The 57,671-nt window shown below is 47.4% G+C and carries 53 protein-coding genes (1 of these 53 only partly in view); 9 read left to right on the forward strand and 44 right to left on the reverse strand.

Features of this window, described 5'->3' with window-relative positions; all coding sequences use genetic code 11:
- Positions 1-118 precede the first annotated feature (118 nt).
- From cysN to gyrA, 5 genes are all read right to left on the reverse strand, one after another.
- The gene (gene cysN / locus VC28_RS06300; RefSeq protein ID WP_049629897.1) at positions 119-1,543 is read right to left on the reverse strand and encodes a sulfate adenylyltransferase subunit CysN; all 1,425 of its coding nucleotides are present in this window, start codon (positions 1,541-1,543) and stop codon (positions 119-121) included.
- Positions 1,544-1,590: 47 nt separating this feature from the next.
- Entirely contained in the window at positions 1,591-2,499 is a 909-nt protein-coding gene (gene cysD / locus VC28_RS06305) for a sulfate adenylyltransferase subunit CysD (protein ID WP_049629898.1), read from the reverse strand.
- 140 nt (positions 2,500-2,639) lie between these two features.
- Complete coding sequence (locus VC28_RS06310) at positions 2,640-3,554, reverse strand: prephenate dehydrogenase/arogenate dehydrogenase family protein (protein WP_049629899.1); 915 nt, start codon at positions 3,552-3,554, stop codon at positions 2,640-2,642.
- 6 nt (positions 3,555-3,560) lie between these two features.
- Complete coding sequence (gene pheA, locus VC28_RS06315) at positions 3,561-4,670, reverse strand: prephenate dehydratase (protein ID WP_049629900.1); 1,110 nt, start codon at positions 4,668-4,670, stop codon at positions 3,561-3,563.
- A 19-nt stretch (positions 4,671-4,689) separates the two neighbouring features.
- Complete coding sequence (gyrA, locus tag VC28_RS06320; protein WP_049629901.1) at positions 4,690-7,329, reverse strand: DNA gyrase subunit A; 2,640 nt, start codon at positions 7,327-7,329, stop codon at positions 4,690-4,692.
- A gap of 357 nt (positions 7,330-7,686) precedes the next feature.
- Here gyrA and VC28_RS06325 point away from each other — a divergent pair, with 357 nt between their 5' ends.
- The 4 genes from VC28_RS06325 to VC28_RS06340 are packed head-to-tail and all read left to right on the forward strand — an operon-like array spanning position 7,687 to position 11,223.
- Positions 7,687-9,018, forward strand: a complete 1,332-nt coding sequence (locus VC28_RS06325) for a TRZ/ATZ family hydrolase (RefSeq protein ID WP_049632215.1) — start codon at positions 7,687-7,689, stop codon at positions 9,016-9,018.
- Positions 9,019-9,046: 28 nt separating this feature from the next.
- Positions 9,047-9,751 (forward strand): bifunctional 2-polyprenyl-6-hydroxyphenol methylase/3-demethylubiquinol 3-O-methyltransferase UbiG, encoded by a 705-nt coding sequence (gene ubiG / locus VC28_RS06330; protein WP_156184293.1) that lies wholly within the window; start codon positions 9,047-9,049, stop codon positions 9,749-9,751.
- Positions 9,751-10,419: an HAD family hydrolase gene (locus VC28_RS06335; RefSeq protein WP_049629903.1), complete on the forward strand. Its 669-nt coding sequence runs from the start codon at positions 9,751-9,753 to the stop codon at positions 10,417-10,419. Before ubiG ends, VC28_RS06335 begins: the two co-directional genes overlap by 1 nt.
- A 54-nt stretch (positions 10,420-10,473) precedes the next feature.
- Positions 10,474-11,223, forward strand: a complete 750-nt coding sequence (locus VC28_RS06340; protein ID WP_049629904.1) for a YciK family oxidoreductase — start codon at positions 10,474-10,476, stop codon at positions 11,221-11,223.
- Positions 11,224-11,304: 81 nt separating this feature from the next.
- Here the strand turns inward: VC28_RS06340 and VC28_RS06345 are convergent, their stop codons facing one another.
- From VC28_RS06345 to fliE, 32 genes are all read right to left on the reverse strand, one after another.
- Entirely contained in the window at positions 11,305-11,691 is a 387-nt protein-coding gene (locus VC28_RS06345) for a DUF2802 domain-containing protein (RefSeq protein ID WP_049629905.1), read from the reverse strand.
- 52 nt (positions 11,692-11,743) lie between these two features.
- The gene (locus tag VC28_RS06350; RefSeq protein WP_039913855.1) at positions 11,744-12,229 is read right to left on the reverse strand and encodes a chemotaxis protein CheW; all 486 of its coding nucleotides are present in this window, start codon (positions 12,227-12,229) and stop codon (positions 11,744-11,746) included.
- A gap of 93 nt (positions 12,230-12,322) precedes the next feature.
- On the reverse strand, positions 12,323-13,324 hold the full coding sequence (locus tag VC28_RS06355) for a chemotaxis protein CheW (protein WP_049629906.1): 1,002 nt from the start codon (positions 13,322-13,324) through the stop codon (positions 12,323-12,325).
- A complete protein-coding gene (locus tag VC28_RS06360; protein WP_049632216.1) occupies positions 13,321-14,157 on the reverse strand; it encodes a ParA family protein in 837 nt (278 codons plus the stop codon). The genes VC28_RS06355 and VC28_RS06360 overlap by 4 nt, the downstream gene beginning before the upstream one ends.
- 187 nt (positions 14,158-14,344) lie before the next feature.
- Positions 14,345-15,229 carry a flagellar motor protein MotD gene (gene motD, locus VC28_RS06365; protein WP_049629907.1) on the reverse strand — a complete coding sequence of 295 codons (885 nt, stop codon included), beginning with the start codon at positions 15,227-15,229 and terminating at the stop codon, positions 14,345-14,347.
- Between the two features lie 41 nt (positions 15,230-15,270).
- Positions 15,271-16,017, reverse strand: a complete 747-nt coding sequence (locus tag VC28_RS06370) for a flagellar motor protein (RefSeq protein ID WP_049629908.1) — start codon at positions 16,015-16,017, stop codon at positions 15,271-15,273.
- Positions 16,017-17,150 carry a protein-glutamate methylesterase/protein-glutamine glutaminase gene (locus VC28_RS06375; protein ID WP_049629909.1) on the reverse strand — a complete coding sequence of 378 codons (1,134 nt, stop codon included), beginning with the start codon at positions 17,148-17,150 and terminating at the stop codon, positions 16,017-16,019. The genes VC28_RS06370 and VC28_RS06375 overlap by 1 nt, the downstream gene beginning before the upstream one ends.
- 80 nt (positions 17,151-17,230) lie before the next feature.
- Positions 17,231-19,564 (reverse strand): chemotaxis protein CheA, encoded by a 2,334-nt coding sequence (locus VC28_RS06380; protein ID WP_049629910.1) that lies wholly within the window; start codon positions 19,562-19,564, stop codon positions 17,231-17,233.
- A gap of 27 nt (positions 19,565-19,591) precedes the next feature.
- Positions 19,592-20,395, reverse strand: a complete 804-nt coding sequence (locus tag VC28_RS06385) for a protein phosphatase CheZ (RefSeq protein WP_049629911.1) — start codon at positions 20,393-20,395, stop codon at positions 19,592-19,594.
- A gap of 34 nt (positions 20,396-20,429) precedes the next feature.
- Positions 20,430-20,813: a chemotaxis response regulator CheY gene (cheY, locus tag VC28_RS06390; RefSeq protein ID WP_039914554.1), complete on the reverse strand. Its 384-nt coding sequence runs from the start codon at positions 20,811-20,813 to the stop codon at positions 20,430-20,432.
- Positions 20,814-21,012: 199 nt separating this feature from the next.
- On the reverse strand, positions 21,013-21,732 hold the full coding sequence (locus VC28_RS06395) for an RNA polymerase sigma factor FliA (RefSeq protein WP_304413532.1): 720 nt from the start codon (positions 21,730-21,732) through the stop codon (positions 21,013-21,015).
- Between the two features lie 115 nt (positions 21,733-21,847).
- Positions 21,848-22,672 (reverse strand): MinD/ParA family protein, encoded by an 825-nt coding sequence (locus VC28_RS06400; protein ID WP_049629913.1) that lies wholly within the window; start codon positions 22,670-22,672, stop codon positions 21,848-21,850.
- Between the two features lie 173 nt (positions 22,673-22,845).
- The gene (gene flhF, locus VC28_RS06405) at positions 22,846-24,504 is read right to left on the reverse strand and encodes a flagellar biosynthesis protein FlhF (protein WP_049629914.1); all 1,659 of its coding nucleotides are present in this window, start codon (positions 24,502-24,504) and stop codon (positions 22,846-22,848) included.
- Between the two features lie 21 nt (positions 24,505-24,525).
- Entirely contained in the window at positions 24,526-26,754 is a 2,229-nt protein-coding gene (gene flhA / locus VC28_RS06410) for a flagellar biosynthesis protein FlhA (protein WP_049629915.1), read from the reverse strand.
- 139 nt (positions 26,755-26,893) lie between these two features.
- Positions 26,894-28,048 carry a flagellar biosynthesis protein FlhB gene (gene flhB / locus VC28_RS06415; RefSeq protein ID WP_049629916.1) on the reverse strand — a complete coding sequence of 385 codons (1,155 nt, stop codon included), beginning with the start codon at positions 28,046-28,048 and terminating at the stop codon, positions 26,894-26,896.
- A gap of 163 nt (positions 28,049-28,211) precedes the next feature.
- Entirely contained in the window at positions 28,212-28,997 is a 786-nt protein-coding gene (fliR, locus tag VC28_RS06420; RefSeq protein WP_049629917.1) for a flagellar biosynthetic protein FliR, read from the reverse strand.
- A gap of 18 nt (positions 28,998-29,015) precedes the next feature.
- The gene (gene fliQ / locus VC28_RS06425) at positions 29,016-29,285 is read right to left on the reverse strand and encodes a flagellar biosynthesis protein FliQ (protein ID WP_049629918.1); all 270 of its coding nucleotides are present in this window, start codon (positions 29,283-29,285) and stop codon (positions 29,016-29,018) included.
- Between the two features lie 13 nt (positions 29,286-29,298).
- Entirely contained in the window at positions 29,299-29,997 is a 699-nt protein-coding gene (fliP, locus tag VC28_RS06430; RefSeq protein ID WP_197085589.1) for a flagellar type III secretion system pore protein FliP, read from the reverse strand.
- A 182-nt stretch (positions 29,998-30,179) separates the two neighbouring features.
- Positions 30,180-30,866: a flagellar biosynthetic protein FliO gene (gene fliO, locus VC28_RS06435; RefSeq protein ID WP_049629919.1), complete on the reverse strand. Its 687-nt coding sequence runs from the start codon at positions 30,864-30,866 to the stop codon at positions 30,180-30,182.
- A gap of 15 nt (positions 30,867-30,881) precedes the next feature.
- Positions 30,882-31,286 carry a flagellar motor switch protein FliN gene (fliN, locus tag VC28_RS06440; RefSeq protein ID WP_049629920.1) on the reverse strand — a complete coding sequence of 135 codons (405 nt, stop codon included), beginning with the start codon at positions 31,284-31,286 and terminating at the stop codon, positions 30,882-30,884.
- Positions 31,276-32,352 (reverse strand): flagellar motor switch protein FliM, encoded by a 1,077-nt coding sequence (fliM, locus tag VC28_RS06445; RefSeq protein WP_082191435.1) that lies wholly within the window; start codon positions 32,350-32,352, stop codon positions 31,276-31,278. Before fliM ends, fliN begins: the two co-directional genes overlap by 11 nt.
- Positions 32,353-32,362: 10 nt before the next feature.
- Positions 32,363-32,920: a flagellar basal body-associated FliL family protein gene (locus VC28_RS06450; protein WP_049629921.1), complete on the reverse strand. Its 558-nt coding sequence runs from the start codon at positions 32,918-32,920 to the stop codon at positions 32,363-32,365.
- Between the two features lie 238 nt (positions 32,921-33,158).
- Entirely contained in the window at positions 33,159-34,724 is a 1,566-nt protein-coding gene (locus VC28_RS06455) for a flagellar hook-length control protein FliK (protein WP_049629922.1), read from the reverse strand.
- Positions 34,725-34,839: 115 nt separating this feature from the next.
- Entirely contained in the window at positions 34,840-35,172 is a 333-nt protein-coding gene (locus VC28_RS06460; protein ID WP_049629923.1) for an Hpt domain-containing protein, read from the reverse strand.
- A gap of 80 nt (positions 35,173-35,252) precedes the next feature.
- Positions 35,253-36,962, reverse strand: a complete 1,710-nt coding sequence (locus VC28_RS06465) for an ATP-binding SpoIIE family protein phosphatase (RefSeq protein ID WP_049629924.1) — start codon at positions 36,960-36,962, stop codon at positions 35,253-35,255.
- Between the two features lie 123 nt (positions 36,963-37,085).
- Positions 37,086-37,391 carry an STAS domain-containing protein gene (locus VC28_RS06470; protein WP_049629925.1) on the reverse strand — a complete coding sequence of 102 codons (306 nt, stop codon included), beginning with the start codon at positions 37,389-37,391 and terminating at the stop codon, positions 37,086-37,088.
- Positions 37,392-37,492: 101 nt separating this feature from the next.
- On the reverse strand, positions 37,493-37,948 hold the full coding sequence (fliJ, locus tag VC28_RS06475; RefSeq protein ID WP_049629926.1) for a flagellar export protein FliJ: 456 nt from the start codon (positions 37,946-37,948) through the stop codon (positions 37,493-37,495).
- A gap of 14 nt (positions 37,949-37,962) precedes the next feature.
- Positions 37,963-39,348 carry a flagellar protein export ATPase FliI gene (gene fliI, locus VC28_RS06480; protein ID WP_049629927.1) on the reverse strand — a complete coding sequence of 462 codons (1,386 nt, stop codon included), beginning with the start codon at positions 39,346-39,348 and terminating at the stop codon, positions 37,963-37,965.
- 2 nt (positions 39,349-39,350) lie between these two features.
- Positions 39,351-40,259: a flagellar assembly protein FliH gene (locus VC28_RS06485; RefSeq protein ID WP_049629928.1), complete on the reverse strand. Its 909-nt coding sequence runs from the start codon at positions 40,257-40,259 to the stop codon at positions 39,351-39,353.
- Between the two features lie 47 nt (positions 40,260-40,306).
- Positions 40,307-41,341 carry a flagellar motor switch protein FliG gene (gene fliG / locus VC28_RS06490; protein ID WP_049629929.1) on the reverse strand — a complete coding sequence of 345 codons (1,035 nt, stop codon included), beginning with the start codon at positions 41,339-41,341 and terminating at the stop codon, positions 40,307-40,309.
- Positions 41,334-43,037: a flagellar basal-body MS-ring/collar protein FliF gene (gene fliF / locus VC28_RS06495; protein ID WP_049629930.1), complete on the reverse strand. Its 1,704-nt coding sequence runs from the start codon at positions 43,035-43,037 to the stop codon at positions 41,334-41,336. Before fliF ends, fliG begins: the two co-directional genes overlap by 8 nt.
- A gap of 93 nt (positions 43,038-43,130) precedes the next feature.
- The gene (fliE, locus tag VC28_RS06500; RefSeq protein ID WP_049629931.1) at positions 43,131-43,508 is read right to left on the reverse strand and encodes a flagellar hook-basal body complex protein FliE; all 378 of its coding nucleotides are present in this window, start codon (positions 43,506-43,508) and stop codon (positions 43,131-43,133) included.
- A 241-nt stretch (positions 43,509-43,749) separates the two neighbouring features.
- Between fliE and VC28_RS06505 the strand changes: the two genes are divergently transcribed.
- Together VC28_RS06505 and VC28_RS06510 are read left to right on the forward strand one after the other, a co-directional pair.
- Positions 43,750-43,950 (forward strand): hypothetical protein, encoded by a 201-nt coding sequence (locus VC28_RS06505; RefSeq protein ID WP_049629932.1) that lies wholly within the window; start codon positions 43,750-43,752, stop codon positions 43,948-43,950.
- An 85-nt stretch (positions 43,951-44,035) separates the two neighbouring features.
- Positions 44,036-44,638 (forward strand): phosphorylase family protein, encoded by a 603-nt coding sequence (locus tag VC28_RS06510; RefSeq protein WP_049629933.1) that lies wholly within the window; start codon positions 44,036-44,038, stop codon positions 44,636-44,638.
- 117 nt (positions 44,639-44,755) lie between these two features.
- Here VC28_RS06510 and VC28_RS06515 read toward each other — a convergent pair whose 3' ends face one another.
- Positions 44,756-46,315 carry a sigma-54-dependent transcriptional regulator gene (locus VC28_RS06515; RefSeq protein WP_049629934.1) on the reverse strand — a complete coding sequence of 520 codons (1,560 nt, stop codon included), beginning with the start codon at positions 46,313-46,315 and terminating at the stop codon, positions 44,756-44,758.
- 46 nt (positions 46,316-46,361) lie between these two features.
- Positions 46,362-47,756: a sensor histidine kinase gene (locus VC28_RS06520; RefSeq protein ID WP_082191436.1), complete on the reverse strand. Its 1,395-nt coding sequence runs from the start codon at positions 47,754-47,756 to the stop codon at positions 46,362-46,364.
- 471 nt (positions 47,757-48,227) lie between these two features.
- On the opposite strand from VC28_RS06520, the gene VC28_RS06525 reads away from it, so the two are divergent.
- Positions 48,228-48,800, forward strand: coding sequence for a TMEM165/GDT1 family protein (locus VC28_RS06525; protein ID WP_049629935.1), 573 nt, complete (start codon positions 48,228-48,230; stop codon positions 48,798-48,800).
- A 32-nt stretch (positions 48,801-48,832) separates the two neighbouring features.
- Here VC28_RS06525 and VC28_RS06530 read toward each other — a convergent pair whose 3' ends face one another.
- From VC28_RS06530 to VC28_RS06540, 3 genes are read right to left on the reverse strand one after another with little or no spacing between them, the layout of a single operon-like run.
- A complete protein-coding gene (locus VC28_RS06530; RefSeq protein WP_049632220.1) occupies positions 48,833-49,540 on the reverse strand; it encodes a hypothetical protein in 708 nt (235 codons plus the stop codon).
- 42 nt (positions 49,541-49,582) lie between these two features.
- Positions 49,583-50,002, reverse strand: a complete 420-nt coding sequence (locus tag VC28_RS06535) for an HIT family protein (protein WP_049629936.1) — start codon at positions 50,000-50,002, stop codon at positions 49,583-49,585.
- A 22-nt stretch (positions 50,003-50,024) separates the two neighbouring features.
- Complete coding sequence (locus tag VC28_RS06540; protein WP_049629937.1) at positions 50,025-50,882, reverse strand: hypothetical protein; 858 nt, start codon at positions 50,880-50,882, stop codon at positions 50,025-50,027.
- A 571-nt stretch (positions 50,883-51,453) separates the two neighbouring features.
- Between VC28_RS06540 and VC28_RS06545 the strand changes: the two genes are divergently transcribed.
- Positions 51,454-53,283, forward strand: a complete 1,830-nt coding sequence (locus VC28_RS06545; RefSeq protein ID WP_049629938.1) for a DEAD/DEAH box helicase — start codon at positions 51,454-51,456, stop codon at positions 53,281-53,283.
- Positions 53,284-53,370: 87 nt separating this feature from the next.
- Here the strand turns inward: VC28_RS06545 and VC28_RS06550 are convergent, their stop codons facing one another.
- On the reverse strand, positions 53,371-54,144 hold the full coding sequence (locus tag VC28_RS06550; RefSeq protein ID WP_049629939.1) for a hypothetical protein: 774 nt from the start codon (positions 54,142-54,144) through the stop codon (positions 53,371-53,373).
- Between the two features lie 105 nt (positions 54,145-54,249).
- Positions 54,250-55,158 (reverse strand): LytTR family DNA-binding domain-containing protein, encoded by a 909-nt coding sequence (locus tag VC28_RS06555; protein ID WP_156184295.1) that lies wholly within the window; start codon positions 55,156-55,158, stop codon positions 54,250-54,252.
- 321 nt (positions 55,159-55,479) lie between these two features.
- Here VC28_RS06555 and VC28_RS06560 point away from each other — a divergent pair, with 321 nt between their 5' ends.
- Positions 55,480-57,671: the 5' portion of a TonB-dependent receptor gene (locus VC28_RS06560; protein ID WP_049629941.1), read on the forward strand. 238 nt of this gene lie beyond the right edge of the window; only the first 2,192 of its 2,430 coding nucleotides appear in the window; its start codon is at positions 55,480-55,482; its stop codon lies off the right edge, out of view.

The raw sequence follows: 57,671 nt of genomic DNA on the forward strand, positions 1-57,671 counted from the left end.
AGCATCTTAAAAGGAGAGCATCAGTATCAAACAGGAGAGAATTGCTATGTTTGATGTGCGATATTACTTACAAAAAAATGCGCCAAAAAAAAGCCCCGATGATTTCGGGGCTTTTAAATTACTTACTCAATAGTATTTTGAGATCCACTGCATTCCAGTGCGGGAAATGTTTTCTTATCAATGCATTTAACTCTATTTCAAACTCACTGTAATTATTAGGCAGATTGGAAGCCTTGGTATCCAATTGCTCAATAACCATACCTGCACCAACCGTAATATTAGTCAATCTATCAATTACAATAAAAGCACCAGTAGCACGGTTATGGCTGTACTGATCCGCAACAACAGGCTGAGTCAGTAATAAATCAACAACGGCAATATCATTTAATTGCAGCTGATTTACCGTAGAGTGCTCTTGTGTATTTACATCGATACGATAATCAATTTTTTCAAAGGCACCACTCACCAATTTACTGGCAAACTTAAATAAATATTCACTGCCTGCGTGCACCGCTTTTTCTGCCATCCATACAACATGCGCTTTCAGGTGATTAGATTGAGGCACAGCATCTTTAGCAAGTACAAGCACATCTCCGCGACTAACATCAACTTCGGATGTTAATGTGAGTGTAATTGCTTGGCCCGTAAATGCTTCTTGCAATTCACCATCATAAGTCACAATTGATTTTACATGGCTAGTTTTGCCCGATGGCAATACCCGAACCTCATCACCAACCTTTACAACTCCCGATGCAACATTTCCACAAAAACCACGAAAATCAAGATTTGGACGATTCACATACTGTACGGGGAAACGAAAATCGGCAAAATTTTTGTCGCCTGAGATTGGCACAGTCTCAAAAATTTCCATCAAGGTCTGACCAGAATACCACGGCGATCGCTCTGAGCGGTTTACCACGTTATCGCCATCCAACGCCGAAATTGGAACGAACATAACATTGCTCATTCCTAACTTATCTGCGAATTGAAGATAGTCCTGCTTAATTTTTTCAAAAACAGTCTGATCAAAACCAAGTAAATCCATTTTGTTCACAGCAACAACAATATGCTTAATACCAAGTAAAGAGGCTATATAACTATGGCGACGAGTTTGAGTGACAACGCCGTAGCGAGCATCAATCAAGATAATTGCGAGATCACAGGTTGAAGCGCCTGTCGCCATGTTGCGCGTGTACTGCTCATGACCAGGGGTATCAGCAATAATAAATTTGCGCTTTGCTGTGGAAAAATAACGGTACGCAACATCGATAGTAATGCCTTGTTCGCGCTCTGCTTGAAGACCATCAACCAAGAGTGCCAAATCTATTTTTTCGCCAGTCGTGCCATGCTTAACACTATCTGAGCGGATAGCATCCAACTGATCTTCGTAAATCATTTTAGAGTCATGTAGCAGACGACCAATCAGCGTGCTTTTTCCATCATCGACACTGCCACATGTTAAAAAACGCAACAATTCTTTTTGTTCATGCTGAGCAAGATACGCATTAATATCTTGCGCAATTAATTCGGACTGATGACTCATAAGGTTCTCTTCACAATCAGTAAAATTTAATCAAGCGTATCGGAGAATTAGAAATAGCCTTCTTGCTTTTTCTTTTCCATTGAACCGGAACTGTCATGATCAATCACTCGCCCTTGGCGCTCAGATGTTGTAGTTAGCAACATTTCCTGAATAATTTCAGGTAGCGTAGTTGCTTCCGACTCAACAGCTCCCGTCAGTGGGTAACAACCCAATGTACGGAATCGAACCATCTTTTCCTCAACTTTATCATCAGGTCCGATGGGCATGCGATCATCATCAACCATGATCATCACGCCATCGCGCTCCACAACAGGACGCTTGGCTGCAAAGTACAAAGGAACAATAGGGATATTTTCCAAATGAATGTATTGCCAAATATCTAATTCAGTCCAGTTGGACAAGGGAAAAACCCGAATGCTTTCTCCTTTATCTACGCGACCGTTATAAATATTCCACAGCTCGGGACGTTGATTTTTTGGGTCCCAGCGATGGTTTTTATCACGAAAAGAATAAACACGTTCTTTTGCACGTGACTTTTCTTCGTCGCGACGAGCACCGCCAAAAGCGGCGTCAAATCCGTACTTATTTAACGCTTGCTTGAGCGCCTGGGTTTTCATTATGTCGGTGTGTTTGGCACTACCATGCGTAAAAGGACCAACGCCCATCTCCACACCTTCCTGGTTGATATGAACAATCAAATCCCAGCCGAGCTCTTTTACACGCTGATCGCGAAACTCAATCATTTCACGGAATTTCCATGTTGTGTCAACATGCATTAGCGGAAACGGAGGCTTACCGGGATAGAAGGCTTTCATGGTGAGATGCATCATGACAGCAGAGTCTTTACCAATAGAATACAACATCACAGGATTATCAAATTCAGCCGCCACTTCACGGATGATATGAATACTCTCAGCTTCGAGCTGCTTGAGATGAGTCAAGGTATAGTTTGACATTCAGTAATTACCAGATTTAAGTACGGTTAACAGCCATACAATGTGTTGAAAAAACGACAGTGATTATATATGGCTAATACACATAGGTTAATAACCAAAAGTTTCTAAGGTTATTCCTTTAAGTTTGGCCTCTTTGTCTATCAATCTTCTTTCGAAACGGAATGGCGAGCTGCCAGCAAACGAGTAAACTCATCACGCGCTTCTTTTGCCCGACTAAAAACGGTCAGCAACGATTCACTATCTTCATTTTCGATGCTGCTACGTAATCGGGTCAGATTATTAATAAACAAATCCATTGACTGCAGAATAGCAACTTTATTTGCGCGCATAATGTCATGCCACATAACCGGATCGCTTGATGCAATTCGCGTGAAATCGCGGAAACCACCAGCGGCATAACGAAAAATGTTAGGGTTTTTGATATCTTGCGCAAGCGTATCAACCAGCGAATAAGCAATTACATGCGGGAGATGTGATGTAGCACCAAGCACTTCATCATGTTCCTCAACTGACATAGAAAGCACTTCAGCGCCAACAGCTTGCCACATGGATTCAACAAGATTGAAGTGATACCGAGCTGTAGATTCCAGAGGAGTCAATATAACGCGGTGACGTTCGTAGAGATTGGGGTTGGCAGCAGTTACACCACTTTTCTCTGATCCAGCGATAGGATGACCTAACACAAATTGTTCTGGCACAAATCCAAATACCGCTTGCGCAGCTTCGCGCACACTACCCTTCACACTAGCGCCATCGGTAATAGTGATATCACTAGAAATATTCGATTTAACCTCTTCCAACACAGAAGTCACTGAGAGCGTGGGCACAGCAATAAAAATAACATCGCCCTTAGTCAACTCACCTGCAATTTCCGCTAGTGATGTGCAAGCCCTGTCAACCACACCACGAGCTATTGCCTCTGCGCAAGTTTCCGCTTTACGCGCAACTCCTATCACTTCAGCACAGGCACCCCGCGCTTTCAAACCTGTTGCAAGACTGCCGCCAATCAAGCCGATCCCAACAACAACAAATTTATTGATTAATGGTTGCGCCATAACGAATTACAACACCGCTTTTGGGTAGGAGCCAAGTAATTTAAGATCTGCGCAACGCGTGGCGACCTCTTTCATTAAATCACTGATTAAAGGCTCATCGACATGACCAACAAAATCAATGAAAAACACATAATTCCAAACACCAGTACGAGATGGTCTTGTCTCTACACGGGTTAAATCAATATTGTGACGATGGAATGGCTCCAGTAGATTGTGTAAGGCACCGGGCTCATTGCGTGTTGCAACAACAATCGATGTTTTATCAATACCACTTGGTGGGACAGCTTGCTTGCCTATAATAAGAAAACGTGTTGAGTTATCTGGTTGGTCTTCAATTTTTTCTGCAATTATTTTCAAACCATATAAATCAGCGGCCATTGAGCCAGCAATTGCTGCTGCATTCCATTCTCCCTTGAGGCGCTTGGCAGCTTCTGCATTACTACTGACAGCTATACGCTCTGCTTTTGGATAATGTGCATCCAACCACTTACGGCATTGCGCCAAAGATTGAGAGTGCGAATAGATGCGCGAAATACTATTAACATTAGTAACATCCGAAACCATTAAATTATGGTGAATGCGCAATTCGACTTCACCACAAATTTTCAGGTTTGATCCCATAAAATTATCGAGCGTATGATTCACTACACCTTCTGTTGAGTTTTCTACAGGTACAACGCCATAGTTTACTGCACCAGCCTCAACCTCACGAAAAACCTCATCAATAGCCGCAAATGGCATTACCAGTGCTGAGTGCCCGAAGTGCTTTAACGATGCCTGTTGGGTAAAAGTTCCTTCAGGGCCAAGATAGGCAACTTTTATAGGGTTTTCTAACGCTAGGCAGGCCGACATAATTTCACGAAACAGACGAGCCATTTCTTCGTTGCTCAATGGCCCGTTATTGCGTTCCATTGCTTTGCGTAATACTTGAGCTTCGCGCTCAGGGCGATAAAACAACACTTTTGCATCTTCTGGCAAGCTTGCCTTTTTAACCTCGGCAACCTGTTGTGCACATTCAGCACGCGCAGAAATCAAGCGCCCGATCTCTTCATCAATCGCATCAATTTTGTTGCGCAATTCCAGTAACTTTGCAGATTCAGCTTGTTCGGATGACATGAATAATCGCCTCGTTTGATTATTCGTCAGAAGATTCTTCGCCAACAGAATCTTCTGCGGCTACATCATCTGGCAACTCTTCGATTTCGCCACCTTCCGCATTGGCCAATTCGCGCTTGGCATTTTCATCAGCGCTTTCTTCAATGCGCTCAAGGCCCTGCATACGTTCACCATCTTTTAACTTGATTAAGCGAACACCTTGAGTGTTACGGCTCAATACTGAAACCTCATCGACACGAGTGCGGACCATAGTTCCCTGGTCAGAAATCAACATAATTTCCTCACCATCAAATACCTGTACTGCGCCAACCAACTGACCATTTCGCTCGGTAGTTTGCATACCGATAACACCCTGCGAACCGCGACCTTTAGCTGGGAATTCACCTACTTCCGTGCGTTTGCCGTAACCATTTTCGCTGACAGTCAGCACCTGCCCACCAGCCAGTGGAATTACCATACTGACCACACGTTGACCTTCTGCCAGACGAATACCGCGGACACCGCGCGACGTACGCCCCATTGCACGCACTTGTGACTCACGGAAACGAGCAGCTTTACCTGAACTGGAGAAAAGAATCACATCAGACGCGCCATTGGTAATTGCGGTACCCACCAAGGTATCACCCTCATCCAATTCAATCGCGCGCAAACCAACACTACGTGGGCGCGAGAATTGCGTAAGTGCGGTTTTCTTCACAGTACCATTTGCGGTCGCCATGAAAATAAAATGATCATCATCGTAAGATTTCACCGGCAGAATCGATGTAATGTGTTCACCTTCTTCCAACGGTAACAAATTCACTACTGGACGACCGCGTGCCTGACGACCTGCAACGGGAATCATGTAAACTTTTAACCAGTACACTTTACCGGCGTTGGTAAACAACAACACTGTGTCATGCGTACTGGCAATTAACAAATGCTGGACATAATCTTCATCTTTCACTGCAGTTGCAGATTTACCCATACCACCGCGACGTTGCGCCTGATAATCAGCTAGCGGTTGGCTCTTCGCGTAACCGCCATGGGAAATAGTCACCACACGATCTTCTTCATTAATCAAATCTTCAGTGGTTAAATCTAAAGTAGAAGCAATAATTTCCGTGCGGCGCGCATCGCCATAGTCAGCAATAACCTGAGCCAACTCTTCACGAATCACTTCCATCAAACGCACTGCATTACCAAGGATTTCCAAGAATTCAGCGATTTGCGCCAGCTTCTCTTCATACTCAGCAAGAATTTTGTCGTGTTCCATGCCAGTGAGGCGATGCAAACGTAAATCCAGAATGGCCTGTGCTTGCTCAGCAGACAAATAATATTTGCCATCGCGAATGCCGAATTCAGGACCGAGATCTTCAGGGCGACACGCATCTTTACCTGCGCGCTCAACGAATGGAGTCATTGCACTCGCATCCCAGCCACGAGAAATCAAACCTTCTTTTGCTTCGGCTGGAGACGCAGAGCGTTTGATCAGCTCGATTACTTCATCGATGCTGGAAATAGCAACGGCCCAGCCTTCCAGAATATGGCCGCGCTCACGCGCTTTACGCAGTAAATACACAGTACGGCGAGTGACAACTTCGCGACGGTGCTTGATAAAGGCTTCCAGCAATTCTTTCAAATTCAGAATTTTTGGCTGTCCATCATCCAGCGCAACAATGTTTACACCGAACGTAGTTTGTAATTGTGTTTGCGCGAACAAATTGTTCAGCAGCACATCGCCCGATTCGGTTTTTTTAACTTCGATAACAATGCGCATGCCGTCTTTGTCAGACTCATCACGCAATTCGCTGATACCTTCGATTTTCTTTTCTTTAACCAGCTCGGCAATGCGCTCAATTAATTTGGCTTTGTTAACCTGGTATGGAATTTCAGTAACAATAATGGTTTCGCGACCAGACTTGTCATCGCGCTCAATGTCGGCTTTAGCGCGCATCACTACACGGCCACGCCCCGTACGATACGCTTCTACGATTCCAGCACGGCCATTGATGATGGCACCTGTAGGGAAATCCGGGCCAGGAATAAATTCCATCAACTCATCAATGGTGATGTCCGGATTATCAACAACCGCCAAACAACCCTGCACCACTTCCTTTAGATTGTGCGGAGGAATGTTGGTTGCCATACCTACGGCAATACCGGAAGAACCGTTGATTAACAGGTTGGGAATACGGGTAGGCAGTACTGCCGGAATTTGCTCAGTGCCGTCATAGTTAGGCACGAAATCTACAGTTTCCTTGTCGAGATCAGCCAGCAAATCATGGGCGATTTTGGCCATACGGATTTCGGTATAACGCATAGCTGCAGCGTTATCGCCATCAATCGAACCGAAGTTACCCTGACCATCCACCAGCATGTAACGAAGCGAGAACGGCTGAGCCATACGGACAATAGTGTCGTATACAGCAGAGTCACCGTGTGGGTGATATTTACCGATTACGTCACCTACCACACGGGCAGATTTTTTGTATGGCTTATTCCAGTCGTTATTCAGCTCGCTCATTGCGAAGAGCACACGACGGTGTACAGGCTTTAATCCATCGCGGACATCAGGCAAAGCACGTCCGACAATTACGCTCATCGCGTAATCAAGATACGACTGCTTAAGTTCGTCTTCGATACTTACCGGTGAAATTTCTTTGGCGAATTCGACCATGGGAATACAGCTTTCCTTTCTTATATTAAAGCTAGGGGCTTAAAAAACCTGTTTTTGATGAGGCGATACCAAGGTAAACAGCGCAAAGCGTTTATCTGGCGCGCTGGCCGCTCAAGAGCAATATGGCTACCCTACTAGCGGGTTGACTAAAAATGCGCCTGACGGACAATTCAGGGGCGCGATGGTAGCACAATTTCTGCAAGATAGGCACTTTGAGGAGGGCTATGCTGGTGAATTTACAGGCATTTTTTGTATTGTTTGGCGAGAAACCTGCTTCAATCCAATCATGGCCGATAACCGGCTTTGCAGTATACTGAGCCCCCTTTTCGAGTGACCTTACAGCGATTTGCTATGCAGATGCCTATCTCAACACCCGACACAATCGACCTGATCATTAAAGCGCGCTGGATTATCCCGGTTGTACCGGAGAATCGCTTGCTAGAGCATTGTGCACTTGCCATTCATCAAGGAAAAATCATTGCGATTGTTCCCAACGATGAAGCCGAGCGCCGGTTCACTACTCATGAAACCATAACATTGGACAATCATGTATTGATACCCGGGCTCATTAATACGCATGGACATGCAGCCATGAGCCTGTTGCGCGGCTATGCAGATGATCACCCCTTACACACCTGGCTTAACGATCATATTTGGCCAACGGAAAATCGCTGGGTTAGCGAAGAGTTTGTGCGGGATGGAACAATGCTAGCAATGGCAGAGATGATCAAAACCGGCACAACTTGCTTTGCTGATATGTATTTCCACCCAGAGCAAGCTGCACAAGCATGCCTGGATGCCAAAATGCGCAGCCAAATCAGTTTCCCTATTTTTGATTTCGCCACCGCAGGCGGCATAGATTCAGATGATTACTTCAGCAAAGGCCTTGTACTGCACGACAACCTACGCGGAAATCCTTTAGTCCATATCGCGTTTGGTCCTCACGCCCCTTATACGGTGTCAGATGAACCGCTACGGAAAATCGCGGTACTCGCACAAGAGATGGATATGCCGGTGCAGATTCATCTGCATGAAACAGCGTTTGAAATAGAGGAATCGCTAAAACAATATGGCAAAAGACCGATACAGCGCTTGATGGATCTCGGGTTGCTCTCGCCGCTCACTCAATGTGTGCATATGACCCAGATTTCTGATAACGATATCGCCACTCTTCAACAAACAGGTGCACACGTCATTCACTGCCCCGAATCAAATTTGAAATTGGCCAGCGGTTTTTGCCCTGTGAACAAACTGCTTCAAGCGGGGATTAATGTTGCAATAGGAACTGATGGTGCCGCCAGCAACAATGATCTGGATTTATTTAGCGAATTAAAAACAGCTGCTCTATTAGCCAAAGCAGTTGCGAATGATGCAACTGCCCTGAGTGCTCACGCTGCACTGCGCATGGCTACCTTGAATGGGGCAAAAGCCCTGGGGCTGGATGAAAAGACTGGAAGTCTTGAGACAGGAAAGGCAGCCGATATTACCGCCATCGATTTAAGCAACTTAAGCATGCAGCCACTTTACAACCCCGCATCACAATTAATTTATACCCACTCAGGGCAATGCGTCAGTCACGTGTGGGTTGCTGGCAAAGCGTTATTATCTGCGGGTCAATTACAAACGTTGGACGAACGCGAAATTTTAGGCAAAGCCAATTGGTGGCGAAAACAAATTGCCACACACTAACCTACAAATCACCACAAGAGATTTATTTATGGCTAACGTCGACTCTGCTGAAATTGCAAAATTTGAAGCTCTCGCCAGTCGCTGGTGGGATAAAAACAGCGAATTCAAACCCTTGCACGATATTAATCCGCTAAGAGCAAATTATATTGATGAACGCTCACCTGTCGCTCAAAAAAAAGTGATTGATGTGGGTTGCGGAGGTGGCATCCTTGCAGAGTCACTAGCACAGCGAGGCGCATTTGTGACTGGTATAGATATGGGGGAAGCCCCTTTATCTGTCGCACGCTTGCATGCCCTAGAGGCAGGGGTCGAATTAACCTATGAGCAAATAACAGCTGAAGATAAAGCCGCGCAAATGCCGGAGGCGTTTGATATTGTTACTTGCATGGAAATGCTGGAACACGTACCTGATCCTGCATCAGTAGTGAAAGCCTGCGCGACTCTAGTAAAAGCAGGCGGAGATGTGTATTTCTCAACTATAAATCGCAATCCAAAATCTTATGCCTTTGCCATATTGGGAGCGGAATACGTTTTAAAACTTCTTCCTAAAGGCACTCACGAATACAGCAAATTTATTCGTCCTTCTGAACTCGCCAAATGGTTACGTGATGCAGGATTGGAATTGCAATCCATGACAGGCATGACCTACAACCCACTCACCAAACTCTACAAACTCAATCCCAACGACGTAAGCGTAAATTACTTATTGCACGCAAAAAAGGTTGAACAATAATGCCCCGCTCTATTCATGCAGTAATGTTTGACCTGGATGGCACGTTACTAGATACCGCTCCTGATTTTGTGGTCGTAGTGAATCAACTCTTAAAAGAACAACAACGCCCTACCCTTGCTGATGACATCATCCGCGCAGGCGTATCTAACGGATCCAAAGCATTAATTAAATTAGCATTCGCAATTGAAGAAACCGATCCACAGTTTGAACCCTTACGCCAACGCCTTCTGGAATTGTATTTAATGCACAACAGTGTATTTACCAAACCTTTTCCCGGCATTAATGAACTCATTCAAACGCTGGCAAACAACAATATTGCATGGGGAATTGCCACGAATAAACCCGCCGCATACACACTACCTTTGATGGCCGACTTGAATATGCAGCCACCACCAGCCAGCGTGATATGCCCTGACCATGTGCGGAACACCAAACCAGACCCGGAACAATTGTTTCTGGCAAGCACACAATTGGGTTGCACACCACAAGAGATCATTTATATCGGCGACCACAAACGTGATATCGACTGCGGAAAAAGTGCAGGCTGCATCACTATTGGCGTTACCTACGGCTATCTTGAAAAAGATGAAAATCCTCTAAGTTGGAATGCCGACCACTATGTGAATAGTGCACATGAAATCTGGCCGATAATTCAAACATATTTATAGTGCTAAAACACTCCACTCTTTTTCCGTATTCCTTTTTCTACTGAAGATAATTTCATGCAAATTCCACCAAACTACACCATTAAACCAGAAGCACTCAGTGGCAAAATTATTTTAGTTACCGGTGCCGGGGATGGCATAGGAAAAGCTGCAGCAAAAACCTTTGCCGCCTGTGGCGCAACTGTCGTGTTATGTGGTCGCACGATGGCCAAACTTGAGTCGGTTTATGACGAAATAGAAGCAGCCGGTTATCCGCAACCCGCCATTTATCCAATAAATTTTGAAAGTGCTGTTGAAAAAGATTACGACGACATGTGCAACGCACTGGAAGACACATTTGGCCATCTTGACGGCCTACTATTCAATGCTGCCGATTTGGGCGAGCGCACGCCAATCGCTAATTATTCTGTTAGCGCATGGCTTCGCTGCATGCAGGTCAACGTTAATTCACCGTTTATGATGACCCAAGCTCTCTTACCACTGTTAGAGCGCGCAGAAAATGCAAGTATTTTATTTACCAGTTCAAGCGTAGCATTCAAAGGCCGTGCTTTTTGGGGAGCTTATTCAGTATCAAAAGCAGCTGCTGAAAACTTTATGCAAACCCTGCACGATGAACTGGAAGGCGCTACGCGTATACGTGCAAATAGCATAAACCCGGGTGCGACACGCACAGCTATGCGTGCGGCTGCCTATCCGGCTGAAGATCCTGAAACAGTAAAACCAGCAGAAGATTTAATGCCTGCTTATGTGTATTTATTAAGTGATGACTCAATCGGTGTTAGCGGACAATCGTTCCACTATTCCTAATAAATGAAGAGTGTCTTTACCAATAAAAAAGGAGATCAGCTGATCTCCTTTTTTATAAAAGCAACATATTTTTGCAAGATATTATCGACTGGATTTTTGCATCATCTCCAACAGAGATGCCTCCGCTCGCGACAAACCACAACGCCGCGCAACCTCATCACAATCCATTCCCATTTTGAACATTTGCGCAGCTTGGGAGTACGGCTGAAACTCGTCATCATTGTAGTAATCAATTTTTTCAGGTTTTTGGGTGTTGGCAGCTTGTAGGCGTTTTTCCATCGCTAACAAACGCTGCCCCATACCCACAGAGCCGCTACTTGAAGCAGCTACTTCGCGCATCAGTTTCTGGATGAGCTTTTCGTTTTCACTCGCCAGTTTGCCCACACGCCTGAAACTGATGAATGCGAACACCAATGCCACGACACTGACGATTGCACAAGCCAACAAACCAATTTCCAACACTGTCATGAAGATTTCCTGATGCCTGGTGTTATCAGTCGTGGCTGGTATTCATTAGGGATTAAACGTCTTCCAGTTCCGACCATTCTTCGCTGGTCAGAAGTTTATTCAAGTCAATCAAAATCAACAACTCGTTGTTTTTGTGGCAAACACCCTGAATAAATTTCGCACTTTCTTCATTGCCAACATTCGGCGCCATCTCAATTTCAGATTGGCGTAGATAAACCACCTCGGCAACACTATCAACCAAAATACCGATCACATGGCGATCAGTTTCAATAATAACAATACGGGTGTTATCCGTAATTTCGCCACTGGAAAGATTAAAACGATGGCGCGTGTCGATTACCGTTACTACGTTGCCACGCAAATTGATAATGCCCAACACATAGGATGGAGCACCAGGAACAGGAGCGATTTCTGAATAACGCAACACTTCCTGAACCTGCATTACATTAATGCCATAGGTTTCACCATCCAGACGGAACGTTACCCACTGCAACACGGGATCATCAGTACTCTTATTCTTTGCTACATCAGTTGCCATCTTTTAATTCCTCTAAAGCCGCCTCCTGCGGGCGGCAAATCGGGTAAATGTCGTTATAACTATAGACGATGACTTTTCCTATGCCACTTTTGTTCAGCCAGGGACAAAGTTTTTGTCAGCATCCACCAGCATTTGGCCGATGCGTGGAATATCCAGAAGCGCGCACATGTGATCTTTAACAGTACCCGCAAGCCAAGGGCGTTTGCTGCGATCTCCGCGCCACTTTACGTCTTCAGGCAATAAAGTAATCGGCTGATTGACCGAATCTACTGCCAATCCCCAAGGTACACCATTAATCGACATGACGTACTTTGCAGTTTCCAAAAAAGCAGGGTCATAACGTTCGGGCATCACGAACTTAGCCGTATTCACAGTGCGGATCTTGCCGGCGGGAGTTGGCTGCAACCCCATGAACCAATCTGCCTGACCAAATAGCGGGGTTAGCTCATCGGTTAATGGCTGTATCTGCCCCAAAGAAATAAGCGGTACAGCCAAGGTCAGCCCGGACACCTTGAATAGCAACACATCAAACCGTGATTGAGCCCATTGCGGTCTGCCATTTTCAAGCCATTCCAAACCTTCCATCTGGAAGTGTGCGAGCTGGTCTTCATGCTCCGCAATTTCATCTTGCTCTGGAGGTTGAATAACTGGCGTATCGGTGACTGTAGTCCCAATATCCCATTCCTGGATCTCGGTGGGGTCATTAATAAAAGCAGTTTGAGTTTGTACTTGAGGCGCAACAACTTCAGCAACTGGCGTCTCAACCAATAATTGGCTTCTTGCCGATTGTAATAGCTTTTCCAGCTTGAGCTTTTGTTCGTTGCTTTGTACTAATTCCGGTTCGGCAAAATCGGTTTTAACCAATTTTTGAGGTTTTAATTGGGGGCGGATCGCAGTTCGTTTTGGTTTTTCATCCACCTTTTTTTTAGTCGGCAATGCAACTACCCGAGCCATACCGGAATTCGCAGCCACAGGCATTGAATGGGCATCAGAAATACCCTGTTCATCAAAAACGCCACCGCTGAGCAAGTCATCAAAGTAACTGTTCAGGCTATCATCTGGCGCTTTAATAATGTCATCTGGAGATTTGCTCACGACACAACACCTGATCTACCGGCAACTGAAACCGGCTCAATGTTTGATTTGAGCTCATCGCTGCGTATCACTTTTTCCAAAAAATGCCATAGGGAGGTGTAGGCCTCTACACCTCGGCCGCCAGGATCAAATAAATGCGGTGGTACACCTGCCTTACTCGCATCGCGAAAACGGGTATCGACCGGAATATGCCCAGGCCATGCCTGTTCCGGATAGGTATTACGGATGCTGCGTAAGCTGGTTACTGATGCCTGTGTACGCCGATCAAACATGACCGGCACAATCGTATAGCCCAATGCCTTTTTTCGCGAACGCGACATCATATTCAGTGTATTGACCATGCGCTCCAAACCTTTGAGTGCAAGGAATTCGGTCTGCACCGGAATGACAAGATACTGGCACGCTGCCAACGCGTTTACCATCAACACACCCAGCAATGGGGGAGTGTCAATCAGCACATAATCATAATCATCCGCGATATACGCCAACGCCTTGCTCAGCACCAACCCCATGCCATCTTGCCCTATTGCCTGTCGCTCCAATGTCGCCAGCGCAGTAGTAGACGGAATTAAATGCAAATTGGGATAGTCCGTTTCCACAATTAAACGACGAACTGAATCCTTCGAGAGTTCTTTGCGCTCCTGAAATAACGTATAGGTGCTGAGTGTTTGGGTGTCAGGATCCTGACGAAAGTAGGTCGTTAACGAACCATGAGGATCTATATCAAGTAATAGCACTCGCTTCCCGGATGCAGCAATCAAGCCGCCGAGAGATACGCTGGTCGTGGTTTTACCCACTCCACCCTTTTGGTTTGCGATTGCCAAAACACGCACGATCCAATCCTCGCTGGCGTCAAACACCAGACACTTCTAACATTAATCAGACCAAAGCAAGGTCTATGCCTATTAGACCACATTCATTTTTAATTGGCTGGATGTTAATTATTACCCAGCCAGCAGGAACTGCAAGCGAGCGTAATGTCGGATAAAAAAGGAAAGGGAAATAGGCGCTACATACAAATTATGGGACAGCAGCCTGAGAGGAAGATTGCACTGGAGCCAAATTAGCTTTGGGGCGATCCATTTTGCGTTTGGCCACCATAATTGCCACACGACGGTTTTGCGCTCGCCCCTGCTCAGTCTCATTACTGGCAACTGGCTGATATTCACCGTATCCCACCGCTGATAACCGTTCAGGCGCAATACCTTTGTTTGCAAGATATTTCACAATGGCGCTGGCACGAGCAGTGGATAGCTCCCAGTTGGTTGGATACTTAGCGCTTTTAATGGGGATATTGTCGGTAAAGCCTTCCACTTGAACAGGGTTTGAATAGTTTTTTAATATCAGCGCTATTTCATCAAAAATCTGCTGCGCCTGTTCGCTTGTATCCGCACTACCTGATGAAAACAAAATACTGTCTTTCAACTCAATTTGCAGCCACAACTCATTACTGGATACCTGAATCATTTGCTCATTAATAAGTGGTGCGAATTTTTCAGTTACCAGATCAGAAATTTGCGTCAATTCATCAGACGTTTTCGTTTGTATTGGTTCTGCTGACGAATCAGACTCTGCCTGTGCGGGTTGCTCAGGTTGTTGCACAACATCGACATTCTGTTCATGGGTGCTCGTATCTGAACCCGTGCTTCCACCTAAATCAATTGGGACAACCTTATCACTGGTTGGAGTTGCTTGATCACTCGGCGTTGAGTCAGTTTTGGTATCGGTAGGTTGATTGAACGCTTCAATAAAAGTATCGGATAACACGCGATACTTGCTGTCATTAACTTGCGAAATGGAATACATCACCACAAAAAAGGCGAACAATAGCGTAATGAAGTCGGCATAAGAAATTAACCAACGTTCTTGATTTACGTGAACATCTTCCCGTCTTCGACGTACCATAAGATCACAACTGTTACAGGTGGCAGGCTGCCCCTCTGCCTTCAATGAGGATGCAAATAACCATTCAGCTTCATTTCAATTGAACGTGGATTTTCACCATCGGCAATGGCGATAATCCCCTCAATGATCAACTCCCGATATTGGGAGTTTTCATTTACGCACATACGCAGTTTGTTAGAGATAGGAATAAATACCAGATTCGCTAGTGCCACACCATAAATGGTCGCCACAAACGCAATCGCAATCCCAGGCCCCAATGTTGCGGGATCAGCAAGATTATTCATCACGTGAATCAAGCCCATCACGGCACCAATAATGCCAATGGTAGGTGCATAACCACCCATTGATTCATAAAATTTAATTGCGTCAAAATCACGCTGCTCATCCACAATTAAGTCTGTTTCCAAAATTCGCCGAATAACTTCCGGCTCATTACCGTCAACTAACAATTGCAGACCTTTTTTTGCGAATTTATCTTTTTCACGCTCAGAAATTTCTTCCAAGCCCAAAAGACCATCTTTGCGTGCGGCAGTCGCCCAACGAACAATATTGTGTATTCCCTGTTTAAAAGGCGCATAAGGCGGCTTAAATACCCAGCTGACAATTTTCAGGGCGCGCCGCAAACTATTTTTTGATGTTTGCAGCATGGCAGCCCCTAAAGTACCGCCAATAACAATAAAAGCCGCGGGACCATTTACCAAGGTCCCAAGCCCCCCGCCCTCTAAAAAATTTCCGCCAATAATTGCAGCGAAAGCGATGATGACACCGATAATGCTCAGCAGATCCATTACATTACCTCTCGCACCAATCTCGGCCCTATGTCTTTCAAACTCAGTACTTTATCGGTCAACCCTGCACGAGCAACAGCCATCGGCATACCGTAAATGACACAACTCGCTTCATCTTGAGACCAGAGTGCAGACCCCGCTTCTTTTAATAATCGCGCGCCGTTACAACCATCAGACCCCATACCCGTTAGCACCACACCCAAGACTTTGTCGCCATAAATATTGGCCGCAGAACCAAAGGTAATGTCCAGCGAAGGTTTATAGTTCACGCGTTCATCATCAGGCAACACACGTACAGAACCGCCATTGCGTTTATCCAGCATTAGCTGCTTGCCACCCGGTGCCAGTAATGCCAAACCCGATTGTAATTGATCACCATCAACGGCTTCGCGAACATTAATATTGCACTGTTTATTCAAACGCTCAGCAAACGCCTTGGTGAAGTTTTCAGGCATATGCTGCACCAGCACGATGGGTAACGGAAAATTTGCCGGTAAGGTCACCAACACTTCCGCTAAAGCAACCGGCCCGCCAGTAGATGCACCAATGACCAATAACTTAGGCTGTTTTTTTAAACGATAGGTATCTTGCCCTGATGATTTTGCATCATCTACGAGCGACTGATGACGAGCACCAAGCGTAGGAGAAACAACTGATGAAGAACGTATCGTTGAAGGTGAAATAGCAGGCTTGCTCTCAGCTGGTCTATCTGGCTGCGCGATTGGTTGACGTGCGCTTGTACCGGCCAGCGTTAACAAGCGCTCATGCAATTTCTTTTTGAGTGATTCAGAACTGCGCGATACTTCGGCAAAATCTTTGGGGATAAAATCAAGAGCACCTGCAGCCAAGGCATCTAATGTTACCTTCGCGCCTTCATAGGTGAGCGATGAAAACATCAAGATAGGCACTTTGCGGTTTGCCATGATCAGTTTGATTGCGGTGACACCATCCATCACCGGCATTTCAAAATCCATGGTAATAATGTCGGGCTTAAGCTCTGCAGCCTTTTCCACCGCTTCACGCCCGTTGCTGGCAATGCCGATGACTTTTAAATCCGGGTGCTCATTAATTATGTCTTTCAATCGATGCTGAAAGAAATTGGAATCATCAACCACTAATACCCGGACAGGCATCTAACTTACTCCGCAGCCGAAACTGCTATAAAAATTTTCGGTACACAACAGCCAAACCTGCAAATGCAATCTCACTGCTGTTAACTATGCCCCCAGCTCGCGGAGCCTTTGGCATAGCGGCGCAATAAACTCGGGATATCCAAAATCAACGCAATAGTGCCATCACCAGTGATTGTCGCGCCCGCCATACCAGGCGTACCTTGCAACATTTTTCCCAGTGGTTTTATAACGACTTCTTCCTGGCCGATCAATTGATCCACCACAAAGCCAACACGTCGGGTTCCAACAGTCACAATCACGACATGTGCATTGTCAGGACGCTCACCATAAGCATTTTTTACCAGCCAATCTTTCATATAAAACAACGGAATCGCCTGATCGCGAATGGCAACGCAATCTTGTCCATCGACAATATGGCTCTTGGTCAGATCCATATGGAAAATTTCATTCACACTGACCAATGGGAACGCAAATGTTTGTTGCCCCAACATAAACATCAGCGTTGGCATAATGGCCAAGGTTAGCGGCACTTTAATAATAAAACGTGTGCCTTTACCTAATTCCGATTTAATTTCAACCGTGCCGTTTAATTGGGTGATTTTGGTTTTCACCACATCCATCCCAACACCGCGGCCAGATACATCGGAGATTTCTTTTTTGGTGGAAAAGCCCGGTGCAAAAATTAAATTGTATGCCTCTGTGTCCGACAAGCGATTCGCGGTGTCTTCATCAAACAATCCTTTTTCAACCGCGATGGTACGCAACTTCACAGGGTCCATTCCTGCTCCGTCGTCGCTAATAGACAAAAGGATGTGATCCCCCTCCTGCTCTGCCGACAAAACGACTTGCCCCACACGCGGCTTACCATTTGCTTCACGTATCTCAGGAAACTCGATACCGTGATCGACTGAATTGCGCACCAAATGCACGAGAGGATCAGCAAGTGCTTCTACGAGATTTTTATCAAGGTCGGTTTCTTCACCTACCAACTCAAGATTAATTTCTTTGCGCAAGCTTCGCGCCAAATCCCGTACTACACGAGGAAAACGACCAAATACTTTTTTGATCGGTTGCATACGGGTTTTCATGACGGATGTCTGCAAATCAGCAGTCACAACATCAAGGTTAGCAACCGCTTTTACCAAGGCTTCATTGCTTGAGCTATTCCCCAAGCGCACAAGGCGATTGCGCACCAACACCAGCTCACCCACCATGTTCATGATGTCATCAAGGCGCTGGGTATCAACACGTACCGTTGTCTCTACAACAGGCGCATCTTTTTCACCAGCAGCAGGCGCTGGTGCAGCGGCAGGAGCAGCTGCTTTGGGTGCTTCTACTTTTTTAGCAGCTACCGGTGCCGCAGGTTTTGCTGCTACAGGTTTTTTTTCTGCAGCAGGTTTAGTGGCAGTAACCGGCGGTGGAGGCGCTGCTGCTGGAACCGCTGCGGCAGGCGCACTTATACCAGGGCCTTTACCTTTGCCGTGCAATTGATCGAGCAGTGCATCGAATTCGTCATCGGTAATCAAGTCACCACTTGCACTTGGCGCGGCAGGAGCAGGTGCCGGGTTGGAGACAGCCGGAGCTGCAGCAGCAACACCAGGCCCATTACCTTTTCCATGCAACTGATCGAGTAGTGCTTCAAATTCATCTTCTGAAATTTCGTCGCTACCGCCTGCACTTACTACAGACGCTGGAGCGGCAACTGCTGGAGTTTCAGGCGTTTTGGCATCGGGAACACCAGGGCCTTTGCCTTTACCGTGCAGTTGATCGAGCAGCGCTTCAAATTCATCTTCTGAAATTTCGTCGCCGCTACTTGCTGCTGTAGCTGTTGCCACGGGTGCAGCTGTTTCTGCCATAGGTGTCGCTGATGCAGTGTTTACACCGGCGATGGCATCCAACAATTGTTCAAATTCTGCATCGGTAATATCACCACTGGCAGACTCTTCTGTTGCGGTCGCAGCGGGAATTTCTACTTGCGGTTCTGCATAAACTTCAGCAGTTTCTGCCTCTGCTTCGTTTAAATCTTCACAGGAAACCAAGCGCTCAAGCGCAGCAATCAGCGAAGGGTCTACTGGTGGCAATTCTTCGCGTTGTGACACCAATTCAAATTGTTGGTTAACCATATCCAACGCTTGCAGCACGACATCCATTAATTCGGATGTAACTGTGCGCTTGCCGTTGCGTAAAATATCGAAAAGATTTTCAGTGACGTGACAGCACTCCACCATAGGAGTCAGCGCCAAAAAACCTGCGCCACCTTTTACGGTATGAAAACCGCGAAAGATTGCATTGAGCAAGTCTTTATCTTCAGGGCGTTGCTCCAGATCAACCAATTGCTGGCTGAGGCGCTCCAGGATTTCTCCCGCCTCTACCAGAAAATCCTGGAGAATATCCTCGTCGTCACCAAAACTCATTCAACATTCCTCGCGTATATCGCTTTTTTAGAATCCAAGGCTCGATAACAAATCATCAACGTCATCCTGGCCGGACACTACATCTGCACGCTCTTTATTAATTTGTGGGCCTTCCGCCTCGGTTTTCCGTTTTTGCATGATTTCCATATCATGCGCGACAGTTTCACTATCACTGGTGAGCCCGGTAATTTCTTCAACCTGGCCAGCAATACGCACAAGACTTACCAAATCTTTTTCAACATCGTTGATCAGCCCAATCACTCGCTTTAATACTTGCCCGGTTAAATCCTGAAAGCCTTGCTCAAGAACAATATCTTGTAAATTTTTACTGAGCTGCTCAGTTCCGGTAACCATTTGGCCCAGAAAACCATCCATCCGCTCATAGAGTTGGCGAAACTCAGCTGCATCCATTTCGCGTCGTTTCAATCGTGCCCATTCGGTGCGTAAGCTACTCGCTTCCTGACCAAGATTCATCGCAATAGGCGCAGCTTCATCTACCATATCCATGGTTTTCTCTGCTGCTTTTTGCGTAAGCTCTATTACATAATTCAAACGGTTTGAAGCATCATGAATATCGGAGTTCTCAATCTTGGGCGGTTCTTTTGAGAGATCGGCATCAACATTAAAGTTGACAATCGCATTGTGCAGCCCGCGTGTTAAGCGCCCTACTGATTGAAAGATATGGCGATCGCGTGATTGGGTGATAGATTGGATCAACACCGATGCGTCTTCAAATTGGTTACTCTGCAATTTTTCAGTAAGCAATTTGGCGCATTCTTTCAATTCGATAACAAATGCTTCGTTGGAAGATGCTTGAAGTTCTGATGCCATGGCAACGCCTTATTTATTATTTGATCGGCACTAATTAACCAACGCGATCAAAAATTTTCTCAATTTTTTCCTTGAGCGCTTGTGCAGTAAATGGTTTTACAACATAACCATTTACGCCCGCTTGCGCCGCCTCAATAATCTGATCGCGTTTGGCTTCAGCAGTCACCATTAATACGGGCAAGGTACGCAGCTTTTCGTCCGCACGCACGGCCTTCAGCAAGTCAATACCCGTCATACCTGGCATGTTCCAGTCAGTGACCAAAAATTGGAAATCACCGCTTTTCAACATGGGTAATGCCGTTACGCCATCGTCAGCTTCATGGGTATTGGAAAACCCCAAATCCCGCAGCAAGTTTTTAATAATCCGTCGCATTGTTGAAAAGTCATCAACAATCAAGATTTTCATATTCTTATCCAACGCAACCTCCACACACCCTTTCGGGATTTTCGTTTAATCATAGTCTAGTAGGAGTTGAAACTTCGGCCAGCTCCGGCACGGAAATCCTCAACTTTTAATTTGAATAATAGCCCAAATCGCTGAAAACACAGAGTATTTACCCAACTCGGCCGGGACTGGAGGCGCTCACACACCAGGATGCTCAACTTTTAGGCAGATATCAGGCCGATTGCCAGCCAACCAGTTTATTGCGCAGGCGCGCTGCTGCCTGACTATGGATCTGGCTGACACGTGACTCACTGACACCCAGCACCAAGCCTATTTCTTTCAAGTTGAGCTCTTGATCGTAATACAGTGCCAATACCATCCGTTCACGCTCGGGCAATTGCGCTATCGCTTTGACCAAGGCGGATTTCATGCCGTCTCGTTGAAGGCCATCGAGAGGACTGGCAAATGCACTGCTGTGCTCAGTCGCATCGATGTTGCTGTCTTCTTCGCCAAAGGTTTCTTCGTAGCTGAACAAGCGGCTGCCATTGGAGTCTTGCAGCATCTCAAAATATTCGTTGAGGCTCACACCCAGTTCAGCGGCAACTTCGCTGTCGCTTGCATCGCGGCCTGTGCGCGCCTCTACAGCAGCAACCGCTTGGGAAATACGACGTGCATTGCGATGCACGGAACGTGGCACCCAATCGCCACGGCGCATTTCATCCACTATCGCGCCGCGAATGCGGATACCCGCATAGGTTTCAAAACTGGCACCACGGGAGGCATCGTATTTTTGGGAGGCTTCAATCAGGCCAATCATTCCGGCCTGGATAAGGTCGTCCACCTGCACGCTGGCAGGCATACGCAACATCATGTGATAAGCGATGCGTTTTACCAAAGGCGCATAGTCTTCGATGTTAATGTGTGCATCGCATAATGCTTTTTTATCGTACATGGCTAGACCATTGACTGCGACCATTGAGCACCTTCTTTTTTACAGCAATACGGTGTTTTTCCAACAGCCTTGTGGCACAACCTTTTAGATCCACAGAGTTAGCTTGCATTATCAATCAGCGTGAGTTCGCTGCTTGTAACAAGCGTTCTACAAAAAATTCCAAGCGCCCGGTTGGTGAATTAGGCAGTGGCCACTTATCGACTACTTGCGCTAATGCGCGGATTGCAATTGACGCTTTTGATGAGGGCGCAAACTCCAACAAGGCTTTCTGTTTTTGTACGGCTTTGCGCACATTTTCGTCAAAAGGAATTTGGCCAACAAACTGCAAAGTGACATCCAGAAAACGGTCGCAAACGGTATTGAGTTTGTTAAACATATTCAGACCTTCCTGTGGGGTGCGCGTCATATTGGCGACCACACGGAAACGCTGCATTCCGTATTCTTTGTTTAATAATTTGATCAGCGCATAAGAGTCGGTAATTGACGATGGCTCGTCGCATACCACAATGATGACTTCATTTGCTGCGCGCACAAAACTGACAACGGTATCCGAAATACCGGCTGCAGTGTCTATCACCAGAATATCGACTTGATCAGAAAGATCATTGAAGGCATTGATCAAACCCGCATGTTCGGCTGAACTTAATTCAGCCATGCGTTGCACGCCGGAGGAAGCAGGAACAATTTTCATACCCGCTGGCCCAGTGACCAAAACGTCCGCCAGACTATGGGTACCAGCCAGGACATCGGCCAGGGTATGGGTAGCGCGAATCCCTAACAGAACATCGACATTGGCAAGCCCCAAATCGGCATCCAGCAAGACCACGCGACGGCGCAATTCTGCCAATGCAATGCTCAGGTTGACGGAAATATTACTCTTACCTACCCCGCCTTTACCGCCGGACACAGCGATCACTTGTACTGGTCGCACTTGGCTCATCTACACATAACTCCAAACCTGTTCTTTACGTTGCGTGCCGGGCATTGTGATTTGTCTTGCAGACATACTGGCCGGACACACTAATGGTGAACTGAGTATAGATAGGGTTTGGCAACTCATCCGACTAATTTCAGTTTCACCGGTACTTTATCCTGCTTATCACAATTGATTGTTTAAGAAACCGCCGTTGCCGGATTTGTTTTGAGCAATGCGACGGCTTTTGATACAAGCTGATGCGCACGCGCGACTTCCAGATGCTTGGGAATATCTTGTCCGTCTGTGGTGTACACAATCGGTAAACGATTTTGCATTACCACACCCAATGCCTCACCAATGCTGGCAGTTTCATCCAGTTTGGTCAGAATGCAACCTTGCAAACGGGCAGTGCCATAAGCATGCACCGACGCTTTCAGCATTTGCGCCTGACTGTTGCATGACATCACCAAATAAGTCTTCACCTGCTGTTGTTCCGCAAGCGCCTGCAGCTGGGCTTTCAGATGCGGATCACCGTGACGGAAACCCGCTGTATCAATCAATACCAATGAGCAATGGCGCAAACTGCGCAGCACACTGTCGAGCGGATTGGTTTCATCGACAACACGCACTGGCACTCGCAAAATACGTGCGAGTGAACGCAGTTGGTCGTGGGCAGCAATACGATAGGTATCGGTGGTAATCAAGGCGACTTTGTCAGCACCGTGTTGCAGTACGTAACGCGCCGCCAATTTACCAATCGTTGTCGTTTTGCCCACACCAGTTGGGCCGACAAATGCGAATACCCCACCCTGATCGACAATATCGCTGCCGTTCACAGGCAGTTGATGCGCCAGATTCGCCAATGCATCTGGCCAAGCCTCGCCCAACGTTTTGGTTTTGGTACAGGCCGTAATGACCTTTGCAATGACATCCTGAGGCAAATTCAAACGCTCCAGACGACGCGCCACACTGGCAAGAATGGGCGAGTTGGGCACAGGTGATTGTTGGCCACTCAAGCGATCCAATTGTTGTTCAAGCAAAAAACGCATATCGGCAATTTCTGCCTGTAACTCGGAAAGTTGGGCAGCTTGCTCGGTAGATTCATGATTAACGGAGTTCAGGGCAACAGATTCCTGATGAACAACAGGCTCGGCTTTTTTATCCTTTTTCAACTGCTCAATAAAACTGTCTTTGGAATAGGATTCTTTAATGCGCGCTTCTCTCATCAGCGCATCGCGAAAGGACAGGGATTCCGGGCTCAGGTTAGGGCCACTCGCGGGTTCTGGTGCTGGTGCAGGTGCTGACGTTAGTACAGCAGTTGCAGGCGTTGCGACAGGTGCCGTTGCGGGATCAACCAATGGATAACGCTCCGCAGCGCTGGTGCCCACACGTGGCTTTTGCTCAGGCATAACGGCATTGCGGGGAATGCCTGCATTCACAACGGTATTTTTGCCAACTAAAAACTCTTTTGCAGACTCTTCTGCTTTTTTGGCGGCGATCATGCGCTGGCGTGCTTTTTCAATATCATCCGCCAGTTGGGCACCGGTTTTTCCGGCATTAGGATGATCGGCTACTTTACTGATTACCGGTGCTACTTTTCGCGCTTGCGGGTTTCCCAATACACGCGGAGAGATGTCTCCATCACTCAGCAAAGGAGCGCTGGGCGAGAAGGTCGCATCCGCAAAGGGACGATTCTGGAGCTGCTGAAGTTCGTAATCGGAACCCATTGTGGTCAGCAACTCAACCCCCTCGGGGATGCGGTTACTGGAGAGAATAATGGCGTCTGGCCCCAATTCCTGGCGAACCATTTCCAACGCACGACGCATATCAGCCGCTACAAAACGTTTGACTTGCATATTCAACTCCTAGCCCGGGGGCTATTTTCTGTCGGCACCGACATTGGCATCGATACTGATCTGTTTGTTATCCGGTACTTCGGTATAAGCCAGTACACGCATATCAGGCACACTGTGGCGAACAAAACGCGACAACATTGACCTCAGGGGCGCAGCAACCAGCAATACCAGTGGCTTGCCTGTCAGTTCCTGTTTCTGCGCTGCTTCAATCAGCGACTGCTGTAACCGGTCTGCCAGGCCAGGCTCAATAAAGGCACTGTCATCAGCGCCAGCTTTTTGTGCCTGCTGGACAGTGTTCAGCAATAACTGTTCCAAACTCGGTTCAAGCGTAATAACAGGCAGGATTCGCTCGTTCCCTATGATGTTTTGGACGATTTGCCGGCACAGCGCCACACGCGCCAGTGCGGTTAAAGCGGCGGGATCTTGACTCTTTCCTGTTGTGCCCGCCAAAGCTTCGGCAATGGAGCGGATGTCGCGGATCGGCACCCGTTCGCGCAGCAAGTTCTGCAATACCTTCAACAGCACATTGATTCCCATGGTATTGGGCACCAACTCTTCCACCAATTTGGGCGATGTCTTGGCCAGCATATCCAGCAATTTCTGGACGTCTTCATGGCCTAGCAATTCAAAGGTGTGCTGCTGCAAAATCTGGTTGAGATGGGTCGCAACAACCGTACTCGGATCCACCACGGTGTAACCGAGGGTTTGTGCTTGCTCGCGTTGGTTGGGCGTGATCCAGATAGCATCCAGACCAAAGGCGGGATCTTTGGTTTTGATGCCATCGAGCGAACCAAATACCTGGCCAGGATTAATGGCCAATTCGCGATCCGGATACACATCGGCCTCTGCCATGGAAACGCCCATCAGGCTGATGCGATAACCGGTAGGATTCAGATCGAGATTGTCACGAATATGGACAGACGGGATTAGAAAACCCATCTCTTGCGATAGCTTTTTACGTACGCCTTTGATGCGCCCAAGCAACTCGCCACCCTGATTTTTATCGACCATGGGAATCAGGCGATAACCAACCTCCAACCCAATCACATCGACCGGCTGTACATCATCCCAACCCAACTCAGGGGATTCAGGCATACCCGGTGGTAATGCGGGCGCATTGCGCTGCGGCGCGATACTCGCACCGCCGCCAGCACCTGCCGAGGACGGTGCCGCATCGCCAGCGACACGGCTGCCAGAAGGAATAAAATTATTCTCCTCAACTACTGCAGGTTGGTGTTTACGCCAGTGAATGTAGTACGCAATACCCGCACACAACAGCCCCAAACTCAGGAAGGCCATATGTGGCATTCCTGGAACAAGCCCCATGATCACCAGCATGAGTGCAGACACCGCAAGCGCTTTGGGCGATGTAAACATTTGCCCAATTACTTGTTTGCCCATGTCTTCAGAACTATTAACACGGGTTACGAGAATTGCGGAGGCTACCGATAACAACAAGCCGGGAATTTGCGCGACCAAGCCATCACCAATGGTGAGGATGGTGTACTTCTCAAACGCATCCGTGAATTCCAGATCATGCTGGATCATGCCAATAGCCAAGCCACCAAAAATATTGATGAACATAATCATGATGCCCGCAACCGCATCACCGCGAACAAACTTGCTCGCACCGTCCATCGCACCGTAAAAATCTGCTTCTGCAGCAACTTCCTGACGACGGGTACGCGCCTGATCCTGATCAATTAACCCGGCATTCAAGTCAGCATCAATCGCCATTTGCTTACCGGGCATGGCATCCAAGGTAAACCGCGCGCTCACTTCGGAAATACGGCCAGCACCTTTGGTTACTACCACAAAGTTGATGATCATCAGAATAATGAACACCACAATACCGACCGCCAAATTACCGCCGATCACTACGTGACCAAATGCCTCGATGACTTTACCCGCTGCATCGCCCCCCTGATGACCTTCCAATAACACAACGCGAGTAGATGCGACGTTCAAGCCCAAACGCAGCAAGGTGGCGATCAACAAAATGGTTGGGAAGGCGGCAAAATCCAGCGGGCGCATGGCGTATACCGACACCAGCAATACCACTAGCGCTAATGCAATGTTGAACGTAAAAAAGATGTCCAGCAGTAGCGGCGGCATGGGCAATATGATCATTGCCAGCAGCATTAACAACAGCACCGGAATACCCAGATTACCCTGCCCTACAGAGCGCAGCGAACCCAGCGCGGCTTTGCCGTTAAAGTTATTGAGTTGGTTAAACGTGGGTAATGCCATAAGTACGGATTCTTGACGGTTGAGTCATTTTTCCGTGTTATCGCAAGAAGCGTACCTATTTATCAACAAGCAAATTATTAATTATCAACAAACACATTATTAACAAATAAATTATTGATAAAGGCATTTAAGCAAGAGATTAAGTGCGTTTACCAGACGCATCGTATTGCATATCGCGCGGTACAGAAATGTTGCGTGGGTACATAGGTTTGTCGCCCTTACCTTTACGGTAATTGCGCAATTGGAAAACGTAAGCCAATACCTGCGCTACAGCAAGGTACAAACTGGATGGAATTTCCTCATCCACTTCGGTGGTATAAAAAATGGCGCGCGCAAGCACGGGGGATTGGATAATTTCAATTTTGTGCAGATTGGCAATTTCACGGATTTTTAACGCAGTGTGATCGCCGCCTTTAGCGATCATAATCGGTGTATCCATTGTTTCAGGATCGTATCTCAGCGCAACCGAAAAGTGTTCAGGGTTAGTGATAACAACATCTGCCTGAGGCACGTTGGACATCATGCGCCGTTGCGCCATTTCGCGTTGCAATTGGCGGATACGCCCTTTTACTTCCGGTTTACCATCGGTGTCTTTGGCTTCATCTTTTTGGTCTTGCCGCGACATTTTTAATTTTTTGTTGTATTGATAAATTTGCAAAGGCACATCAATTGCTGCAATCACAATCGTAGTTGCCGATAACGCGATAGTGGCAAAAATAGAAATTTCGAGCGAATGAATGATGGCATTACCAATGCTTTCATCGACCAAGCGGAACATATCCTGCGCATAAAATTGTAACAGCCAGATAGTTGCCCCCAGGATGATCAATACTTTGCCCAAGGCTTTTAATAATTCAATCAGTGAATTCATTGAAAACATGCGTTTGATCCCTGCAATAGGATCCATGCGGCTTAACTTGGGCTCCATTGCTTTGGCGCTCATGTTCCAACCACCCAGTGCAATGGGGCCAACAATCGAGGCAATCAGTAAAATAAACATCAGGGGGGCAATGCTGATCAGCCCATCATAAATAGCGCTGACAAAATGGGCGATCATTGCATTAGGGTCATAGATATGGGCGCGGCTGATCGTAAAATTATCGCGCGTCAGGCCAATCAGTTTTTGGCCCATGAATTCTGCGAAGAAATAAATACCGACTACTGCCAACATGAGTACGGCAGTTGTTGTCAAATCGCGGGATCGGGGAACCTGGCCTTCTTCGCGCGCTTTTTCAATCTTTCGCGCACTGGCCTCTTCCGTTTTTTCCTGGCTGCTGTCGTCTTCTTCAGCCATTTATCACTCCAATCTTAATTTCAAAGAACCATTGAAAAATGTTTACGGTGCAGCACTGGTTAGGCAAATTTGTTCGAAAAAGCGGAGTTTATTGAAATAAATGAGCATTTTGAGAACAAATTTAACGACGCCAGAACAAGCAAGTTAATTTTTCAGTGGTTCTTTAGGGTGTGAGAGCTAAAGTGCGCAGCACACCAATCCCCTCTTCCATAATTTGGAAATAAACGGGCAGGAAATTGGCGAGCGTGAACCACATCAGAATAAAACCGAAAATCAATGTAATGGGAAAACCCACCGTGAATACGTTCATTTGCGGCGCAGAACGGCTCATAACCCCGAATGACATATTCACAATCATGAGCGATGTAAACAGCGGCAAGGTAATTAACAATGCAGCACTAAAAAGCCAGGAGCCCATATCGACGATGGTCATAAAATGCCCCACATTCATACCTTCGCCGCCGATCGGAAACGTCGTAAAACTATCGATCAATAATTGCAATACCACCAAGTGACCATTGCTGGCCAAAAATAATAATGTGGACAGTAATAAATAAAACTGCGACAAAATAGTCACGCTAACACCACTGGAAGGGTCGTTCATCGCCGCAAAACCCAAACCCATTTTCATCGCAATGAATTGGCCCGCCAAAATAAATACATGCAACACCACTTGCATGGCAAAACCTAATGCAAGACCAATCAGCACTTCCTGAATGATCATTGCAAAACCCTGTGCCGATAAAAACGAAACTGTTGGTGCGGGGGGCAATATTGGCGCAATCATAATGGCTGTAAACAGCATCAGAATCAGACGGACACGTGCAGGAACAGTACGAGCACCAATCACAGGAACAGCAAAATAAAATGCGCCTATACGCAATAACGGCCATAGATATTGGCCAATAAATTGCGCTAGCTGTTCTTCAGAAATGATCAGCTCTTGCATAATCCGCAACCGTCTCCGCTAACCAATTAAACTCGGCACACTGGAATACAGCCGGTTAAAAAGATCCATGAATTTGGTGAGAAGCCAAGGGCCAGCAATCATCAAGCTGATAATGGTCACAATCAAACGCGGAAGAAAACTCAAGGTCTGTTCGTTAATTTGAGTGGCTGCCTGAAACATACTGACCACCAACCCTACAATCAAACCGGGGCCGATAATCACCAGCAACATTAAAATAGTGAGATAAAACGCATCTGCAAATAAATCCATCACGACTTCGGGTGTCATTTACAAACCTCCGTCATATGCCATAACTGGCAGCAAGTGTACCCACAATCATCGCCCACCCATCTACCAGTACAAACAACATAATTTTAAAGGGGAGCGAAATAATCAATGGCGATAACATCATCATACCCATCGCCATAAGCACGCTGGATACAACAATATCAATCACCAAAAATGGAATAAAAATAATGAAGCCAATTTGAAATGCCGTTTTTAATTCACTGATGATGAACGCAGGCACCAAAATGCTAAACGGCGTTTCTTCCGGCGTCGCAATAGGTGGATGCTTGGCAATTCCCACAAACAATGCGATATCCGATTCGCGCGTTTGCGCCATCATAAAGGCATGAAACGGTGCTGCTGTTTTTGCTAAAGCCTCTTGCGCGCCAATTTGCTGGTTAATGTAGGGCTGCAACGCATCCTGATTCACTTTATTCAATACCGGCTGCATGATGAACAAAGTCAAGAACAACGCGAGGCCAATCAGGATCTGGTTAGAGGGCGACTGCTGCAAACCTAACGCCTGACGCAAAATAGAAAACACAATAATAATGCGGGTAAAAGATGTCATCATCATCAGGATGGCGGGCAAAAATGTCAGTGCCGTCATGATCGCCAGGATCTGTAACGTCACAGTGTATTCCTGGGTTCCATCCGGATTGGTTTTTACGGTTAATGCGGGCAACCCGGGAATGGCAGGCAAACTTCCCATGTTGGTGGGTGTGGTCTGGGTCAGTGGCAAACTATTCGCGTTCGGATCAGCAACAATAGGTTGTGTTGTCTGTGCATGTACAACGTCACTGCCAAACACCAATAGGCACACACACATGATTGCCAGAAAAACACCGCTAAAACTGCGCATTGTTTGGGCTGAAATACGTGACATGGTAATTCCTACGCAGCGGGATTATTGTTGTCGTTAACAGTTTGAATTTGTGCACTGGCGTTAGGCGCAACTTTTTTCGGTTGCAACAACGACATTAATGTTTTGCTGAAGTCCGATGATGCCGTGTTTGAATTGTTGGGTACGACAGGCTCATTAAACACATGCAGAGTATTGATATGGGTTGGCGTAATACCCAGCAATAACTGCTGACCTGCTGCGTCAATCAATACGATTCTCTCACGTGTTCCCAGCGGCATTGATGAAAGCACTTTTAATTGGCCATTACCTGCGAATGAACCTGCACCAAAACGTTTCACAAAAAATGAAAGCGCGAAAATTAAACCAACAATCAACAACAAACCGAATGTCACATTGAGCAAATGCCCTCCGCTACCCACACCAGGTGCACCCGAGGTTGCATTTGGCGATGCCGCTGATTTTTCATAAAAAGGAGTAACAGCAGCTGCACTTGTGTTTTGTGGCGGATTTTGTGGAGTAGTTTGTGGAATGGATTGTTGCGTAGCTTGTTGTGTTGTTTGTTGAATAGATTGTTGCGTTGTTTGCGGTGATGCCGATGAATCATCGGCATCACAATAGGGAACAGCAACGATGCTGATTAACAATAATGCCGCCAGTTTCCACTTTTTAATTGGGTGTTTGTGTTCAGTGTGTAATGCAGCAGGCGAAACAGACATAGCGATTACCAATCCTTAACGTAACTTTTTAATACGTTCAGCAGGACTGATTACATCTGTCATACGGATACCGAATTTTTCATTGACCACCACCACTTCGCCGTGTGCAATCAGGGTTCCATTCACCAATACATCCAATGGCTCACCTGCCAGACGATCAAGTTCAATAACCGACCCCTGGTTTAACTGCAGCAAGTTACGAATGGTGATTGAAGTGCGGCCAACCTCCATGGAAATGGACACCGGAATATCAAGAATCACATCCAGATCAGGGCTGCCCGCCGGGCGTGAAGAGACTTCACTTTTCAATTCATCAAATGACACTGTATTGGCCATCGCCTCATCAGCATCCGCTTGTTCCGCCATGGCTGCGGCCCAATCGTCAGCCATTGAATCTTGATCAACATCATCACTTGCCATTTTTTCCACCTTTTATTTCATTCACACTTTCGTTGGTTTGTTCAGCGCCATCACTAACCTTGGAATTATTCGCATCCACTTTTGTACCGGTAATGTTATAGGCACTACTACGATCAATAAATTCGCGAATTTTTAACGCGAGAAAACCATTGCTTTGACCTAACTGGGTACGAAACATTGGTACACCATTCGCAGTCAATACATGGTAATCAGGGAATTCCACCGGGATAATATCGCCCGCTTTCAGCTCAACAATATCGCGCAAGGTAATATCGCGCCGTACAATATCGCACTCCAAATCCACACTGGCCGACAACACATCTTCACGTAAGGCTTTTTCCCAACGCTCATCGTGCTCATCGCTGTCACTTTGCAAACCGGCATCCAATACTTCGCGGATGGGTTCAATCATTGAATAAGGAACAGTGATGTGCATTTCGCCACCACCGCCATCCAATTCAATATGGAATGTACTGACTACAACAACTTCACTAGGGCTCACGATGTTCGCAAGCGATGGATTTACTTCTGAGTGAACGTATTCAAAATTAATCGGGAATACCGCTTTCCAGGCTTCGGTTAAATCCACAAATGCCTGATTCAGTACCATTTGCACTACGCGCAATTCGGTAGGCGTAAATTCACGGCCTTCAATTTTTGCGTGGCGGCCATCGCCACCAAAAAAATTATCAACTAATTTAAATACCAAACGCGCATCAAGAATAATCAACGCAGTGCCGCGCAGCGGGCGGAACTTCACCATATTCAAACTGGTGGGAACATACAGCGTGTGGACATATTCACCAAACTTCTGGATCTGTACACCACCGACAGATACATCGGCTGTGCGGCGCAATAAATTAAACATACTGATGCGGGTATAACGGGCAAAACGCTCATTGATCATTTCCAGCGTAGGCATGCGCCCACGCACAATACGATCCTGGCTGGTCAGGTCATAGTTTTTAACCGCCCCCGGCTCACCGTCCGATTCGGTTTCTATGTCACCGTCATCAACGCCGTGTAAGAGCGCATCGATTTCGTCCTGCGAAAGTAAATCTTGCACAGAGGTTTCCTTATTGCATTACAAAATTGGTAAACAACACCTGTTCAACATTTGCGGAAGACACTTTGTCACCACTACCACTGGCAATTAATGCTTCACGCTCTTTTTGCAGCTGACTGCGGATGATTTCCAATGCTTCTGCTCTCAGGGTTTCCTTGCCTTCTTCCGTTTGCAATTCATCAAAATTTTTACTGCTAAGCAACATCACCAACCCATTGCGGATGGCAGGCATGTGCAAGGTTAATAAACTTTGCAATTCAGGGTCGCGGTACAACAATGTAATCGCTGCCTGCAAATAACGCTGACGGCCATTCACATTAAAATTGATCGTAAAGTTGGGGGTCATTTCAAAATAAATTGCCGGTGCCAATGTTGCTTCTTTTGCGTGCTCTTCTTCTGCAGCACCGCCTGCAGGTGCGGGCGATAACATTTTTAATGCGACTACTGTTCCACCTACCGAGATAGCAATTAGAGCCACTGCAAGACCAATGATCAGAAATAGTTTTTTCTTTTTACTTCCAGCGTTCGCGTCTGCGTTGCCTGCATCTTTTTTAGGGGCTGCCGCCATGTCAAAACTCCGTCACTTTCAATTGCCAAAAGGGTTCGAGCAATACCTATGCCAGTATCGCCCTTGAAAGCTTAGCAGTGGTTAGTGGCTTTGCGAGCGCAAAACATAGAAATGGGAACCGAAATGAGCACAAAAACCAAATCGGAAAACAGGAAGGAAAACCGATATAAAACAAGGAGGTAGAAATACTGATCACATTGATCAGCATTTCTACAAAAGGGATTGAAATGAGCGCGTGCTATGCGTAATGATCGACGAGCCGTACCGACGCCACCGATGTCACCGCTACGGGCATCAGCTCATCCTCCTCAACATCACCATGCGAACGGGATTTTCCAGACTCATCCTGATCGCGCTGCTGTTGCGCAAACGATTTATCGGACACATCTACATTAACCAGATTTAACCCCTGTTCCGCAAACATTTCACGCAAGCGGTTCAGCTGCTGGTCAAGTGCATCCCGCACAACCGGATTATGGCTGGTGAACGTCACACTGGCTTGGTCCTGGGTGACACTGACTTTGACCTGCATAGGGCCAAGCTCAGGCGGATCAAGACGGATTTCTGCTGAACTCACATTTTGTGCAGCCAACCACAGAACTTTATCGCCCACCGCCTGACTCCACTGTGGCGAACCTACGGTTACCGGCACGCCGGTCTGTACAACAAAAGCACGCGCCGCAGGCGATTGTGACTCCAGTGGACGCACTATTGATTCCAACGCACTGACTGCCGCGGCTACAGGTTTGGCAGTCTCTGTAATGGCAGAAGCTGCCTTATCCAAACTGGTGAGATTGGCTTCCGCCATTTTGTTCAAGCCGGCTTTGCTATTGAGCAATACAAAATCAGGATTGTCCGTCAGATCAGATGTATCGCCACCCTCGCTATCCACAGTTGCCAAAACATCTGTTTGCTCAGTGGTTGATGTTGATCCAGACAGAGCATCGTCCACCAAGGATAAACCACTCTGGACTGCAGCCTGATTGCCAGTGGCCTGAACCGGAACAGAAGGATTCAGTGAGTTAAGGCCTACTGATTTGATATCTACCCCTATTGCCGCTAGATCACCCTCTGTCTCCACGCCTGGTAATGTCGCGACCGGTAAAGTAGCCACCACTGCTGGATCGGCTGCTAACAGCGCGCCAGGCTCTTCTGCCAACGTCAGCTCAGTGTCACCCTTGCCCAAGCCCAGTTCTGTTAGTAATGGCGACACCGTTTCTTCCGTGCCTGTCAGCTCATCTTGCTGATCCAAACTGGTCTGAATAACAGTCGGCAAAGTGATGGCGGCACTGGAATCCAGTAATGTCTGCTCAGCGGTAACTAAAGCCGAAGCATCCAGCATGGCAGTATCTTGCAATGCTTTATCCGCTGCTTGATCTTCACTATTAACACTATCGGTAGCCGTGGTCGATTGCTCATCTGGCACTTTATCGCCAGCCGTTTTTTCTTGCTGCGCAGAGCGCGACTGCAGGGGCGATTCTTTTGCCGATGGATCTCGCACAGGGGCGTCACGGTTTTCTTCGGATTTGGCTGTCTTTTTGTGGTCAGTTTTGTGGTCAGTTGCGCGATTTGCCGGTTCCGGGCGGGTATCCGATTTAGCCGCAGCGGGTCGCGCGTCATCCTGCCGGTCAGGCTCTTTTCGCGCAGCAGGCTTGCGAGCGGCAACTTCTGGCCGCGCCTGCTCAAACGCCTGCTGAAACTTTTCAGTAGTCTCTGCGCGGCTTTTCGATGCGGTTGATTTTGCGGCGGCAGAGTTGGTGCCGGTTGCGCCCAACAAACTGTTCAAAAGGTTGCCATTATTCATCTGCTACTCCTGCTCCAAGCCATGGCAAACAATTGCCGTTTGGCCGCTAATAACGGGGTTCAGGAGAGAAATTGCAAGGGGGATGCCAAGCTGGACAAGCGGAAAACGATAAGGGTCAAGCAAATGTACGGAGCGAATCTTCTACTTTGGCGAATTCGATTTCTATTTGGGATAGGTCTGCCGCCAAACCATTAAAATTACCCGCCAAGGCTTTCTTTTCCATGGCAGCGCACAGTGCAGATAACTGCAAGGCTCCTACATTGCTGCTGCTGCCTTTAAAACTGTGCGCAGCGCGGCGGATTTGGTCTGCATCGGCCCCCTCAATCAATTGGCGCAAACTGGCAATACGGTCTGATGAATCCTGAATAAACGTATCAACCAATAGTGAGAAATCATCTTCCATCACTTGCTTGAGCGTGTTTAACGTATCCAGATCCAGATGTTCCATAAAGCAGAATCTCCACGTGCTTGAAAGGATATTGTATTCGGGTAGAGGATAAAGCCATGCTCCTCTAATTGTACTCGGGATTAGTCATCACTAATCCAGGAAAATTCCACTTCAACGATATTACCGCACCCCAGATAAGTTACGGTACCACAGAGCTTTTCAACTAACGCAATGCCCCGCCCACTATATCCAAAGCTCGTCAAATTATCAGTTGCGCGCGTCGAATGATCGAAGCCCTTACCGCTGTCTTCAATACGCACTTTCAACAAGCCGCCGTCTTCATTGGTTTTGTGGGAAATATTGATGCGTACAAAGCCTTCGGTCACTGCATTAATACGCTCTTCCCGTAACGCATAATATTCAGAAAAACCATCCGGTGTTTTTTTCAGCTCCGAATCCAACTGTAAAACACCGTGCTCCAATGCATTGGTATAGAGCTCAGCAAGAATGGTATAGAGGGTACTGCTAAAGGCACGCAGGCTGGGCACTTCCATCAGTACATTAAGCAACATTGGCAAGGGATCAAACACTTTGAAGCTGGTAGGTTTTACCTCAAAGCTCATCTGCCATTCAATTTCAGCGTTACCAAAGCGATCGCTCGCCTCTTTGGAAAAACTATTGACCTGTGCAGGCTCATCCATGCGAATTTCCAACAGTGACAAATCATCATCTTTTTCACCACTGCCAACAAAATGCTGCACACTCTCCAGAATATTCGTAAATAAATAATCCGGATTGGTATTCTGTGCAAATACGTCCTTAAGCCGATCCTCGCCAAACATATCTCCCTCCGCATTACGCGCTTCATGAATGCCATCCGACCACAGAAAAATCCTGTCTCCCAATTCCAATTCAAAATATTCGCAATTATCTTTAAACGCACGGTTTGATAACACACCCAGTGGTAAATGGGTTGATTTCACCGGTGTAATCCGCGCATCTTTGTGGTGATAAATAAAACAATCCGGCAATCCGCCATTCCAAATTTTCAACCGTTTTTTGCGGAAATTGATATCAATCATGGTGGCACAACAAAAAATACCCACCGGTAAAATATTTTTTAATTTGCCATTAATTTCACGCAGAATATCGGTCATTGAAAACCCTTTTGGCACCATCCCATAAAAGGTTGATGCCAAGGGCATAGCGCCAATCGCAGCCGGTAACCCATGCCCGGTAAAATCACCCAGCAACACCATCATGCTACCCGACGGGCGCATAGCTGCTACCAAAACATCACCATTAAAGACAGCGAGGGATGACAAAAAATAGCGTACATTTTTTGCGTTCAAACAACCGCTGTGGGCGACGTTATCAAACACATGCTTGGCAACGGTTTGCTCCTGCAGCAGTCGGTTGTTGTATTGCACAATTTGCTTGTGTTGATTGCGCATGGTGCTATGCAGCTCACGCATGCGGTTGAACGATTTTATTTTGGCTTGCAGGATAATCCGGTTATACGGCTTGGAGAGGAAATCATCACCGCCTGCATCGAGGCATTGGACAAGAGATTCAGTATCGGACAACGAGGTGAGAAAAATAATCGGGACTAATTCATCGCCAGCCAATTCCTTGATTTGGCGTGCTGCACCAAATCCATCGAGCTCTGGCATTAATGCATCAAGCAAAACAATATCAGGGCGCTCGGCGATATACACATTGACTGCTTCCAATCCATTACACGCAGATACAACCTGATGCCCTTCTTTACGCACGATACTTTCCAGTATCAACCTGTCGGAGTCCGTGTCATCCGCGACCAGAATTTTTAAACGACGGACTTCATTCATAAGATCGCTTCCATACATCGCACCACGTCAACCCACTGCATCCGCCATAGAACACACAACGTCCTTACTACTGGACAGGGCACTTTAACAGAGCACTGAACGCCAGCATCCGGCACAGCATGATTATTGGATATCAAATAATTGTTCGAAGTTGGAGATGAGCAATATCTTTTTTACATCGGGTGCGCAATTCACAATCTGGATATTGGATTGCTCGCCACCGGCGTAGTCGCGCAGCAATAACAACATGCCCAATGCGGAACTATCCAGATAAGAAGTGCCCTGCAAATCGACACGGTAATGCACAGGCGCATGAGCCAGCTTTTCATAAGCCCCGCGGAATTCTTGATGGGAACTGAAATCAAAACGCCCCTGTATGAATATAGTGACTTGATTGCCATCAGGGGATACTGTTGACGTGATCGCCATGTCTTACCTCATTAAACATCTGAACATTCCCAAAGCCTGCAACAGGCCAACGGAGGCACTCCCCCCGCAACTCAACCTAAGGATAGCCTATAAAACCGGAATTACGAGCCTGCATCTGACTGACGTTGCAGCTGCTGCGAGGTCAGGTCATCCAGTTCTTTTTGCAAGCGTTTTTCCAATATCAGGTTATCTTCGTGCTCCAAGCGGACAATCAGATCTTCAATCGATTTCCGCTTCTGGTGCTTGATCCGCCACTGCTTGAGCAGGTTTTCCTGCATCGCCAAAAAACGGGCAACTTTGGCCTCTTGCTCCCGGCATGCCTCATTCAAGCGATTAATAAAACTGCTGTAATTGATCAGTTCGTGAGCCAGTACGCCTTCACGCAAGGCACTTTGTGCCTGCAAATATTGCGCCGCATAATCACGCAAGTCCGCTAGCTGGCGCTCCTCCTGCGCCAACTGCTCGCGAAATTGGCTCAGCTTTTTGGCGGCATCGTCCTCCTGGCGCACCGCCAGAGTCAGTACCACCTGCATACGTTTAGCGCGGGATACCGCCATTTAGTCACTCACTGTCATTTTTGCCGATGTTGCGCCGCTAATGGACTATTGGCCTTGGTATTGGCCGGTGGTTTGAGCACTGCTTTAAGATTGGCAACCGACTCAGGAAAACGAACCCCCTGCTTGATTCCCTGCTGGATAAAAGCGCGCAATTGCGGAAAACGCTCAATCGCCAGATCCGTATCCGGGTCAGCGCCGGGTGTGTATGCACCAATCGCGATCAGATCCCGGTTCTGCTGATAACGCGCCAGCAGCTGTTTGAAACGCTGCATCAACTTCAAATGTTCATCGTCTACGATGTTTTGCATCGCACGGCTGATAGACGCTTCCACATCGATAGCAGGATAAACCCCCTCTTCTGCCAAACGGCGCGATAACACGACATGGCCATCCAAAATGGCCCGCGCCGAATCGGCGATGGGGTCTTGCAAATCATCGCCTTCCGTCAATACGGTATAAAACGCCGTAATCGAACCTTCACCTTCCGCAGCATTACCGGCGCGCTCCACCAGCTGCGGGATTTTTGCAAACACCGACGGCGGATAACCTTTGGTTGCAGGCGGCTCACCAATTGCCAGAGCAATTTCACGTTGCGCCTGGGCATAGCGAGTCAGCGAATCCATTAACAACAAAACGTTCAAACCCTGATCGCGGTAATACTCGGCAATCCGGCTCGACAACTGCGACGCGCGCAAACGCATCAAGGGCGCATCATCGGCGGGCGATGCCACTACCACTGCACGGCGCAAGCCTTCTTCACCCAGAATGTGGTCGATAAATTCTTTTACTTCACGGCCGCGCTCACCAATTAACCCCACGACGACGACATCGGCGGTCGTGAAACGGGTCATCATCCCCATCAACACACTTTTACCCACACCGGAGCCCGCCATCAAACCAAGGCGCTGCCCTCGCCCGACGGTAATCAACGCGTTGATCGCGCGAACCCCCACATCCAGCGGTTCGCTGATGGGGTGACGTTGCAACGGGTTAATTTCACGCGGGTTAAAATCGAGAAACTCATCACCGATGAGTGGACCTTTGCCATCAAGAGGCTGGCCAATGCCATTCACCACACGCCCCAGCAAATGCGGGCCAACACGCATCCCCATTTGGGTTGCAACAGGCACAACACGCGCGCCGGGTTGCAAACCCTCAACACGTTTGACGGGCATTAAAAACACTTTATCGCCCGCAAAGCCCACAACCTCTGCCTCTATATGGCGGTTGTCACTGTTGATAATTTCGCATTGGCGGCCGACCGATACATTTAAGCCCACCGCTTCCAAGGTCAGCCCAACTGAACGGGTAATGCGCCCCTCGGCTTGCGGCTCAACGACCGCTAACTTGCGCGGTGCATAGCTCCGGATACGGGCGTTGATTGACTGGCGTTCAGTCATGCTTAAAGCCCATCCTGTTCGCCGGACGACAGCTCACGCTTGTTCCCTTTGTCGTCATCCGTTTCGTCCAGATGAGTATCTTGTAGAGAAGCATGGTGTAGAGAAGCATCGCTGGAGTAAGCATCTTCTTCATCGCCATCCGCACTCGCTAATTGCTTGGTAAGAAATTGCTCCAATACCGTTTGCAAGCGCGTTGATACCGAAAAATCGACGCGGCTTTCTGGCGTTTCTATACGGCAACCACCTGGTTGGAGTTCAGTATCGCCAAAAAAACTCCAATTTAATTGCTGCTCGGCGGCATAGTTTTCCACTGCAGCCAGATCATCCGGATTCAAACAGACACGGATATTTTTACTGCCGATTGGCAGCGCATCGACCGCACTTTTGACCAAACCTAAAATATGCGAAGAGTCGGTAAGTAATTCGCGCTGCACAACACTTTGGGTGAGCGTGCAGATCACATCCAATAATAAATGCTCGGTATCGTCATCTTGTTCAGCCAGTGGCTGCAATAAGGCTTGCGCCAATTTTTGGAAGCGCTGCTGTTCTGCTACCAATTGCGCACGCATTTCCATCAAGCCCTGCTGACGGCCTGCCTCATAACCTTCTGTATTGCCTTTGTTAAAACCTTCTTTATGGCCCTGCTCAAAACCGTCTTTTTCAGCTGCGTCAAAAATTGCCTGCATTTCTTCAGCCGTCATACCCAATTGGGCAGGCTGTTCCGGTTCGGGGATTTCAACAACTTCGATGGTTTCTTTTTCGCGACGCAATAAACGTTCACGCCGTTCACGCGCTTCTTTTTCAGCAGACGACAAAATTTTGCCGTGCTCAGTGATAGGAGGCAGCACCCAAGTGGTCACACTTTCGGCGACCTCCGCAGGGATACGGTTTTGCAAATGATTATCGGACATGGGTGATTGATCCCGTTAACGCAGTGCTATGGCGCAGACCAAATGGTTTACACCATTTGGTCGCCGCCGCCACCCAACATAATTTCGCCAGCATCGGCCATACGGCGCGCCGTGATAAGAATTTCTTTTTGCGCCGCTTCCACATCGGCCAAGCGCATTGGCGGTTTGGTTTCCAGATCGTCGCGCAGCAATTCCGCCGCACGTTTGGACATATTTTTGAAGATTTTTTCTTTGAGCTCGTCGTCGGCACCTTTGAGTGCAACCACCAGTACATCGGACGATACTTCGCGCAACAGCGCCTGGATTCCACGGTCGTCCACATCTTTGAGGTTTTCGAACACGAACATAAGATCCTGAATCTGGTTGCCCATGTCCTCGTCGATTTCTTTGATGCCTTCCATCAATTCCGCTTCGATCGAACCATCCAAATTGTTCATAATTTCCGCCGCCACTTTGTAACCGCCCATGGCTTTGGTTTGCGATGCAGCATTGCCCGAGAATTGTTTTTCCAGAATGTCATTCAATTCTTGCAGTGCGCTGGGTTGAACGGTATCAAGCGATGCAACACGCATCATAATGTCGAGGCGAACCTTCTCGGGGAAATACGTCAGGATTTCGGCGGATTGGTCAGAATCCAAATACGCAATCACAATCGCCTGAATCTGCGGGTGTTCGTTGCGGATGATATCGGCAACGGAACGCGCCTCCATCCACTTGAGCGTATCCAAACCAGTGGTGTTGCCGCCAATCAAAATACGGTCAATCAAACTGTTGGCTTTGTCTTCGCCTAATGCTGTTACCAACATTTTGCGGATGTAATTATCTGCACCGACGCCCAAGCCCGTCAGCGTGCGTACTTCATCCAAAAAATTGGCCAGTACGGCCTGCACTTCTGACTGCTGCACGTTTTGTAATTGGGTCATGGCAGCACCAATGCGCTGCACTTCTTTTGGCCCCATGTGCTTGAGAATTTCCGCTGCATCCGCTTCACCCAGCGACATCAATAAAATCGCTGCCTGATCCACGTAACGCATTTTCAGTGCGGGCGGCTTGGCGGCCGCTTTATCATTTGCATCAGTCATCGCGGTTTATCCACTTCTTAACAACCTGGGCAACACGGCCCGGATCATCGGCAATCAAGCCTTTAATAGCGTTAATTTGTTCTTCATAACCTTGTTCTGGCCCAGGCAGCATAAGCGCGTGGCCACCGGTTAGCGTCACGGTTTCATCGGACATATTTTCCAAACCGTGCATTCCACCTGCCGCTTCCAGCGCAGCCAATTGGCGAGCCTCTTCTTCTTCCGCCAACTTGCCGCCCTGCTTGGAGAGGCTTTTGAACATCGGGCGCAGCAAGCCAAATATAATCAACAAAATAACCAAAACACTGGCGATGTATTTGATGTTGGGCATTACCCACACTTCCCACCAAGGGAGTTCAACACCGACATCCGGATCAACTACGCGATTGGCAAAAGGTGAGTTCAATACATTCACACTATCGCCACGTACGGCGCTGAAACCTACTGCATCCCTCACCAGTATAGACAAACGTTCCAATTCGTTTTCAGTCCAGGGCACCAGCGTCTCAGTACCATCGGCATTTTTGATTACTTTGTCATCAACCACGACCGCAACGGTCAAACGTTTGAGTGTGCCTTGTTGATGCTTGGTGTAACTCACCGTGCGGTCCAACTCATAATTGCGCGTTGCTTGTTCGCGATTATTGGTTGGCGCAGCCGCTGCTACCGGCTGCCCTGTCGCTGGATCAATTTGTTCCGGTGCCTCTGCAGTACCTGGCGGTTGGTTAGTCAGCGCACCGGGAATACCAGCGGCAACATCGCCTGCACGGCGCGTTTCATTCAGTGTTTGTTCGGAGCGGATAGCGGGCAAATCCGGGTTAAAAGTTTCTGCTGCTTGCTCAATTGCGGTGAAATCAATATCTGCACTCACCTCTGCACGGAATTTACCACCGCCTACAACCGGTTCCAAAATACCGTTAATGCGCTTGATTACGCTGCTTTCAACTTCTTTGGAATATTGGTGCTGTTTTGCAGCCAATAATAAATCGACATTATCGTCACCAACGGATATTAAATTGCCATGCTGGTCAACCACGGTGACATCCGCCGTTTTCATGCCCGGCACAGATGAAGCAACCAAATTCATAATCGCTTTTACTTGCGCTGGCTCAACACTCCGGCCAGCAAACACCTCAACAAAAACAGATGCAGTGGGATTAGTTGCATCGCGTACAAATACGGTTTTTTTCGGAATTGCCAAATGCACACGTGCACTGCGAATGCTGGTGATACTGGTGATGGTGCGCGCAAGTTCACCTTCAATACTGCGTTGGTAGCGCGTGCCCTCTACAAATTGGCTGGTACCCAAAGGCTGCTCTTTATCCATCAGCTCAAAGCCTTGGGTTGGGCTGGATGGCAAACCAAATTCCGCCAACTTCAACCGCGCCATATGAACATCTTCACTCGCGACTAAAATTGCTCCGCTGTTTTGGTCTACTTTGAAGTTGATTTGGTTTTGCTCAAGCACATCCACCACATTGGCAGCGTCAAGATTATCCATACGGCCATACAAGGGGCGGTAATCTTCCCCTTGCATCCACATCACAATCGCAAAACCAATGGCCACACTGGCAGCCAAGGTGAGCATCAAACCAATTTGGCGTAACAGGTTGAGACTGCTTAAACCCTCTAAAAAATCGCCACCCAGCTTTGGTTTGGCTGGTGCATTTTCTGATTCAGTTGCGGCAGAGGTAGCCATAATTACAACACCTTGAACTTTATTTTGATAAACAACATTGTGGTAAACAATGTGTTAGCGGATAAACCCTGAAACCTATTAGGTGCCGACCATTTAAATCGGCATGTTCATCACATCACGATACGCATCAATTAATTTATTACGCACTTGCACCATCGCCTGAAACGAAACTGAGGCTTTTTGCGAGGCGATCATCACATCGGTGATATCCACACCGGCAACACCGCGCTCGTAAGCATCGGCCATTGAGCTGGATGCTTTTTGCACTTCATTTACTTTGTTCACCGCCTGCGTCATTAAATCGCCGAAGCTTGGCGTTTTCACCGTACCTTCTACCGGCAAAGCGCCAAGATTACGCATCCCCGGAGCAGGCGTATCACCTACCCCCTGCGGGCGCTGAAATACTTGTGTTTGGGCTTTAAGGGCACGCATATCGCCCAACAAACGGCTGATATCGACACGGTCAGTCATGATCAAAATCCTCACTTGCTTACCTGTGGGCGACAATAATTTGGCATTGCACTCACAAAATTCGTTACTGGGAGAGATTTTGCACAAAGCAGGCCAATCTTTGCCGCTTGGCAACGGCTTGCCTTCGTAGCACTCAAACAGAGCTCAAGGTTTAATCAGTTTGTCGCTAATTGTTCACTGTTTTGTCACGCCCTTTTTTTATGCTTGCGGCAGTTTCCACTACTGCACCGGGGGTTTGTGTATGAGTACCGAAAACATGCTGGATGAACTGGAAATTATTGAAAATGCGATGGCTAACTTTATTGCCGATGTCGTCGTTTCAAAAAGCAAGAAACAACAAATTCGCCGCAATATGGAATGCCGCCGCAAATTGGAAGAAAAGCAGGAAGCCAAAAAACTCGCGCGCGAAACCTGCGAATATGAGTTTGATTATTTACACTAAAAGTCCAAGCTAAATGCTTCTGCAAATGGGCTAACCATTGGAAAATGAGTAAACTTGCTAGTGAAATCCAACGGGTGAGTTATGCATGAAAATTATCGTACTGTTTCCCACTGCAACTGAAGCGCAGTTTTTCTCGCATCCTCTCGCGCAGGTTGAATTCTGTGGTGTAGGGCTAAGCGCTACCGCCTATCACACAACCAAAATCATCACCCAACATCGCCCTGATTGGTTAATACTCGCGGGTATTGCCGGTGTTTATCCGCAATCGTCATTCGCAGTGGGCGATGTAGCTTTGGTGACGCGCGAGCATGAAGCGGATTTAGGTTTTTTTACGCCGCAAGGTTTCACCCACTTGGCCGATTTAACGCTGGATATGGATTTTCACATCACTAAACACTGGGAGTGCCCTTATTTGTTGCCGGAAAGCCTTATCCCTTCAGCAACCAGTAATTCCATGAATGCCGCCATGGCTCCGTTTGTAAATACACTCAATATTGATTTGGAAAATATGGAAGGCGCTGCATTTTTTCAGGTGTGCCTTGCTGAACAACAACGCTTTTTAGAGCTGCGAGCTGTTTCGAATATGGTTGATATCAATACAACTGAAGAATGGGATTTCACTGGCTCGATACAGGCACTGACGCAAAAACTTCATATCCTCGTCAATTATTTATTGCACTCTCATTGAGAGCGTTTGCATTAATTTCATGCTGAACTAATACAAGCAAAACAGATAATTGATAATCGCTGGAAGTAAACCAGCGATTATTCACCCATGATTAGATCAACACATTTACAACATTTATTACTCGGTAATCTCGTAACCCTCTTCACGCAAGCGCGCAATTTTATAACGCAAGGTGCGGGCACTAATACCTAAACGTTCGGCGGTATTTTTACGGCTACCACGCTCATTGCGCAGGGTATTCATAATAATTTCGTACTCGCGCTGTTTGAGGTCGTTACCCAATGCAGGGTTATTCAGCGATGGATGTTGCACTGATTGGCCGCTCAACAAGGCAATATTATCGCTAACACCGCCCGCGACAGAAAATTGGCTTGCACGGAAACTGGCATTTGCAAACGCCTGAGCTGCAAATGAAGGTTGCTCTTGCTGTGCATCTGCACCTACCGGGCTCACAACACTTGCCGCCTCCAACAGATTCGGTTTTTGGCTATAACTGATCGGGCTTTGCGAATAACCACCGCCCACACCAAGCCCCAAATCTTCCGCCTGAATAGATTTACCTGGCTGTAAAATTAATGCGCGCTGCATAATGTTGTCCAACTCACGCACATTGCCCGGCCATGGATATGCGAGCAGCATTTGTTGTGCTGATGGAGACAAACTAACACCACGGCGATTTTGTTTGTGCGCATGTTTTTGCAACAGTTTTTCCGCGAGCGGAATAATATCTTCCATACGGTCGCGTAACGGTGCCCACTGCAAAGGCAATACACTTAAACGGTAATACAAGTCTTCACGGAATTTTCCCGCAACCACTTCACTGCGCATGTCGCGGTTAGATGTCGCAATTACACGCACATCCAACTTAATGGTTTTACGCCCGCCCAAACGCTCAACTTCACGCTCTTGTAATACGCGCAACAATTTTGCTTGCAGGCCAATATCCATTTCTGAAATTTCATCCAGCAATAAAGTACCGCCGTTGGCTTGCTCAAATTTACCGGGGCTGCTGGTGTGCGCGCCGGTATAAGCACCTTTTTCATGGCCGAACAACATCGCTTCCAACATATTTTCAGGAATTGCCGCGCAATTAATGGCAATAAAGGGTTGATTGCGGCGTTTGGAATGATCATGAATATAGCGCGCCAGCACTTCTTTACCGGTACCAGACTCACCAACAACCAATACGGTCGAATCCGATTGTGCAACACGTTGTGCCAGTTTCAATAATTGCTGGCTTGATGGCGCTATTGCCACGGGTTCATCGCCAGAAATTTGCGCAACACCCAAATGCCGTGCAACCGTTTCTACCAACGTCTGTGGCGCAAAAGGTTTTACCAGATAATCGACAGCACCCTGCTTCATCGCATCTACCGATTCACTAATGCTTGCATAGGCGGTAATCAACATCATTGGAATATGTGGATAATCCTGCTTCACGCTGCGCAGTAAATCATGGCCTGTCATTCCGCCCATATTCACATCAGAAACGATCATGCGTATATCACTGAATAGCGCCAATTGTTTTAGCGCTTCTTCGCCACTGTTTACGGCAATAACCGCATAGTCCGCCAATTGCAGCGTATCGGTTAATGCTTCACGCAGGTTGTTGTCATCTTCAACCACCAACACTTTGATTGCATGTTCAAAGTCAGCCTGTTGCAATGCTACAGCCATGATCGTTCCCCTGAGGTTTTTTACCTGAACTAAAATATAAAAATGATTAAGACGTAAAATTCGCAAACGGCATCAACACACTGGCGCAAGTGCCTTTACCGAGTGTTGATTGCAATAAAAACTTTCCGTGGTGGGCACGCGCGACCGCCTTCACCACACTTAAACCCAAACCTGTACCCTGCGCTTTCGTGGTGACAAATAAATCCCCCACACTGGACAACAATTCCGCCGACATCCCTGGCCCTTTGTCGCACACGCGAATCCATAGCCGCTGCTCTTCTGCAGAGATTTCATTTGCTGATTTGGCATCGCTCAATGCGTGCAGAAAACGATTAAATTCAATTCGCAATTGCGCCTTGCGCTCTACAGCTTGAATAGCGTTATTGACCAGATTTAATAACGCGCCGATCAATGCCTCGCGGTTGCATTGGATGAACTCTTCACGGCAATTAATAACCCACTCGCAGGTGGATTCACTGGTCATCAACGGTACTTCCATTGCTTCTGCAAGATCGGATTGCAATTGCGCCACACTGATCACATCGTTCAACGCCAATTCGCCTTTGACGTAAAACAGCATGTCTTGAATCTGGCGCTCAATATTGTTCAAACGCCCAAGAATTTTTTCGGAAAACTGCTGGCGACGCTCATCATCCAACTTGCCACTGCATAAATGGCCGGCATACAACATGGCGGATGACAGAGGTGTGCGGATTTGGTGTGCGAGTGCGCCCATCATTTTGCCCAACGCGGATAAGCGCTCGTGACGGCTTAACTCGCTTTGCAAACGACGGGTTTCGGTTTGATCGGTTAATAGAATGATTTGGCCATCCGCACCCAGGTTACGGGTTTGGATACTTATGCGGCGGCCATCGTGTAATGACACTTCATGACCATCGTCCTGACGCGGCGCAAAACAACGCTTGATCACATCGCGCCACAATTCACCCTGTAAGGGTTCACCCAAGAGTTCAATCGCCGCAGGGTTGGACTCGGAAACGCGCCCTGAAGAATCCAGTACTACAACGCCACCGGGTAAAAAATTCAGCAGGCTTTCCAAGCGATGGGCGAGCTTTTCTTTTTCCGCTAACTCGACCAAACGACGGTCACTGAGCGTTGACAGCTCTTCATTCAACTCTGCAACGCGGTTTTCCAGCAGATGATAGGAATCCGCAAGCTGCTCAGACATCTGGTTAAAAAGTTCAAATGCGCTTTTTAAATCTTGCCCTTTCTCGGCAATACCGTTTTTATCTGACGGAGCACCCAAAACCACAGGTGCAAGCGCACTGCCCGCTTGTGCAGCCAATAAGCCGGAACGTACTTTGGTAACCGTTGAAGCTGAGGCTTTAGTAGACGGCACCTGCTTGGTCAATGCATCAGTAGCATCGCCCGATGGTGCGTTGCCAATTACCTCAAGTAGATGGGAAGCCGCTTGCGTCATAAAAACCCCAAAGTTGTGACTGAGCCCCTAGCCAACAAATTAAAGCGTCAATAAAACCACATCAATTCGCTGAAAAAGACCGATACACAAGGGTATTTGCAATCGCAATGCCAAAAAAATATTTATATATTATTCAATAGGTTAATGAAAAAAGATGGCACATAAGGTCAAACATTTGGCTCTTGGCTTTTTTTGGGTTGTCGTCAGAATCACGGCTCCCTATAATGTCCGTACTTTCTCGGGGGAGTAATCTGCTCCAGCATCCGGATGCCTGCATCCACTGTGCTGAGCGCTTTTGTCAACAAACTTGCCGCGTTCCGGTCAACAACCAGCGCATTTACGGCATGGCAAAAGCGTCCTCTGTCGTGCATTACTTTGCACACATCGGATTGATGAGACCTGAGATACCACTGTAGCCCCGGCGGGACTGCGGTTGTATCTCATGTTATTCATCCCGCCTTGGTAATGTTTATGGAAGCCTTCCTTAGTTCTACTTTCGCCGTCGCTATCGCAGAGATCGGTGACAAAACCCAATTGCTCGCACTTTTCCTCGCAGCGCGCTACGGCCGCCCCTATGTTATTAGCTTGGGTGTTTTGGTTGCGACGCTGGTCAACCACGCACTCTCAGCCTGGTTAGGCGCAGTACTTGCCGATGTGATTCCTGCCGAATGGATCAAGTGGCTGGTAGGAGGAAGTTTCATAGCCATAGGTTTGTGGCTGCTGATCCCGGATAAAGAAGACGACAACATGGGCGGCTTTGCCAACTACGGCCCTTTTGTAGCGACACTGGTGTTATTTTTTCTGGCAGAAATTGGCGATAAAACGCAAATCGCCACCGTCATTTTGGCCGCGAAATTCAGCGCAGATATGTGGATGACACTGGCTGTTATTGCCGGTACGACATTCGGCATGCTGCTGGCAAACGTGCCGGTTATTTTCGCAGGCAAATGGCTAATGGATAAATTGCCGCTCGGTCTTGCGCACAAAGCGGCTTGTGTTTTGTTTATCGTGTTGGGCGTTGCCACCTTGGTGGGAATGAATTAGAGACACGTAGTTAGCTATCGCGATGATGACGTTCAGTCTTTTAAATACCAATCATCGCGATAGGTTTTTACCATATCGGGATACAAAACGGTCATAACCGTCGCAATAAGCCCATTGACGAAACCTTCAGGGAACGTCATCAGCACAAACAAAATAAAATTCTCTTGTACTGTTGCTAGCTGTAAATAACTGTCGCTCACTGAAAATAATAAAAGCGCTGCCAATCCCAACCAAATACAGCTCAACATTGCGCCAAAAAATCCTACACCCCAAAAATAGGTGAACGGATTTTTAAATTTCCAGCGATCAACCAACCACAAAACGCACCACGCCCAGCCGACCGGCACTACAACGCTTAAACAAAAATCAACCGGCAAGGTGCTTAAATCAAATTGTGCGATAGAAACATCCCAATCCAGACTCAGTGCGCGCAAAGGAATTTGGTAAATTTCCAGCACCACCAAAGCCGCTGCGCCTATCAAGGTTGCAAGGCTCCATCCAAACACCATGGCAATAACCGTCATCAGTAAGGGATGAATCGCCAAGGTATCTTGTACAGACACCTGCAATAACCACAACAATGCAAGCGCAAGAACACTGCCGAAAAAAGCATGTTGGCGGGGTTGGTTCGCTAAAAGATGCCGCCAGGGTGCATAGCGAATTGCCAGCAATAAAATGGGTAGTGAGATAAAAACCGACAACCAAAAAAGCGACGGGTTTGGAGGCAGCAATAAATTCATCGTGGGAACCAAACGCCCGCCTGCACGGGCGCAAAACATTAATCAATGTTCAGCTTCGGAAAAGCCTTGCTCTACCAGAACGCCGCGAATTTTTTCTGCGGTTTGTTTGAGCACGTCACCATCGGCCGGTTTGGCAAACGCAAAACTCAAATCATCCATTGAATCCATAGGCACCAAATGAATGTGGGTGTGCGGCACTTCAAGGCCCGCAATCATCAACCCCACACGAGTGGATGGGTAAGCAATTTTTAACGCGTTGGCAATGTTGTGACTTACTTGCATAAGATGTGCAGCCAGTTCGAGTGGTAAATCACTCCACTGATCAACTTCTTCACGCGGAATCACCAATACATGGCCTTGGCGAATAGGCTGAATCGTTAAAATCGCAACTGACTTATCGTCCTTCCAGACAAAATTCCCGGGGATTTTCCCTTCCATAATCATGGTAAATACACTGGCCATAGGTCACTCCTAACAATAATGTTTAATACACAGCAATGCCGCGTCGCAATAATTCACGCGCGAGTATTTCATCAATTTGATGGATATTTTCATCGCGGAATTCGACGTAAGCAACTTTGTGCTTTTTGTAGAGCAGGTTTTTTTCCAACTCACCGCTAATCACCGCAGCACGGTTATTTTCCAGACCGAGTTCATCGGCCCAACACTCGATACAAAGCTCGGCGTCGGGCACATAAAAATCGGCGACTGCAGAATCAAGATCCCATAGTAGAATGTAATCGCGCGCATGAATAACACGTGTCAGGTACAACCAATTATCAATCCGGCGCTGCACGTTATTATTCACACGGTGGCCATCCAGTGTTGCATGGCCAGCCAAACCATCATCGCCAGTAATTTGTAACAGCGATGCAATAAGCTCAGGCTCATCCAAAATGGTTTCCGGCCAGGTGACAAACGGAATGCCCGACTCTGCTTCCTGCTGCTGTCCGCCAAGATGCTTGCCTTTGGCCGTTATCAACCAGCCGCGAATATGTTTTTTGATCAGATTTTTTTCGGCCAGTAACAAATTTACCAAGCGCGCGGGAATATCCCATTTGTGCGCAAGGTTGGTCGCACTTAACGGCGCTTCTGGTAACAATTTTAATAAAGGATGATGCTGGATGGATTCCGGCCAGGCGATGTATTCACCGTATTTGGGATGGTTGACGTAAATACCGCCTTCAAATTTTCCTTTTTCGGTCAGTTGCCAGTGGTTATCCACTTTCACAATCCAACCTCCCGTGGTTAGCAGGATAAACAGCTCTTTGCTTTCTTTACCAATCAAGCGCGCAAGCGCAGTGGTGGATAATGCCTTACTGGAAATATGTCGTTCAGCCATGATGAAATCCTTCAATCGAACAGAGAGTTTAACCAGCGTGAGTGATAAGGCATAGGCCTATAGGCAGGATTCTGTCTGCCAGCATTTGCGACACACATCAAAATTTATCTGGCCTTAAAAGTCACAAACGCCTATACTTCGCGCTCTTTCAGTAGCCCCCTCTCTTGATCGTGAATGTCTTGCCTTGGGGTGACTGATATGCAACTTGTTTACGCGGACTGGAGTTCGCTGGTTGCAACAGCATCTGCCCGGCAGATAACACGGGATTCCGTTGATTAAATCGCCCTTTACGACTGCATTCGTGCCCTGGCTTTTTCAAGCTAATTTCACACGCAGCCGAAACTTTGTATGTACGCCATACGCTCAGCGATCCGATCATCGCCCCCACTTTATGTGTTTGCACATTCACTATTATCTGACCTCAGGTAATGCTTTTCGCAAACACCCATTAAAAAACGAATAAAAACCATCACATCTACTTCTTGGGTACCCATCGCATCGGGCATTGCCTTGCATTGTGTACGCTGAGTGTTGTGTCGGTTTTTTTTATGTTTATTGCACAGGTTAATACATGTCTGACCCTATTATGTTTACCGATTTATCCCTTTCCGCGCCCGTTTTAAAAGCCATTCAATCCGTTGGTTATGAAGTGCCCTCACCCATTCAGGCAGCCGCTATTCCGGTTTTACTCGAAGGTGGCGATATTCTGGGTATGGCGCAAACCGGTACCGGTAAAACTGCAGCCTTCGCGCTGCCTTTGCTCTCCAAACTGGATCTGAGCCAAAACGACCCACAAATTCTGGTCCTTGCGCCAACACGTGAGTTGGCCATTCAGGTGGCGGAAGCGTTCCAAAAATACGCCTCTGAAATGCCTGGCTTCCACGTGCTGCCAATTTATGGCGGACAAGACATGACCAGTCAATTGCGCCAATTAAAACGTGGTGTGCACGTTGTAGTAGGCACACCTGGCCGTGTGATGGATCACCTGCGTCGCGGTAGTTTGAACCTGAACAATCTGAAAAGTCTGGTACTCGATGAAGCTGACGAAATGCTGCGCATGGGCTTTATCGATGACGTTGAATGGATCCTGGAACACACACCGGCAACTCGCCAAACTGCACTGTTCTCAGCAACTATGCCGCGCGAAATTCGCAAAGTGTGTGACAACTATTTGCGCAACGCCAAAGAAATTAAAATTGCCAGCACCCAATCGACTGGCGACAACATCGAGCAAGTTTACTGGATGGTCAGTGGCACCAATAAACTCGATGCATTGACCCGTATTTTGGAAGTTGAACCCTTCGACGGCATGATTATTTTCGTGCGTACCAAAACCGCTACGGTTGAGCTTGCTGAAAAATTGGAAGCACGCGGTTACTCAGCATCGGCATTGAACGGCGACATGAACCAACAATTGCGTGAGCGCGCGATTGATCGTTTAAAAACCGGCAAGTTGGATATTGTGATTGCAACGGATGTTGCTGCGCGCGGTATCGACGTTGAACGCGTGAGCCATGTGGTGAACTACGACATCCCTTACGATAGCGAAGCTTATGTTCACCGTATTGGCCGTACCGGCCGAGCTGGCCGCAGTGGTAAAGCAATTTTGTTTGTTGCCCCACGTGAAAAACGTTTGCTTTATACCATCGAAAAGGCAACCAAAAAGCCCATCACTTTGATGGAATTACCAAGCGGTGCAACGGTTACTAAACATCGTATCGATCAATTTACCCAGCAAATTACCGATACCTTGAAAGAGCAATCCGATTTATCGTTCTTCAATGATTTGCTCGCAGAATACAGCCACAAAAATGACGTTTCCCCAGAAGAAATTGCATCTGCTTTAGCGTATTTGCTGCAGCGTGAACGCCCGTTGCAAGTGAAGTTTACCGATGTAAAACCCGAGCGCAGTGAACGCCGTGATCGTGATGATCGTGGCGGACGCGATGATCGTGGTGGTCGTGACGGCGGCCGTGATCGTGGTTCACGTGAAGATCGCCCACGCCGTGATCGTGGCGATGAAAATATGGATCGCTACCGCATTGAAGTCGGTCGCAACCATGAAGCTCGCCCGGGTGACATTGTGGGTGCAATTGCTAACGAAGCGGGAATTGAAAGCCGTTACATCGGTCACATCAAATTACACGATGAATTCTCGACTGTTGATTTGCCTGCTGGCATTTCAAAAGACGTATTGGCAAAGCTGAAAAAAGTACGCGTGCGCAACCGTCCATTGGAAATTTCATTGGATACCGGCCCGCGCGGCGGCGATGATTTCCCTCGTGGAAAATCCAAGCGTGACTTTGGCCCAAGAGAAGGTGGTGGCCGTGATAAGCCACGCTTTAACGATCGCGACAACGCCAGTAAAAAATCCGGCTATCGCCCAAAGAAATTTGATTAAAACCGTTTCTTGTTAAGTTGTCAGGCCAATAACCTGGCAACTTAAACTCCCTTGTCGCCCTTGCATGAAAATGTCAGGGCGATTTTTTTATTCTTCAAAACGTAATTTTCCATTCACTGCGTTATTAACACGCTCCATTATTTGCTCGGATTCAGATGTTCCACCGCAGGATGTCATATACCAATTTTGCACTTGACCTAATTTGGGCACAGATGAGCGCAAACACTTACCTCCCCCCAAATCGACGATAGTTGCACCGGATGGATCTGTGTGAGTTTTCGGCCCTGCATCTGCCCGCTGCAATTCAGGCTTGCGCTCTTCCTCTTGCAGACGTTGCCGCAATCCGGGATGAAACACATTCGTTGCGATACCACCCGTTGGTGTCGTTTGGTGAGCGCTGTTATTGCTTTGGATAATATCGCGCAGCTCTTCTGCAGTGAGCGGCTTAAGGCCTATTGCTTTTGTTTCTGATGCTTTTGTTTCTGATGCTTGCGTTTCTGGTATTTCAGGCTGCTGGATAGAGTCTTCCGGAGGAGGGCTTGTGGGCGATACTTGTTGGGTTGGAGTTATCTCCGCTATTGGAGCCGGTGCCACCTCCTCTGCGACAGGTTCTGGTGTGGGCAACGTTTGAAGCTGAATCGATAATGTTGTTGACTCAGACTTTTTAGGCGCTACAACACCCTGCCTCCAATTCACCAACAACATCACTGTATGGATTGTGCAAGACACAATAAGACCCAGCACCAAATAACGCAGCGATTTTTTTGTTGCTTGCGATGCTTCCGGTGAAATCGCATACGCAACCTGAGCGGACAAATGGGAAAGATCAACGTCCCTTTCATCAGGGTTGATAGCTAACATACTTGTAGTGCCATTAAGCGCAAAGCGCGAAAAAAGAAAACCAGTGATAAAAACTGTTCTCTAGACCAACAAGTAGGTTAAAAGTTCGTGCGCTTTACTCCCGTTTCATTTCACCCTATGCAAAGAGACGGGAGCCGCCACCGCAATGGTACAGACTGATTGACCGAAATACTGTTTTACCTCTTTACGCTTGTTGCGGCTGATCGCCACTTTTAATCCATTCGTCATCACACAATAAGCATCCGTTGTGGTGATATGTACTTTTACAATATGTTTTTTGGCAACCCAATTGGCGCGATGCACTTGCATTCCACACTCCGCCAAGGCCTCAGCATAATATTTCAAACTTCCCAGAATCATGGTTTTTCCAAGCGTGGTGTAAACGTTGAGATAATGTAAATCAGAAGAGATGGCGATTATGTCCCGCCCGAGCACCTCTGGCAGACGTTCATAGAAATGCTCCAAACGTTGTTTACGCTCTTGTGCTTCTTTTTCAAATTCATTGTCGCTGTTATCCGGAATATCCGGCTCTGTTTCGTTTAATAAAGAAGGCTTATTTAGCAGATACGGCAGATTTACCGCATACCAACTTATCAACATAATCGGCGTCACATTCACAAACTCAACAAGGATTGCCTGCCACCACCCTTGGGCTGCAAACATATCCAACCCATCATCAATTAGCTCCGGAGGGTAAAGCAATTCAACTGCCCAATAAAACGGTGCCGCCATAACAGAACCTATGATGCCCGTGATTCCCAAAGAAACCACCGTAGGTAGTTTTGCCAAACGCCAAAAACGTAAGCAATAACTCGCCAATAAAATGGCAAGCAAACCAATCCCGATATGCAATACCCAAAAACTGAAACGTGCAAACAAACCCAAGCCAGCTGATATCCGAGGTTCAACCAGAGTAAAAAGTAGACTTAACAACACTGCCACCAGCAGCATACTGGTTCTAATAGGTGCCGCGCCAAGTACCGTTCCATTTAGCAACATTTTCTTAATACCCACCAGTTACTACTCATTTAGTTACTACTTATTTAGTTACTACTTATTGTGCAGTGATTTTTTTGAGTCGATGCAGGTTTTTGTACAAAGAGTCACTTTTATTCACCAATTGCTCACAACTCCCTGGATCACGAACAACTCCAACGCAAGCTGCTCAAGGTTATGTTGATCGAGCTAACGGATCAAAACACTGCGAGTTATGAAAAATATCAACATTTCATGTAAGCCAGTGAAATAAAACCGGAGTGGCTACGTATAGTCCAGACGAATACCTATTTCCTCATCCACTTGCATCGCGAGAGCACTCAAGGAGTTGTTTCAATTATGTTTCACCAGTCCATCAATCCATTACACAGCTTTACCCGGGCACTCTTGCCGCTGATGCTTGCAGGCTATGTATCCAACGCCTGCGCTGACACCGGAAAAATTCGCCTGACGGTGATCGACGCTACTACGCAGCGCCCTATTCCCAACGCGACTGTCACCATAGTATCGCGCGCCGGTGCGACAACAGAAACCCGGGCAAACGCACAGGGTCTGCTGCAAGTTGATGCACTGGATGCCGGGCTTTACACCTTGCTGATCAATCACCCGAATTACCAACCTGTGCGCCTGCCACGTGTAAGAGTGTTAGACAGTAAAACAACGCCAATAGAAACCAAGCTGGCTGGCGTTAGCACCGGAGTGGAAGAATTATTGGTTGTCGGCAAAACTATGGCCGGCAATCCACTCAACGCCGCAGGAACCAGCTTTATTGATCAGGAAGCATTAAATAGCGCCGCGGGTAGTGGCAGCGATGTATTGCGTTCGCTGGATGGATTGCCCGGCTTGTTTGGCGATGGTGAATTCTCCAGCTTTACCGTTCGCGGTAATGGCCCGCGCGATAATTTGATTTTGGTAGACGGCATTCCGTTCGATAAGGTGGTGCACTTTAGCGATAGCTTTGGCGAGCAAGAAGAAATTGAAGGCGGTGGGCGCTATTCAGTATTTGCGCCGAACACTATTGCCACTGCGGAATTTCAACCTGGCGGCTGGAACCCTGCCTACGGTGGGCGTGCTGGCTCCCTGTTAAAACTGAATGTCGCTGAGGGTAACCCTGACACGCCATCCTATCGTGCACGCCTGGATATTGCCGGTATCGAAATTGGTTACGATGGGCCCAGCGGATTTCACGACCAAACCTCTATTTTATTTTCCGCGCGAAATTACGACTTCGGTCGCTTGTTTGAAACAATCGGTCTGGATGACATAGGCACACCTAAACTTACCGATGTGATTTTTAAATCTACCAGTGAACTTGGCGATAAGGATCAATTAAGTTTTCTGGTAATTTACGCTCCGGAAGAATATCAACGCACACTCGATAACGTACTCGCCTCGGATGAGGATGAGCCAGGTAATTACGAAGATGTGGAACTGGTGGATAGTGAGGCTGACAACAGCCTTATTGCGCTGACATGGACTCGTCTGATCGGAAGTGATGGTGAACTCACCAACCAAATTTATATGCGTAATTATGATGAGCGCAGTACCACTGGCGAGGCCTATCCGGATTTGGTTGAGGCCGATTTGGAAGGAATGGATCCCCCACTCGACACTACTCCAGTGCGCAATAATATTCTTCGTTCCGAAGCAGAAGAAAAAGAGCTCGGGTTACAAACGGATATTGAAACAAATAATAGATTCGGGCGTTTATCGAGTGGCCTGCGCATCACCCAAGTTGATTTGGCATTCTCCCTGAATTTGGCAGATGACTGGATTCGCTACACTTACGATCAAAATGATTACCGTGAAAATCCTGAGCAAAAATATGTCGTGCTCACGCCAGAGGCAATTAACAACCGCTATACGCAAACGGAAACCAATTACGCCCTCTATGCCAATCAGGAATTCACGCTCGGTGACTGGAGCTTCCGCGCAGGTGCGCGCTATGACCGCGATAATTTTTCCGATGAAAATCTGGTCTCACCCCGCGCAGGAGCCACTTGGCTAGTCAACAACAACCTTCGTATTACAACGACCGCAGGACGCTATTTTCAGTCTCCTCGGTTTAATGACCGCGCGAGCGATGCAAACAATAGCCAGCTGGAAAACGAGATCATCGATCAAGTCAGTGTAGGGTTTCTCTATCGCTGGGAGAATAATATTGAATTGCTGATCGAACCCTACTATCAGGATTTGCACAATCTTGTGGTAAAAGAAGACAGTGTTAATCAAACACTGGACAACACAGGTGAAGGAAAATCTTATGGCGTTGATACGGGAATTACACGGTTGTTTGATAATGGCTGGTCAGCGAGCATCAATTATTCCTACAACGATGCGCGCGTGCGCGATTACCCAAGCGCAACAGAATACGATGCCGATTTCAATCGCCCACATATTGTGAGCATCGGCGGCGTATGGGAAATCAACCAGCGGTGGAAATTATCATCGCGATGGAAATGGGCATCTGGAAAGCCTAACGACGCTTACATCATTCACAGTAATGTATTGGGTGATGGACAACCGCTACG

Source organism: Cellvibrio sp. pealriver (assembly GCF_001183545.1).
Lineage (GTDB): Bacteria > Pseudomonadota > Gammaproteobacteria > Pseudomonadales > Cellvibrionaceae > Cellvibrio.

Excerpts from the sequence above, each read along its gene's own strand:
- cysD (WP_049629898.1), bottom strand. The coding sequence starts at position 2,499 with ATGTCAAACTATACCTTGACTCATCTCAAGCAGCTCGAAGCTGAGAGT.
- VC28_RS06310 (WP_049629899.1), bottom strand. The coding sequence starts at position 3,554 with ATGGCGCAACCATTAATCAATAAATTTGTTGTTGTTGGGATCGGCTTG.
- VC28_RS06385 (WP_049629911.1), bottom strand. The coding sequence starts at position 20,395 with ATGGCATCAGAACTTCAAGCATCTTCCAACGAAGCATTTGTTATCGAA.
- VC28_RS06470 (WP_049629925.1), bottom strand. The coding sequence starts at position 37,391 with ATGGCGATCACGTCAACAGTATCCCCTGATGGCAATCAAGTCACTATA.
- VC28_RS06485 (WP_049629928.1), bottom strand. The coding sequence starts at position 40,259 with ATGTCCGATAATCATTTGCAAAACCGTATCCCTGCGGAGGTCGCCGAA.
- fliJ (WP_049629926.1), bottom strand. The coding sequence starts at position 37,948 with ATGGCGGTATCCCGCGCTAAACGTATGCAGGTGGTACTGACTCTGGCG.
- VC28_RS06370 (WP_049629908.1), bottom strand. The coding sequence starts at position 16,017 with ATGGATCTGCTGAGCATTATCGGTGTCATCATCGCTTTCGCTGCAATT.
- VC28_RS06510 (WP_049629933.1), top strand. The coding sequence starts at position 44,036 with ATGAAAATTATCGTACTGTTTCCCACTGCAACTGAAGCGCAGTTTTTC.
- VC28_RS06340 (WP_049629904.1), top strand. The coding sequence starts at position 10,474 with ATGCAAATTCCACCAAACTACACCATTAAACCAGAAGCACTCAGTGGC.
- fliO (WP_049629919.1), bottom strand. The coding sequence starts at position 30,866 with ATGTCTGTTTCGCCTGCTGCATTACACACTGAACACAAACACCCAATT.
- VC28_RS06375 (WP_049629909.1), bottom strand. The coding sequence starts at position 17,150 with ATGCCTGTCCGGGTATTAGTGGTTGATGATTCCAATTTCTTTCAGCAT.
- VC28_RS06545 (WP_049629938.1), top strand. The coding sequence starts at position 51,454 with ATGTCTGACCCTATTATGTTTACCGATTTATCCCTTTCCGCGCCCGTT.
- VC28_RS06450 (WP_049629921.1), bottom strand. The coding sequence starts at position 32,920 with ATGGCGGCAGCCCCTAAAAAAGATGCAGGCAACGCAGACGCGAACGCT.
- VC28_RS06400 (WP_049629913.1), bottom strand. The coding sequence starts at position 22,672 with ATGAGCCAAGTGCGACCAGTACAAGTGATCGCTGTGTCCGGCGGTAAA.
- flhA (WP_049629915.1), bottom strand. The coding sequence starts at position 26,754 with ATGGCATTACCCACGTTTAACCAACTCAATAACTTTAACGGCAAAGCC.
- VC28_RS06530 (WP_049632220.1), bottom strand. The coding sequence starts at position 49,540 with ATGAATTTATTGCTGCCTCCAAACCCGTCGCTTTTTTGGTTGTCGGTT.
- VC28_RS06455 (WP_049629922.1), bottom strand. The coding sequence starts at position 34,724 with ATGAATAATGGCAACCTTTTGAACAGTTTGTTGGGCGCAACCGGCACC.
- ubiG (WP_156184293.1), top strand. The coding sequence starts at position 9,047 with ATGGCTAACGTCGACTCTGCTGAAATTGCAAAATTTGAAGCTCTCGCC.
- VC28_RS06525 (WP_049629935.1), top strand. The coding sequence starts at position 48,228 with ATGGAAGCCTTCCTTAGTTCTACTTTCGCCGTCGCTATCGCAGAGATC.
- VC28_RS06540 (WP_049629937.1), bottom strand. The coding sequence starts at position 50,882 with ATGGCTGAACGACATATTTCCAGTAAGGCATTATCCACCACTGCGCTT.
- VC28_RS06550 (WP_049629939.1), bottom strand. The coding sequence starts at position 54,144 with ATGTTAGCTATCAACCCTGATGAAAGGGACGTTGATCTTTCCCATTTG.
- fliR (WP_049629917.1), bottom strand. The coding sequence starts at position 28,997 with ATGCAAGAGCTGATCATTTCTGAAGAACAGCTAGCGCAATTTATTGGC.
- flhF (WP_049629914.1), bottom strand. The coding sequence starts at position 24,504 with ATGCAAGTCAAACGTTTTGTAGCGGCTGATATGCGTCGTGCGTTGGAA.
- VC28_RS06505 (WP_049629932.1), top strand. The coding sequence starts at position 43,750 with ATGAGTACCGAAAACATGCTGGATGAACTGGAAATTATTGAAAATGCG.
- pheA (WP_049629900.1), bottom strand. The coding sequence starts at position 4,670 with ATGTCATCCGAACAAGCTGAATCTGCAAAGTTACTGGAATTGCGCAAC.
- VC28_RS06460 (WP_049629923.1), bottom strand. The coding sequence starts at position 35,172 with ATGGAACATCTGGATCTGGATACGTTAAACACGCTCAAGCAAGTGATG.
- motD (WP_049629907.1), bottom strand. The coding sequence starts at position 15,229 with ATGGTACGTCGAAGACGGGAAGATGTTCACGTAAATCAAGAACGTTGG.
- VC28_RS06380 (WP_049629910.1), bottom strand. The coding sequence starts at position 19,564 with ATGAGTTTTGGTGACGACGAGGATATTCTCCAGGATTTTCTGGTAGAG.
- flhB (WP_049629916.1), bottom strand. The coding sequence starts at position 28,048 with ATGGCTGAAGAAGACGACAGCAGCCAGGAAAAAACGGAAGAGGCCAGT.
- fliG (WP_049629929.1), bottom strand. The coding sequence starts at position 41,341 with ATGACTGATGCAAATGATAAAGCGGCCGCCAAGCCGCCCGCACTGAAA.
- VC28_RS06535 (WP_049629936.1), bottom strand. The coding sequence starts at position 50,002 with ATGGCCAGTGTATTTACCATGATTATGGAAGGGAAAATCCCCGGGAAT.
- VC28_RS06515 (WP_049629934.1), bottom strand. The coding sequence starts at position 46,315 with ATGGCTGTAGCATTGCAACAGGCTGACTTTGAACATGCAATCAAAGTG.
- gyrA (WP_049629901.1), bottom strand. The coding sequence starts at position 7,329 with ATGGTCGAATTCGCCAAAGAAATTTCACCGGTAAGTATCGAAGACGAA.
- VC28_RS06345 (WP_049629905.1), bottom strand. The coding sequence starts at position 11,691 with ATGACAGTGTTGGAAATTGGTTTGTTGGCTTGTGCAATCGTCAGTGTC.
- fliQ (WP_049629918.1), bottom strand. The coding sequence starts at position 29,285 with ATGACACCCGAAGTCGTGATGGATTTATTTGCAGATGCGTTTTATCTC.
- VC28_RS06335 (WP_049629903.1), top strand. The coding sequence starts at position 9,751 with ATGCCCCGCTCTATTCATGCAGTAATGTTTGACCTGGATGGCACGTTA.
- VC28_RS06395 (WP_304413532.1), bottom strand. The coding sequence starts at position 21,732 with ATGTACGATAAAAAAGCATTATGCGATGCACACATTAACATCGAAGAC.
- fliI (WP_049629927.1), bottom strand. The coding sequence starts at position 39,348 with ATGACTGAACGCCAGTCAATCAACGCCCGTATCCGGAGCTATGCACCG.
- fliN (WP_049629920.1), bottom strand. The coding sequence starts at position 31,286 with ATGGCAAGTGATGATGTTGATCAAGATTCAATGGCTGACGATTGGGCC.
- cysN (WP_049629897.1), bottom strand. The coding sequence starts at position 1,543 with ATGAGTCATCAGTCCGAATTAATTGCGCAAGATATTAATGCGTATCTT.
- VC28_RS06520 (WP_082191436.1), bottom strand. The coding sequence starts at position 47,756 with ATGACGCAAGCGGCTTCCCATCTACTTGAGGTAATTGGCAACGCACCA.
- fliF (WP_049629930.1), bottom strand. The coding sequence starts at position 43,037 with ATGGCTACCTCTGCCGCAACTGAATCAGAAAATGCACCAGCCAAACCA.
- VC28_RS06325 (WP_049632215.1), top strand. The coding sequence starts at position 7,687 with ATGCCTATCTCAACACCCGACACAATCGACCTGATCATTAAAGCGCGC.
- VC28_RS06350 (WP_039913855.1), bottom strand. The coding sequence starts at position 12,229 with ATGGCAACTGATGTAGCAAAGAATAAGAGTACTGATGATCCCGTGTTG.
- VC28_RS06465 (WP_049629924.1), bottom strand. The coding sequence starts at position 36,962 with ATGAATGAAGTCCGTCGTTTAAAAATTCTGGTCGCGGATGACACGGAC.
- fliP (WP_197085589.1), bottom strand. The coding sequence starts at position 29,997 with ATGGGAAGTTTGCCTGCCATTCCCGGGTTGCCCGCATTAACCGTAAAA.
- fliE (WP_049629931.1), bottom strand. The coding sequence starts at position 43,508 with ATGACTGACCGTGTCGATATCAGCCGTTTGTTGGGCGATATGCGTGCC.